56 protein-coding genes (1 of these 56 cut by a window edge) are annotated in these 56500 nt (G+C 69.1%); 42 read left to right on the top strand and 14 right to left on the bottom strand.

Annotated elements, in window-relative coordinates; all coding sequences use genetic code 11:
- The 4 genes from AC5Y5V_RS22860 to AC5Y5V_RS22845 all read left to right on the top strand — a co-directional run.
- Nucleotides 1-506 carry the 3' portion of an alpha/beta fold hydrolase gene (locus tag AC5Y5V_RS22860; protein ID WP_499940199.1) on the top strand. The gene continues 358 nt to the left of window position 1, outside the view, so the window shows 506 of its 864 coding nt (coding positions 359-864); its start codon lies off the left edge, out of view; its stop codon occupies nt 504-506.
- Complete coding sequence (locus tag AC5Y5V_RS22855; protein ID WP_499940198.1) at nt 503-1513, top strand: VOC family protein; 1011 nt, start codon at nt 503-505, stop codon at nt 1511-1513. The genes AC5Y5V_RS22860 and AC5Y5V_RS22855 overlap by 4 nt, the downstream gene beginning before the upstream one ends.
- Nucleotides 1513-2466, top strand: a complete 954-nt coding sequence (locus AC5Y5V_RS22850; protein ID WP_499940197.1) for an amidohydrolase family protein — start codon at nt 1513-1515, stop codon at nt 2464-2466. Before AC5Y5V_RS22855 ends, AC5Y5V_RS22850 begins: the two co-directional genes overlap by 1 nt.
- A gap of 212 nt (nt 2467-2678) precedes the next feature.
- Nucleotides 2679-2885, top strand: coding sequence for a hypothetical protein (locus AC5Y5V_RS22845; RefSeq protein WP_499940196.1), 207 nt, complete (start codon nt 2679-2681; stop codon nt 2883-2885).
- 18 nt (nt 2886-2903) lie between these two features.
- On the opposite strand, the gene AC5Y5V_RS22840 is transcribed toward AC5Y5V_RS22845, so the two are convergent.
- Nucleotides 2904-3761, bottom strand: a complete 858-nt coding sequence (locus AC5Y5V_RS22840; protein ID WP_499940195.1) for an oxidoreductase — start codon at nt 3759-3761, stop codon at nt 2904-2906.
- A 186-nt stretch (nt 3762-3947) separates the two neighbouring features.
- Between AC5Y5V_RS22840 and AC5Y5V_RS22835 the strand changes: the two genes are divergently transcribed.
- Entirely contained in the window at nt 3948-4931 is a 984-nt protein-coding gene (locus tag AC5Y5V_RS22835) for an NADPH:quinone oxidoreductase family protein (protein WP_499940231.1), read from the top strand.
- A gap of 97 nt (nt 4932-5028) precedes the next feature.
- Here the strand turns inward: AC5Y5V_RS22835 and AC5Y5V_RS22830 are convergent, their stop codons facing one another.
- Nucleotides 5029-6942: a serine/threonine-protein kinase gene (locus AC5Y5V_RS22830; protein ID WP_499940194.1), complete on the bottom strand. Its 1914-nt coding sequence runs from the start codon at nt 6940-6942 to the stop codon at nt 5029-5031.
- A 156-nt stretch (nt 6943-7098) separates the two neighbouring features.
- On the opposite strand from AC5Y5V_RS22830, the gene AC5Y5V_RS22825 reads away from it, so the two are divergent.
- The 17 genes from AC5Y5V_RS22825 (at nt 7099) to AC5Y5V_RS22745 (ending at nt 21750) form a co-directional block, all read left to right on the top strand.
- Complete coding sequence (locus AC5Y5V_RS22825) at nt 7099-8193, top strand: homogentisate 1,2-dioxygenase (RefSeq protein WP_499940193.1); 1095 nt, start codon at nt 7099-7101, stop codon at nt 8191-8193.
- On the top strand, nt 8190-9371 hold the full coding sequence (locus AC5Y5V_RS22820) for an alpha/beta hydrolase (RefSeq protein ID WP_499940192.1): 1182 nt from the start codon (nt 8190-8192) through the stop codon (nt 9369-9371). Before AC5Y5V_RS22825 ends, AC5Y5V_RS22820 begins: the two co-directional genes overlap by 4 nt.
- A complete protein-coding gene (locus AC5Y5V_RS22815; RefSeq protein WP_499940191.1) occupies nt 9368-10567 on the top strand; it encodes a CaiB/BaiF CoA transferase family protein in 1200 nt (399 codons plus the stop codon). Before AC5Y5V_RS22820 ends, AC5Y5V_RS22815 begins: the two co-directional genes overlap by 4 nt.
- Nucleotides 10564-11460, top strand: a complete 897-nt coding sequence (locus AC5Y5V_RS22810) for a hydroxymethylglutaryl-CoA lyase (RefSeq protein WP_499940190.1) — start codon at nt 10564-10566, stop codon at nt 11458-11460. Before AC5Y5V_RS22815 ends, AC5Y5V_RS22810 begins: the two co-directional genes overlap by 4 nt.
- A gap of 7 nt (nt 11461-11467) precedes the next feature.
- The gene (locus AC5Y5V_RS22805) at nt 11468-12088 is read left to right on the top strand and encodes a TetR/AcrR family transcriptional regulator (protein WP_499940189.1); all 621 of its coding nucleotides are present in this window, start codon (nt 11468-11470) and stop codon (nt 12086-12088) included.
- A gap of 4 nt (nt 12089-12092) precedes the next feature.
- Nucleotides 12093-13154 carry a phosphotransferase family protein gene (locus tag AC5Y5V_RS22800; RefSeq protein WP_499940188.1) on the top strand — a complete coding sequence of 354 codons (1062 nt, stop codon included), beginning with the start codon at nt 12093-12095 and terminating at the stop codon, nt 13152-13154.
- Between the two features lie 62 nt (nt 13155-13216).
- Nucleotides 13217-14314 (top strand): phosphotransferase family protein, encoded by a 1098-nt coding sequence (locus AC5Y5V_RS22795; RefSeq protein ID WP_499940230.1) that lies wholly within the window; start codon nt 13217-13219, stop codon nt 14312-14314.
- Nucleotides 14311-15354 (top strand): phosphotransferase family protein, encoded by a 1044-nt coding sequence (locus tag AC5Y5V_RS22790; protein ID WP_499940187.1) that lies wholly within the window; start codon nt 14311-14313, stop codon nt 15352-15354. Before AC5Y5V_RS22795 ends, AC5Y5V_RS22790 begins: the two co-directional genes overlap by 4 nt.
- Complete coding sequence (locus tag AC5Y5V_RS22785; protein WP_499940186.1) at nt 15351-16385, top strand: phosphotransferase family protein; 1035 nt, start codon at nt 15351-15353, stop codon at nt 16383-16385. Before AC5Y5V_RS22790 ends, AC5Y5V_RS22785 begins: the two co-directional genes overlap by 4 nt.
- Nucleotides 16382-17359 (top strand): phosphotransferase family protein, encoded by a 978-nt coding sequence (locus AC5Y5V_RS22780; protein WP_499940185.1) that lies wholly within the window; start codon nt 16382-16384, stop codon nt 17357-17359. Before AC5Y5V_RS22785 ends, AC5Y5V_RS22780 begins: the two co-directional genes overlap by 4 nt.
- Nucleotides 17359-17709, top strand: a complete 351-nt coding sequence (locus AC5Y5V_RS22775; protein ID WP_499940184.1) for a DUF6285 domain-containing protein — start codon at nt 17359-17361, stop codon at nt 17707-17709. The genes AC5Y5V_RS22780 and AC5Y5V_RS22775 overlap by 1 nt, the downstream gene beginning before the upstream one ends.
- Before the next feature lie 20 nt (nt 17710-17729).
- A complete protein-coding gene (locus AC5Y5V_RS22770; RefSeq protein WP_499940183.1) occupies nt 17730-18995 on the top strand; it encodes an acyl-CoA dehydrogenase family protein in 1266 nt (421 codons plus the stop codon).
- Entirely contained in the window at nt 18992-19966 is a 975-nt protein-coding gene (locus AC5Y5V_RS22765; RefSeq protein WP_499940182.1) for a phosphotransferase family protein, read from the top strand. The genes AC5Y5V_RS22770 and AC5Y5V_RS22765 overlap by 4 nt, the downstream gene beginning before the upstream one ends.
- Nucleotides 19966-20322 (top strand): DUF6285 domain-containing protein, encoded by a 357-nt coding sequence (locus tag AC5Y5V_RS22760; RefSeq protein WP_499940181.1) that lies wholly within the window; start codon nt 19966-19968, stop codon nt 20320-20322. The genes AC5Y5V_RS22765 and AC5Y5V_RS22760 overlap by 1 nt, the downstream gene beginning before the upstream one ends.
- 26 nt (nt 20323-20348) lie before the next feature.
- On the top strand, nt 20349-20744 hold the full coding sequence (locus tag AC5Y5V_RS22755) for a nuclear transport factor 2 family protein (protein WP_499940180.1): 396 nt from the start codon (nt 20349-20351) through the stop codon (nt 20742-20744).
- 21 nt (nt 20745-20765) lie between these two features.
- Entirely contained in the window at nt 20766-21302 is a 537-nt protein-coding gene (locus AC5Y5V_RS22750) for a YceI family protein (RefSeq protein WP_499940179.1), read from the top strand.
- 34 nt (nt 21303-21336) lie between these two features.
- On the top strand, nt 21337-21750 hold the full coding sequence (locus AC5Y5V_RS22745) for an Rv3143 family two-component system response regulator (protein ID WP_499940178.1): 414 nt from the start codon (nt 21337-21339) through the stop codon (nt 21748-21750).
- Here AC5Y5V_RS22745 and AC5Y5V_RS22740 read toward each other — a convergent pair.
- On the bottom strand, nt 21730-22986 hold the full coding sequence (locus AC5Y5V_RS22740; RefSeq protein WP_499940177.1) for a hypothetical protein: 1257 nt from the start codon (nt 22984-22986) through the stop codon (nt 21730-21732). The two genes, AC5Y5V_RS22745 and AC5Y5V_RS22740, sit on opposite strands and share 21 nt — an antisense overlap.
- 483 nt (nt 22987-23469) lie before the next feature.
- Between AC5Y5V_RS22740 and AC5Y5V_RS22735 the strand changes: the two genes are divergently transcribed.
- Nucleotides 23470-25137: a serine/threonine-protein kinase PknH/PknJ gene (locus AC5Y5V_RS22735; protein WP_499940176.1), complete on the top strand. Its 1668-nt coding sequence runs from the start codon at nt 23470-23472 to the stop codon at nt 25135-25137.
- A 70-nt stretch (nt 25138-25207) separates the two neighbouring features.
- Here AC5Y5V_RS22735 and AC5Y5V_RS22730 read toward each other — a convergent pair whose 3' ends face one another.
- Nucleotides 25208-26803, bottom strand: a complete 1596-nt coding sequence (locus tag AC5Y5V_RS22730; RefSeq protein ID WP_499940175.1) for a serine/threonine-protein kinase PknH/PknJ — start codon at nt 26801-26803, stop codon at nt 25208-25210.
- Between the two features lie 333 nt (nt 26804-27136).
- On the opposite strand from AC5Y5V_RS22730, the gene AC5Y5V_RS22725 reads away from it, so the two are divergent.
- Genes AC5Y5V_RS22725 through nuoN form a run of 14 tightly spaced genes read left to right on the top strand, consistent with a single transcriptional unit; the run spans nt 27137 to nt 42632 of the window.
- On the top strand, nt 27137-27514 hold the full coding sequence (locus AC5Y5V_RS22725; RefSeq protein WP_499940174.1) for an NADH-quinone oxidoreductase subunit A: 378 nt from the start codon (nt 27137-27139) through the stop codon (nt 27512-27514).
- Nucleotides 27515-27522: 8 nt separating this feature from the next.
- Complete coding sequence (locus AC5Y5V_RS22720) at nt 27523-28077, top strand: NuoB/complex I 20 kDa subunit family protein (protein WP_499940173.1); 555 nt, start codon at nt 27523-27525, stop codon at nt 28075-28077.
- The gene (locus AC5Y5V_RS22715; protein ID WP_499940172.1) at nt 28074-28802 is read left to right on the top strand and encodes an NADH-quinone oxidoreductase subunit C; all 729 of its coding nucleotides are present in this window, start codon (nt 28074-28076) and stop codon (nt 28800-28802) included. The genes AC5Y5V_RS22720 and AC5Y5V_RS22715 overlap by 4 nt, the downstream gene beginning before the upstream one ends.
- Nucleotides 28803-28818: 16 nt before the next feature.
- The gene (gene nuoD, locus AC5Y5V_RS22710; protein ID WP_499940171.1) at nt 28819-30120 is read left to right on the top strand and encodes an NADH dehydrogenase (quinone) subunit D; all 1302 of its coding nucleotides are present in this window, start codon (nt 28819-28821) and stop codon (nt 30118-30120) included.
- 8 nt (nt 30121-30128) lie between these two features.
- Complete coding sequence (gene nuoE, locus AC5Y5V_RS22705; RefSeq protein ID WP_499940229.1) at nt 30129-30893, top strand: NADH-quinone oxidoreductase subunit NuoE; 765 nt, start codon at nt 30129-30131, stop codon at nt 30891-30893.
- A complete protein-coding gene (gene nuoF / locus AC5Y5V_RS22700) occupies nt 30890-32206 on the top strand; it encodes an NADH-quinone oxidoreductase subunit NuoF (RefSeq protein WP_499940170.1) in 1317 nt (438 codons plus the stop codon). Before nuoE ends, nuoF begins: the two co-directional genes overlap by 4 nt.
- Before the next feature lie 7 nt (nt 32207-32213).
- The gene (locus AC5Y5V_RS22695; protein WP_499940169.1) at nt 32214-34667 is read left to right on the top strand and encodes an NADH-quinone oxidoreductase subunit G; all 2454 of its coding nucleotides are present in this window, start codon (nt 32214-32216) and stop codon (nt 34665-34667) included.
- Complete coding sequence (gene nuoH, locus AC5Y5V_RS22690; protein WP_499940168.1) at nt 34664-35938, top strand: NADH-quinone oxidoreductase subunit NuoH; 1275 nt, start codon at nt 34664-34666, stop codon at nt 35936-35938. The genes AC5Y5V_RS22695 and nuoH overlap by 4 nt, the downstream gene beginning before the upstream one ends.
- Complete coding sequence (nuoI, locus tag AC5Y5V_RS22685) at nt 35931-36476, top strand: NADH-quinone oxidoreductase subunit NuoI (protein ID WP_499940167.1); 546 nt, start codon at nt 35931-35933, stop codon at nt 36474-36476. The genes nuoH and nuoI overlap by 8 nt, the downstream gene beginning before the upstream one ends.
- Complete coding sequence (locus AC5Y5V_RS22680; RefSeq protein ID WP_499940166.1) at nt 36473-37276, top strand: NADH-quinone oxidoreductase subunit J; 804 nt, start codon at nt 36473-36475, stop codon at nt 37274-37276. Before nuoI ends, AC5Y5V_RS22680 begins: the two co-directional genes overlap by 4 nt.
- A complete protein-coding gene (gene nuoK, locus AC5Y5V_RS22675; protein WP_007168303.1) occupies nt 37273-37572 on the top strand; it encodes an NADH-quinone oxidoreductase subunit NuoK in 300 nt (99 codons plus the stop codon). Before AC5Y5V_RS22680 ends, nuoK begins: the two co-directional genes overlap by 4 nt.
- 10 nt (nt 37573-37582) lie before the next feature.
- Complete coding sequence (gene nuoL, locus AC5Y5V_RS22670; RefSeq protein WP_499940165.1) at nt 37583-39472, top strand: NADH-quinone oxidoreductase subunit L; 1890 nt, start codon at nt 37583-37585, stop codon at nt 39470-39472.
- Complete coding sequence (locus AC5Y5V_RS22665) at nt 39469-41049, top strand: NADH-quinone oxidoreductase subunit M (protein WP_499940164.1); 1581 nt, start codon at nt 39469-39471, stop codon at nt 41047-41049. The genes nuoL and AC5Y5V_RS22665 overlap by 4 nt, the downstream gene beginning before the upstream one ends.
- Nucleotides 41046-42632, top strand: a complete 1587-nt coding sequence (gene nuoN / locus AC5Y5V_RS22660) for an NADH-quinone oxidoreductase subunit NuoN (RefSeq protein ID WP_499940163.1) — start codon at nt 41046-41048, stop codon at nt 42630-42632. The genes AC5Y5V_RS22665 and nuoN overlap by 4 nt, the downstream gene beginning before the upstream one ends.
- Nucleotides 42633-43115: 483 nt before the next feature.
- On the opposite strand, the gene AC5Y5V_RS22655 is transcribed toward nuoN, so the two are convergent.
- The 7 genes from AC5Y5V_RS22655 to AC5Y5V_RS22625 all read right to left on the bottom strand — a co-directional run bounded on the left by AC5Y5V_RS22655 (nt 43116) and on the right by AC5Y5V_RS22625 (nt 48877).
- Nucleotides 43116-43565, bottom strand: coding sequence for a hypothetical protein (locus AC5Y5V_RS22655; protein ID WP_499940162.1), 450 nt, complete (start codon nt 43563-43565; stop codon nt 43116-43118).
- Nucleotides 43566-43573: 8 nt separating this feature from the next.
- A complete protein-coding gene (locus AC5Y5V_RS22650; RefSeq protein ID WP_499940161.1) occupies nt 43574-44824 on the bottom strand; it encodes a DUF58 domain-containing protein in 1251 nt (416 codons plus the stop codon).
- The gene (locus tag AC5Y5V_RS22645) at nt 44821-45789 is read right to left on the bottom strand and encodes an AAA family ATPase (protein WP_499940160.1); all 969 of its coding nucleotides are present in this window, start codon (nt 45787-45789) and stop codon (nt 44821-44823) included. Before AC5Y5V_RS22645 ends, AC5Y5V_RS22650 begins: the two co-directional genes overlap by 4 nt.
- Complete coding sequence (locus tag AC5Y5V_RS22640; protein ID WP_499940159.1) at nt 45786-46268, bottom strand: hypothetical protein; 483 nt, start codon at nt 46266-46268, stop codon at nt 45786-45788. Before AC5Y5V_RS22640 ends, AC5Y5V_RS22645 begins: the two co-directional genes overlap by 4 nt.
- Nucleotides 46265-47245, bottom strand: a complete 981-nt coding sequence (locus tag AC5Y5V_RS22635; protein ID WP_499940158.1) for a DUF4129 domain-containing protein — start codon at nt 47243-47245, stop codon at nt 46265-46267. Before AC5Y5V_RS22635 ends, AC5Y5V_RS22640 begins: the two co-directional genes overlap by 4 nt.
- A 163-nt stretch (nt 47246-47408) precedes the next feature.
- The gene (locus AC5Y5V_RS22630) at nt 47409-48278 is read right to left on the bottom strand and encodes an SDR family NAD(P)-dependent oxidoreductase (protein WP_499940157.1); all 870 of its coding nucleotides are present in this window, start codon (nt 48276-48278) and stop codon (nt 47409-47411) included.
- Nucleotides 48275-48877, bottom strand: a complete 603-nt coding sequence (locus AC5Y5V_RS22625) for a TetR/AcrR family transcriptional regulator (RefSeq protein ID WP_499940156.1) — start codon at nt 48875-48877, stop codon at nt 48275-48277. Before AC5Y5V_RS22625 ends, AC5Y5V_RS22630 begins: the two co-directional genes overlap by 4 nt.
- Nucleotides 48878-48958: 81 nt before the next feature.
- Here AC5Y5V_RS22625 and AC5Y5V_RS22620 point away from each other — a divergent pair, with 81 nt between their 5' ends.
- The 3 genes from AC5Y5V_RS22620 (at nt 48959) to AC5Y5V_RS22610 (ending at nt 52614) form a co-directional block, all read left to right on the top strand.
- Nucleotides 48959-50074 carry a phosphotransferase family protein gene (locus tag AC5Y5V_RS22620; RefSeq protein ID WP_499940155.1) on the top strand — a complete coding sequence of 372 codons (1116 nt, stop codon included), beginning with the start codon at nt 48959-48961 and terminating at the stop codon, nt 50072-50074.
- Nucleotides 50074-51189, top strand: coding sequence for an Rv3169 family protein (locus AC5Y5V_RS22615; protein ID WP_499940154.1), 1116 nt, complete (start codon nt 50074-50076; stop codon nt 51187-51189). Before AC5Y5V_RS22620 ends, AC5Y5V_RS22615 begins: the two co-directional genes overlap by 1 nt.
- Nucleotides 51190-51267: 78 nt before the next feature.
- Complete coding sequence (locus AC5Y5V_RS22610; protein ID WP_499940153.1) at nt 51268-52614, top strand: flavin monoamine oxidase family protein; 1347 nt, start codon at nt 51268-51270, stop codon at nt 52612-52614.
- Between the two features lie 4 nt (nt 52615-52618).
- Here the strand turns inward: AC5Y5V_RS22610 and AC5Y5V_RS22605 are convergent, their stop codons facing one another.
- Nucleotides 52619-53590 carry an alpha/beta fold hydrolase gene (locus AC5Y5V_RS22605; protein WP_499940152.1) on the bottom strand — a complete coding sequence of 324 codons (972 nt, stop codon included), beginning with the start codon at nt 53588-53590 and terminating at the stop codon, nt 52619-52621.
- A 136-nt stretch (nt 53591-53726) separates the two neighbouring features.
- On the opposite strand from AC5Y5V_RS22605, the gene AC5Y5V_RS22600 reads away from it, so the two are divergent.
- Entirely contained in the window at nt 53727-55133 is a 1407-nt protein-coding gene (locus tag AC5Y5V_RS22600) for a flavin monoamine oxidase family protein (protein WP_499940151.1), read from the top strand.
- A gap of 12 nt (nt 55134-55145) precedes the next feature.
- Here AC5Y5V_RS22600 and AC5Y5V_RS22595 read toward each other — a convergent pair whose 3' ends face one another.
- Both AC5Y5V_RS22595 and AC5Y5V_RS22590 read right to left on the bottom strand, forming a co-directional pair.
- Nucleotides 55146-55523 (bottom strand): nuclear transport factor 2 family protein, encoded by a 378-nt coding sequence (locus AC5Y5V_RS22595; protein WP_499940150.1) that lies wholly within the window; start codon nt 55521-55523, stop codon nt 55146-55148.
- 10 nt (nt 55524-55533) lie between these two features.
- Nucleotides 55534-55914, bottom strand: a complete 381-nt coding sequence (locus tag AC5Y5V_RS22590) for a MerR family transcriptional regulator (protein ID WP_499940149.1) — start codon at nt 55912-55914, stop codon at nt 55534-55536.
- A 139-nt stretch (nt 55915-56053) separates the two neighbouring features.
- Here AC5Y5V_RS22590 and AC5Y5V_RS22585 point away from each other — a divergent pair.
- Nucleotides 56054-56500: Hsp20/alpha crystallin family protein (locus AC5Y5V_RS22585; RefSeq protein ID WP_499940148.1), on the top strand; the 447-nt coding region annotated here is incomplete at its 3' end.

The following is a 56500-nucleotide window of genomic DNA, read 5'->3' as shown; positions in this document are numbered from 1 at the left end:
GGGTGGACCGGCTGGTGCTGATGGGTCCCGGCGGCATCGGGACCACCCGCGGCGCACCGACCGCCGGGCTGAAGAGCCTGTTCTCCTACTACGGCGGTGAGGGCCCCACCCGCGACAAGCTGGAAAGCTTCATCCGCACCTATCTCGTCTACGACGGCGCTTCCGTTCCCGACGACCTGATCGGGTTGCGGTATGCGGCGTCGATCGATCCGGAGGTGGTGGCCAACCCGCCGCTGCGCCGGCCGTCCGGGCTGCGCACGCTGTGGCGCATGGACCTCACCCGCGACAAGCGCCTGCGCCGCCTGGCGACGCCGACGCTGGTGCTCTGGGGGCGGGACGACAAGGTCAACCGGCCCTCCGGCGGACCGATGCTGCTCAACCGGATGCCCAACGCCGAGCTGGTGATGACCTCGCGCACCGGCCACTGGATGCAGTGGGAGCGTGCCGAGCTGTTCAACCGCCTGGTTGTCGAATTCCTCTCCGGCAAAGCGGGTTTCGCATCATGATCGCCACACTGACGCAATCGGTGTTCGGGGCGGTGCACTTGGGCTACATCGTCGTCGAGACCGAGAGGTTCGCCGACTGGCGGCGCTTCGGGCGCGACGCGGTCGGGATGCACGTCGACGACACTCTTTCCGATGTCCTGCGGTTCCGCCTCGACGACAACGAATGCCGCTTCTTGCTGCAACGCGGTCCGGCCGAGGACGTGGTGGCCCTCGGCTGGCAACTCGATGACCACGAGGCCTTCGACGAAGTCGTGCGCCGGGTGCGTGGTCATGGCGTGCCCGTCACGCACGGCAGCGCCGAGGAAGCAGCGTTGCGCGGAGTGGAACGGATGGCGCGCTTCCCGGGACCCAACGGGCTGACGCAGGAGATCTTCACGCGCGCGCACACCGCCGCGAACCCGCTGGACATGGCGGTCCGGGGCGGCTTTGTCACCGGCGAGCACGGGATCGGTCATGTCGCCATCACATCGAAGAAGCCCGATCAGGTGCGCGGCTACTTCGGCACGGTCTTCGACGCCCGGCTCACCGATTACATCGACGAAACCATCAGCGGACTGAAGTTCAAGATTCGATTTCTGCGCGTGAACCAACGACACCACTCGGTGGCGATCGCGGCCGTGAACCGCCTGCCCATCAACCCGATCCGCACGCGGGTGCAGCACCTCAACATTCAGGTGGCCGATCTCGACGACATGGTCGCGTCGTATCAGCGGGTCAATGAGCTCGGTTTCCGCATGGCGCTCGGGGTCGGGCAGCACACCAACGACCGCGAACTGTCCTACTATGCGATGACGCCCTCCGGATTCGAGTGGGAAGTCGGCTGGAACCCGATCGTGGTCGACGAAACGACCTGGGAGCCAACGACGCATCAGGGCATCAGCATCTGGGGCCACACCCGTGCCGGCGAGAAGATCATCGACAAGCTGGCTCAGTTCAAGACGGCCGGCCAGTCCTTGCTGCGCCGGGAGGCGGATGTCCTGACCGGGCCAGGGAATAGGAGCGCCTGATGCCCCGAATCGACACCCATCACCACATGATTCCGCCCGACTACCGAAAGGCGTTGCGGGCGGAGGGCATCAGCGACGCGGGCGGACGGGCGATGCCGGACTGGAGTCCGGAAGGCTCGCTGCACACCATGGCCGAGGTGGGCATCGCCGCGGCCGTGCTGTCCGTGTCCGCGCCGGGGACCACGTTTCTGCGCGCTCCGGCCGACGCCGCAGCGCTCGCGCGCGATCTCAACGACTACGGCGCGCAGGTCGTCAAGGACCATCCCGACAGGTTCGGCTTCTTCGCCACCATGCCGATGCCACACCTCGACGAGTCCGTCACGGAGGCGGTACGCGCGCTCGACGACCTGGACGCCGACGGGGTGGTGTTACTGGCCAACCACGCCGGCGTCTACATCGGCGAGGAGGGTCAAGACCCCCTGTTCGCCGCGCTCGACGCACGCTCGGCGGCGGTGTTCATTCATCCGGCCGAACTGCCCGGGCCTACCCCGCCGGGCATCACGCCCTGGGCCACCGACTTCCTGCTCGACACCACGCGATCGGCATACCTGTTGGTGCGCAACGGGGTTCGGCAGCGCTATCCGAACATCAAGTTCGTCCTCAGCCATGCCGGCGGTTTCGTGCCGTATGCCGCCTACCGGATGGCGATGGGGATCACGGCCGACACGGGCCGCAACCCCGCCGAATCGCTCGACGAACTCTCCGGCTTCTACTTCGACACCGCGCTGTCCTCGACGCCCGCGGCGCTGCCATCGCTGCTCGCCTTCGCCAAGCCGGGCCACATCACCTTCGGGTCCGACTGGCCGTTCGCTCCGCTGGAAGTCGCGCAGTTGATCACCGCCGGGTTGGGGAACTATCCGGGACTCGACGCGGACAGCCGCGCGGCGATCGACCGCAGCACCGCGCTGACGCTGTTCCCGAGATTTGCCACAGCGCCGCCGCCCATTTCCTAGCCGGCTTGGCGGCGGGATTGCTCACGGAGCGGACCCACGGCAATTGCTCAGGAGATCAATACGGCCACTTGATTATTCACACGGGCGTCAACGGGTCACGATTTAGCGGCGATCGCAGATTCGTGGTTTTACAGGCCGTATCGTGGGTATTAACTCACGACAGTCGACGGGCCGGCTGGTCGCGTGTGTGATTGAGACCGGGGGGTCTACCCATGATCGAACGAGCCGCCCTGACCCTTGCGCTTGGCAATTCCCGCTCTCAGCGGGAGCAGGAACTGCTCACGTCACATCTCGAAGCGCTGGAATCGATTACGCGACTACGTTCGGCGCTGGAGGCCGTGCTGTCGGCGCTCGATGCGGTGGACGACAACCACTTCCAGAAGGCCATCGACGAACTCATCCGGCTGGAGGAGTTGTAAGCGCCGGCATTGGATTCGTCAGCCGGCGACGGCGTCCAAGCGCGCACGGGCGTCGTCGTCGAGTTCGACGGAGCCGACGGCCAGGTTCTCCTCCAGGTGCGCCACCGACGAGGTGCCGGGGATCAGCAGGACGTTGGGCGCCACGCTCAGCGTCCACGCCAGCGCGACCTGCGCCGGCGTGCGGCCGAGCCCTTCGGCGACGCTGCTCAGCTCCGGATTGCTCAGCACCGGGTTGGGCCGCATGAAGGCCGCGCCCAGCGGAAAGAACGGCACGAACGCGATCCCCCGCTGCCGGCACTCCTCCAGCACGTCCGCGGATGACCGGTGGACGAGGTTGAAAGCGTTTTGCACACAGGCGATGTCGGTGCGTTCCAGGGCATGTCGCAGATGTGTCAACTTCACCTCGCTCAGCCCGATGCCACCGATCAGCCCTTCGTCGCGCGCCGCGATCATGGCCGAAAGCTGCTCGTCGAACAGCTGATCCGGCCCCTCGCTTTCGAACAGCCGCAGGTTGACGACGGCCAGTTGCTCGATGCCAAGGGTCCGCAGGTTGGTTTCGATGTCACGGCGCAATGCCGCGGGCTCCGACGCCGCCAGCCACCCGCCCTCGTCGTCGCGGCGTCCGCCCACCTTGCTCACCAGCGCCAGGTTCTCCGGATACGGGTGCAGCGCCTCCCGAATGAGCTCATTGGAGACGTCGGGACCGTAGAACTGGGCGGTGTCGATGTGGTTGACGCCGAGGTCGACGGCCCGCCGCAGCACCGCCAGCGCCTCGTCCCGGTCGCGCGGCGGGCCGAACGCGTTGGGCCCCGGCAACTGCATCGCCCCGAACCCGACCCTGGCGACCGAAAACCGACCAAGCGGAAATGTGTCCATCTGCGAAGGCTAGCCGGGCGGCGGTCCGGGTCGCGGCCTTCTGCCCGCCGAACGTGAAGGCACTGCGAAACCGGGCCGGTTATTTCGCGGGGAATTCACGCTCGGCGCATGGCCACCCCTTGGCCGCGGCAGCTCGACCAGGTGCGGGTCGCGGGCGGCTTCCGAACCGGCAGTAACGTGTCCGGCATGCGCGCGGCACAGGTGACGAGGCTGGACGGTCCGGATGCGATCGAGGTCGGTGAGGTCGACGAACCCACCGGAGACGGCGTGGTGGTGGAGGTGCACGCCGCCGGCGTCGCATTCCCGGACGCGCTGCTGACCCGCGGCCTCTACCAGTACCGCCCGGACCCGCCGTTCGTGCTGGGCGCCGAGATCGCCGGTGTGGTGCGCTCCGCGCCGGCCGGTAGCTCGTGGAAGGCGGGCGACCGGGTGCTCGGGCTGACGATGCTCACCGGCGGCATGGCCGAGGTCGCCGTGCTGGACCCCGACCGGACGTTCCGGCTGCCGGACAACGTCAGCTTCGAGGCGGGCGCCGGCGTGCTGTTCAACGACCTCACCGTCTACTTCTCGCTGACCGTGCGCGGGCGGCTGCAGAAGGGTGAGACGGTGCTGGTGCACGGCGCGGCCGGCGGGATCGGGACGTCGGCGCTGCGGCTGGCGCCCGCGCTCGGGGCGTCGCGCACGATCGCGGTGGTCAGCACCGAGGAGAAGGGCGAGATCGCGACGGCCGCCGGGGCAACCGACGTGGTGCTCGCCGACGGCTTCAAGGACGCGGTCAAGGAACTGACCAACGGCCGCGGCGTCGACATCGTCGTGGATCCCGTTGGGGGTGACCGGTTCACCGATTCGCTGCGCTCGCTGGCTCCGGCGGGCCGGCTGCTGGTCATCGGCTTCACCGGCGGCGAAATCCCGACGGTGAAGGTAAATCGGCTGCTGCTCAACAATATTGACGTAGTCGGGGTCGGCTGGGGCGCCTGGGCGGGGAAGCATCCCGGCGCGCTGGCCGAGCAGTGGGCCGCGCTCGAGGCGCTGCTCACCTCCGGCGAGCTGTCCGCGCCCGAGCCGGAGGTCTACCCGCTCGCCGAGGCCGCCGCGGCCGTCGCGTCGCTGGAGAACCGCAGCGCCAAGGGCAAGGTCGTGCTGCGCGTGCGCAGTGATCGAGCCCAATAGTCGCCGGTGCGGCATCACAACTATGCGGCAAAAGCGATCGACTGGAACGCTTTTCGAGGGCCCTGACAGGCCCGGGTAACCACTCGTCGGATTCGCCTTAGTCGCCGGTGCGGGTGAACGTCTCGTCGAGAGCCTGGCTGCTACACCTCGTGCCCGGACCCGCCTCCATGAAGCCGTGGCCCTTGAGTAATGCGATTGGATTCTGGGGTGGTTGGGGAAACGGCAGCGTGACGGTGAAGGTGCTGCGGTAGGTGCCGCCAGTTAAGCAGGTCATATCTGCTGTGGCGTTCCGAACCCATGTCCCGTTTTCAAAGACGAATTGTTCGCCGAGCCCGTCCTTGGGATCGAGGAAGTAGCTCATGCATCGGTCGCCCGTGCGTAGACAGTCGGTTCGTACCCCAAACTGGGAAACATACTTTGCTCCGCCCGAATAGTTAACTTTCGATTCGTAACGGCCGTAAAGAGCTTCTGCCGGTGACACCACGCGCGGCGCTAGGGCGGCAGGATCGGGGAGCAGCGTAATGTTCGTGTCCCCGGTCCGACTGAAGGCTATGGTCCGTCTGCGGAAACAGCCGTTCCGCGTGCCTTGAGTCCATTCGCCCGACATACTTCCATCCGGCTGTGGTTGCAATGAGATCGCATTCCAGTCTTCGGCCTCGGCTCGATCCGTGCAACCTCGTCGTGCGGTGCTGAGGGCGAGCCAGCGCCCGCCGACATTGTCAAAAACCAACTCCTTCGCGGGATACTGACCGCCCGTGGCCGCGGTGGCGACGCAGCCGTGGCCATTACATACCGACCGAAGCCGCCACGTCTCGGAGAATGCCGCGGCACCAGGCTCGTCCGTTACCGGTGCCCCGTCCCCTTTGAGCATGGGCCCCATGCCCACGGTGAAGGTTCCGGTGAACGGGCCGCTGTTGGGGACCGCCGTGCTGGTCGGCGCGGCGCTCGGCCGATCATCGTTGCCCGCGTGGCTGTTTCGGGTCAGCACCAACCCGGCGACGACGGCGATGACCACGACGACGGCCCCGACGCCGACGAAGGCCATCCAACGTCCCTTACGGGGCTTTGCCGCGCCGGCCGGCTGCGCTGGCGCGAGAGCGGTCGGAGGCTGGGCCGGTGGCGCCGAGGGCGACAGAAGAGTCTGGGCGTGGTGGGGCGCCAGCGCTGTGGCGGTTGCGTCGGTGGGGTTGGTCGTCGCGGCGGCGCGCGCGGCGTGGGCGAGGTCTTTGACGGTTTGGAAACGCTCGTCGGGGTTCTTGGCCATCCCCCTGGCGACGACGGCGTCCATCGAGGTGGGCACCGTGGGCTGCAGTGCCGAGGGGCGTGGCGGTGGCTCGGTGACGTGCGCGGCGATCTGTCGCTCCAGGCTGGCGGCGGGGAACGGCTGGCTGCCGGTCAGGCACTCGTGCAGCACGCAGGCCAGGGCGTAAACGTCGGAACGTGCGTCGATCTGGTCGGTCGAAAGTCGCTCGGGTGCCATGTAGGCCCAGGTGCCGATGACGTTGCCCGTATTGGTCAATTTGGAATCGTTGGCGCCGCGCGCGATGCCGAAGTCGATCAGGTAGGCGAAGTCCTCGTCGTCGACCAGCACGTTGGAAGGCTTGACGTCGCGGTGCACCAGCCCGATCTTGTGCGCGGCCTGCAGCGCCGAGGCGACCTGTTCGATGATCGACACCGCGCGGGGCAGCGGCAGCGGGCCCTCGGTGATGATCTGATGCAGGTCGCGGCCCTCGATCAGGCGCATATCGACATACAGCCGGCCGTCGATCTCCCCGAACTGATGGATCGGCACGACGTGCGGGTTGGCCAACCCGGCGGCGGCAAACGCTTCGCGGCGGAACCGCTGCTCGAAGGCCGGGTCGTCGGCGAGCTGCGCCGGCAGGACCTTCACCGCGACGACACGCTGGGTTTCGACGTCGAACGCGCGCCACACCTCGCCCATGCCGCCGCGGCCCAGCAACTCGATCAGGCGGTACCGCCCGAATGGCGTGCCGCCGACGTCAGCTTCCACTGTTGATTCCCCTTGATGCGGACATTCCCCGAGATCAGACGATAGGGGGTGAACCGTCCTCGCGTGGCGGAATGTCGCGACACAACCCTTGTGCGAGTCAAAAAGAAAAAGTAATGTCACTTTCAGTTTTGTAGGTCGACCTCCGGGAAGTAATTCATGGAATCCTTCGTTCACCTGCGCAAAGGCAAGACACCGCGGCGCCTGCACGCCGATCTCGACGGCCTCAAGGACGACGAGCTGGGGCGCGGCGGCTTCACCGGGCGCACCGCCAACATCTACCGTCGCCACGACCCCACCGCCTACCGCGCCGTCGGGCCGCTGCGGCCCCTTGACGTGCTCGCCGACCAGCTCAAACCCAGCGACGCGACCGATGCCAACGGCGGACCGCTGCTCATGTTCAGCAACGCCGACTGCCGCATCCTGCTGAGCCGCCGCCACGAGGCGATGCCGTTCTACACCCGCCACGTCGACGGCGACCTGCTGTGCTTCGTGCACTCCGGCGCCGGGCTGCTGGAAACCGAATTCGGGCCGCTGCACTACCGGGCTGGCGACTGGGTCTACATCCCGAAGGCCTGCACCTGGCGCCAAATCCCGGATGCCGAAACGACTTTGCTGATGGTCGAGGCCACCGACGAGTTCCGGGTGCCGCCGCCCGGCCAGCTGGGCCGGCACTTCCCGTTCGACCCGTCGCAGGCCACCATCCCCGACCCAGAACCCATCGAGGACGACGGGCGCGACGAGTACGAAGTCCGGCTCATCCATGAGGGTGGTCCGACGACCCTTTATTACCAACACAATCCGATCGACGTAGAGGGCTGGCGCGGCGACAACTTCGCGTTCACGTTCAACATCGCCGACTACAACGTCGTCACCTCCAACAGCGTGCACCTGCCGCCGACGGTGCACCTGTTCATGCAGGCAACCGGCGTCTACGTGATGAACTTCCTGCCGAAGCCGGCCGAGGGCATCCCCGGCACCGAGCGCACGCCCTGGTATCACCGCAACGTCGACTACGACGAGATCGCGTTCTTCCACGGCGGCTCGCTCTACGGCATCCCGATGCCGCCGGGCCTGATTTCGCATGCGCCGCAGGGGGTTCACCACGGCGCGCCGGAGAAGGCCCGCGAACGCGCGCGCCGCAAGTTCGACGACTACACGAACGTCGACTGGCAGGTGATCGCGATCGACACCCGCCGCCGCCTCACCCCGTCGCCCGAAGTACTGGCCCACGACCTAGGACAACACCAATGACACACGCCGTGAAACACGAGTACGACCGCATCCCCTATCTCGTTGCCTTCCAGAACAATTCGGGTGTCCGCGACGTGTACGGCGGGCTCGCCGAGATCACCGTGCTGGAGAGCTACCTGCTCAAGCCGAAGGACCGGCCGAGCGACACCGTGCTGGTGTTCATGCACCCGATCGGCGGCGGCGCCTACCTGCCGATGATCAACGCGCTGGCCCGCGCCGGCCACCACGTCATCTACTGCAACAGCCGGTTCCGCGGCACCGACTCGGCGCTGCTGATGGAGAAGGTGGTCGAGGACCTCGGCGAATGCATCAAGGACGCCAAGAAGCGGCTGGGCTACGACAGGGTGGTGCTGGCCGGGTGGAGCGGCGGCGGCTCGCTGTCGGTGTTCTACCAGCAGCAGGCCCAGCACGCGACCATCACGTCCAGCCCATCCGGCGACGGCCCCGATCTGACGGCGCTGGAGCTGCCGCCCGCCGACGGCATCATGCTGCTGGCCGCGCACATCAGCCGGCACGGCACGCTCACCGAGTGGCTGGACGCGTCGATCCTCGACGAAGCCGATCCCACCAAGCGCGATCCCGAGCTGGACCTGTACAACCCGGACAACCCCAACCAGCCGCCCTACACCGAGGAGTTCCTGGCCCGCTACCGCGACGCGCAGATCGAGCGCAACCGCCGCATCACCCGGTGGGTGCACCGGAAACTGGACGAGCTGAAGGCGGCGGGCCGCCCGGACGACGAGTTCGGCTTCGTCGTGCACGGCACCATGGCCGACCCGCGCTGGCTGGACCCCGCCGTCGACCCCAACGAACGCAAGCCGGGGACCTGCTACCTGGGCGATCCCCAGGTGGTGAACATGAGCCCGGTCGGGCTGGCGCGCTTCTCCACGCTGCGCGGCTGGCTGTCGCAGTGGAGCTACGACGAGGCCCGCGGCGACGGCGTGCAGTGCGGTAAGGATCTGGCGATCCCCGCGCTGGTGATCGGCAACCTGGCCGACGACGCCTGCACGCCCAGCCACACCCGTCGGTTGTACGAGGCGATCGGCCACCCCGACAAGGAGATGCACGAGATCCCCGGCGCCACACACTATTACGCGGGTCCCGACCAGCGTGACCAGCTGCGCCAGGCCGTCGAGATCGTCACCGACTGGCTGACCCGGCACGGGTTCACTCAATGACCGGTCCGCTGGACGGCATCCGGGTGCTCGAGCTGGGCACCCTGATCGCCGGTCCGTTCGCGGGGCGGCTGCTCGGCGACATGGGCGCCGACGTCATCAAGGTGGAGCCGCCCGGCGCAGCGGACCCGTTGCGCACCTGGGGCCAGGCCGAGGTCGACGGGCAGCACGTGTTCTGGACCGTGCACGCGCGCAACAAGCGGGCCGTCACGCTCGACCTGCGCAAGCCGGCCGGCCGCGAGCTGTTCCTGGAGCTCGTCGAGAAGTCCGACATCGTGGTGGAGAACTTCCGGCCGGGCACGCTGGAGAAGTGGGACCTGGGCTACGACGTGCTCAGCGAACGCAATCCGGGCATCATCCTGGTCCGGGTGTCCGGCTACGGCCAGACCGGGCCCGACGCGCACAAGGCCGGCTACGCCTCGGTGGCCGAGGCGGCCAGCGGGCTGCGGCACCTCAACGGCTTCCCGGGCGGCCCGCCGCCCCGGCTGGCGCTGTCGCTGGGCGACACGCTGGCCGGCATGTTCGGCGCGCAGGGGGCGATGGCCGCGCTGTACCGCCGCAGCGTCACCGGCCGCGGTCAGGTGGTCGACGTCGCGCTCACCGAATCCTGTTTGGCGGTACAGGAATCCACGATTCCCGACTACGACGTCGGCGGCGTGGTGCGCGGGCCGTCGGGCACCCGGCTGGAGGGCATCGCGCCGTCGAACATCTACCGCAGCGCCGACGGCTCGTGGGTGGTGATCGCGGCCAACCAGGACACTGTGTTCGCCCGCCTCTGCAAGGCGATGGGCCGCCCCGAACTGGCCACCGATGACCGGTTCGCCACCCACGTCGCCCGCGGCCGCAACCAGGACGAACTCGACGAGATCATCGGCGCGTGGGCCGCGGCGCGGCAACCCGGCGACATCATCGAAACCCTGTCCGCGGCGGGCGTGATCTCCGGTCCGATCAACACGGTCGCCGAGGTGGTCGACGACCCGCAGCTGCGCGCCCGCGGCATGCTGGTCGAACACTTCGATGAGCGGCTCGGGCGCCCCGTCCTCGGCCCCGGCATCGTACCGGTGCTCTCCGAATCCCCCGGCGCCGTGCGCAATGCCGGCCCCGCGCGCCCGGGACAACACAACGACGACGTCTACACCGGGCTGCTGGGCAGGAGCGCCGAGGAGCTCGCGGGGCTGCACAACGAGGGGGTGCTGTGAGCACACACGTCGACATCCGCGAGGTGTCGCTACGCGACGGCCTGCAGATCGAGCAGCCAATCCCGTTGTCGGCCAAGCTGGAACTGCTGGCCGCGGTGGCCGCCACGGGGGTGCGCGAGGTGGAGGCGACGGCGTTCGTCTCGCCGTCGAAGGTGCCCTCGATGGCCGACGCCGCCGAGCTGGCCGCCGAGCTGCGCAACTACCCCGACATCGAATTCTCCGCCCTGGTTGCCAGCCCGAACGGCGCCAAGCGGGCCATCGCCGCCGGGCTGCGGTCGATCGAATACGTCGTGGCCGCCGACGATTCGTTCAGCAAGCGCAACGTCGGGCGCACCAGCGCCGAAGCGACCGAGCAGATCGGCGAGATCGTCGCCATCGCGCACGACGCGGACGTCACCGTCGAGGTCATCGTCGCCACCGCGTGGGACTCTCCCTTCGAAGGACCCACCCCGCCGCAGCGGGTGCTCGACATCGCCGCGACCGCACGCGACCGGGGCGTCGACCGGTTCTCGATCGCCGACACCATCGGCACCGCCACCCCACGGCGGGTGAGTTCGCTGATCTCCCAACTGCGTCCGGTGCTCGGCGACATGCCGCTCGGCGGCCATTTTCACAACACCCGCGGGGCGGGGTTGGCCAGCGCGTACGCGGCCGTCGGCGCCGGCGTCACCCGGCTGGACGCGTCGGTCGGCGGCCTGGGCGGCTGCCCGTTCGCGCCGGGCGCCACCGGCAACATCGCGACCGAGGACCTGGTGTACCTGTTGCGCGACAGCGACATCGACGTCGACGTCGACCTGCAGGCGGCGATCGAGGCGGCACGGGTGGCCAGATCCGTCGTCGGCCACGATCTGCCGAGTGCGCTGCTACGCGCCGGCGACCGGATCCTGGGCTGAGCCGGCCATGCCCGACCAGACCGCGCTGACGGCGAAGGGACAGCGAACCCGCGAGGCGATCGAGCAGGCCGCCCGGAAGTTGTTCGCCGAGCGTGGCTTTCACGGCACCACCCTGGCGGACATCACGTCGGCGGCGGGCAAGTCGTCGGCGGTGTTCTACCGCTACTTCGCCGACAAGGAAGACCTCCTGGCCGCGCTGGCGGAGTCGTTCCTGCGCGAGGTGCTCTGCACGGCTCGGGTATCCGTTCAGTTGCCCGCCTCCCCGGATGACGGTGAGTACTTCGACTCGGTGGTCACCGGATACTGGAAGATCTTCAAGCAGAACATCGGCATCATGGTGGCGATCGCCCAGCTGGGTGCCACCCAGCAACGGTTTGCCCTGCTGCAGAACGAATTCCGGCGCTTCGGAATGGATATCGTGACCGCGTCGGTGTTGCACGCGCAGCAACAGGGCTACGGCAACGAGCTGAACCCGCAACACACCGCCGTCGCGATCGCGCTGCTGTTCGAACAGTTCACCTCCGTGGTGCTGCGGCCCGAAACGGCGGGTTTGGGAATTCGGATCAGCGACGCCGACGCCATCGCTACGCTGTCGACGGTATGGAAGAAGACGCTGTACGGTCGTTGACGCGGTGACGGCGCCCGACACACTGCCCGACAGGCTGCGGGCGGTGCTCGCCCAGGCGCTGCGCCTGGGCGCCGCGGACGTCACGATCGACAACCTGCGCGCGCTGCGCGACACCGCGCGCCGCACCACGTGGGCTTTCGACGCGGTCACGCCGCACGAGCGCCGCGCGCTGATCCTCTACACCGGGCAGCTGGGACAGACGGGCGCCAGCTTCAAGCTGCAGGCCCGCGCCCAGTCGGCCGCCGCGGCGCTGGGCGTGCCCGTGCCGACCTTCCTCGCCGGTGACGACTCCCCTGCGCTGCTCGGCTGCCCGTTCCTGATCAACGAGACGCTCAAAGGCCAGTCGGACAACGCCGGGATCATCGGCCGCCTCGACCCCGCCGGCCGGGCGGAGCTGTTGCGGCAGTGCGCGTCCGCACTGGCCACCATCCATCGGATCGACGCGAAAACCGGCGAACCGCCCCGCGCCCAACGGCTCGCCACCTGCCGTCTCCAACTCGACACCGCCGGCCCACCCTGCCCCACCTTCGAGTGGGCGTATCGCTGGCTGACCACCAACCAGCCGCCGCCGTCGCCCCCGACGCTGGTGCACGGCGACTATCAGATGGGGAACCTGCTCGTCGACGGCGCCGACCTGACCGGCGTGCTGGACTGGGAGTGGGTGCGCATCGGGGAGGCGAACGAGGACCTGGCCTGGTTCTGCCTGCGGGCCTGGCGGTTCGGCGCGCCGGCCGATCGGGGCGCCGGTGGCCTGGGTAGCATCGAGAGCTTCCTGAGCGCCTACGAAAGCGCCAGCGGCACCCGCGTCGACGCGGCCGGATTCCACTGGTGGCGGGTGATGGCCGCCCTGTTGTGGGGCATGACGGTGCTTGACCAGGCGCAGCAATGGTCGAGCGCGCAGGAGAACGTCCCCTCGATGCAGCTGGCGTTGATGGGCCGCCAGGTGTGTCAGGCGGAGTGGGACCTGCTGAGCCTGCTCGACGGACAAACCGCGCAACCTGACGCCGCACCCGCACCGGCGGCGTCCGAGACCTCGGCGAATGCCTGGAAAGATCTGCTCGGATGACGGATTACCAAGGCCGCCACCGAGTTCCGGATCCGCCCGACCCGACGCCCGGGGCCGGTGGCATGGCCGACGCGGTGGCGCTGCGGGACAGGCTGCGCGACATGGTCGGACCGGCGCTGGGCACCGACACCGCGGACCTGACGATCCAGAACCTGCGCGAGCTGAGGCGGACGCTGCGCCGGGTCACCTGGGCGTTCGACGCCGTCACCCGCGACGGGCGGCACGCGCTGATCCTGCAGGCGCCGCGCGGGGAGGCACAGCGCCACTACGCCCGCCAGGCCCGCGCCCAGGCCGTCGCCGCGGCCTGCGGCGTGCCCACCTCGCGGGCGCTCGCGAGCGACGACACGGGCGAGGTGCTCGGGCACCCATTCCTGCTCACCGAGCTGGTCAACGGCGAGTCCGATTACCCGCGCATCGTTCGCCAACTCGACGACGCCGACCCCCACGGTGGCCGCACGAGCCTGCTGCAGCAGTGCGCGTTCGCGCTGGCCGCCATCCACCGCATCGACGCAAGCTCTCGCGAGCAGGAGCGCCCGCAACAACTCGAGTCGTGCCGTCGCAAGCTCGACGCACTCGGCTCCCCGAGCGCCACCTTCGAGTGGGCGTTTCGCTGGCTGAGCACACACCAGCCGCCGCCGTCGCCCCCGGTGCTGGTGCACGGCGACTTCCGGGTGGGCAACCTGATCGTCGACGGGACCGACCTGACCGCCGTGCTGGACTGGGAGTTCGTGCACGTCGGCGACGCCTACGAAGACCTGGCCTGGTTCTGCGTGCGGGCCGGACGGTTCGACGGTCAGGCCGGCCGCGGGGCCGGCGGCCTGGGCAGCGTCGAGAGCTTCCTGAGCGCCTACGAGCGCGCCAGCGGGACGGTGCTGGACCGCGCCGACTTCCGCTGGTGGCGAGTGCTGACCACCCTGTCGTGGGGCCTGCGGCTGCGCACCCAGTCGCAGAAATGGCTGGCGCTGCAAGGGGATTCGGCGGGCAGCCGGGTTCCCGCGATGCAACTGGCGAGGGTGGGCCGCCAAGTGTGCGAGGCCGAATCCGACCTGCTCGACCTGCTCGACCCGTCAGACCAAGCGCACCCCGACGAGCGCGGCCCGGCCCCGGCGCCCACGCCCGGCCACGTCATCTCCCAGGGCTGGAAGGACCTCCTCGGATGACCCCGCCGCCGCAGCGGCTGGCGGCGGTGCTGGCGGCAGCCACGGGCCGCGGCGCCGCGGACGTCGGGATCGAAAACCTGCGCCGACTGACGCGCAGCCCGTCGCGCTCCACGTGGGCCTTCGACGCCGTCGCCCCGGAGGGACGCCGCGCGCTGATCCTGCACCTGGGCGAGGCCGGGCAAATGGGCGGCAGCTTCGAGGTGCAGGCCCGGGCGCAGGCCGCCGCGGCGGCCCACGGCGCACCCGTCCCGCGCGTCCTGACCGGCGAAGACTCGACCGACGCGCTCGGTCAGCCGTTCCTCATCACCGACCTGGTCGCCGGCGACACCGACTACCACCACATCGTGAGCCGGCTCGACGGCATCGATCCGCGGGGCGGGCGGGCGCGGCTGCTGCGGCAATGCGCCGCCGCGCTGGCCGCCATCCACCGGGTCGGGGCGACCTCGCCCGAACCGTATCGACCGCACCGGCTTTCGGTGTGCCGCCAACAACTCGACGCCCCGGGGGTCGGCAGCGCCGCCTTCGAATGGGCATTGCGCTGGCTGACCGGCCACCAGCCCCCACCCGCGGCGCCGGTGTTGGTGCACGGCGACTACCGGATGGGCAACCTGCTCGTCGACGGGACCGACCTGACCGGCGTGCTCGACTGGGAGTGGGTCCACGTCGGCGAGGCGAACGAGGACCTGGCCTGGTTCTGCGTGCGGGCCTGGCGGTTCGGCGCCGGCGCCGGGCTCGGGGCCGGCGGCCTGGGCGGCATCGAGAGCTTCCTGAGCGCCTACGAGGAAGCCGGTGGCAGCGCCGTCGACCGGGTCGGGTTTCACTGGTGGCTGGTGCTGGCGACGCTGTTCACCGGAATCCTGCGCCGTCAGCTGGCACAGGCGGGGCTGGCGGCGCCGGACGGGACGGTGCGCGCGGCGGTGCTGGGCCGGCAGGTCTGCGAGAGCGAGTTCGATCTGCTGACGCTGCTCGACCGGGAACCACCCGAGACGCCTGAGACGTTCGAGGCACCCGCCCGCGGCTGGCGGGACCTGCTGGCATGAACCTGGCAGAGCGGCTGCCGGCGGTGCTGGGACCGGCGTTGGGCGTGCCGGCGTCCGACGTCGGCATCGACAGCCTGCGCCCGCTGACCCGCGCCGCCCTACGCGACACCTGGGCGTTCGACGCGGTCACCCCGGGCGCGCGGCACGCGCTGGTCCTGCACACCGCGCCCACGGGAACGCCGGGCGTCAGCTTCACCCTGCAGGCCCGCGCGCAGCTCGCCGCCGCCCAGCAGGGCGTTCCCGTCCCGCGCATCCTGGCCGCCCAAGACTCCCCCGCCGCGCTCGGCAGCCCCTACCTGATCAGCTCGCGCATCGACGGCAGCACCGACCCCGCGCGCGTCGTCGCCGAACTCGATCGGATGGACCCGTCGGGTGGTCGCCCGCGCCTGCTGCGGCAGTGCGCCCAGGCGCTCGCCGCCATCCACCGCATCGATGCCAGCACCTCCGAACCGAGCCGGGCGCAACGGCTTTCGATCTGCCGGCGACAACTCGACAGCCCGGGTGTCACCAGCGCCACCTTCGAGTGGGCGTTTCGCTGGCTGGTACGTCACGAGCCGCCGCCGGCACCGGCGGTGTTCGTGCACGGCGACTTCCGGATGGGCAACCTCCTGGTCGCCGCGGGCGAGTTGACCGGTGTCGTCGACTGGGAATGGGCGCACGTCGGCGAAGCCGGCGAAGACCTGGCCTGGTTCTGTGCCCGCACTTGGCGATTCGGCGCTCCGGAGCGACTCGGGGCCGGCGGGCTGGGCAGCATCGGCAGCTTCCTGGACGCCTACCGGCAGGCCGGCGGGGGCACGGTCGACACGCCAGGCTTCCATTGGTGGCTGGTGATGGCCACCCTGTTCTCCGGTATCGTCCGCCGGGATCAGGCGCGGGCGTGGTTGACGGACAAGGACCCCCGGATGCGGTTTGCGGTGATGGGACGCCAGGTCTGCGAGATCGAGTGGGACCTGCTCGATCTGCTGGGCCGGCCGCGCCCCGACGCACCCCAACCCGCCCCTTCGGCGCCCTGGAAGGACCTGCTCGGATGACGCCGGAGCCCGACCGGCTGGCGGCGGCGCTCGCGCCGGCGCTGGGCCGCAGCGCCGCCGACATCACGATCGACAACCTGCGCGCCCTGCGCAGCGCCCCCGCCCGCAGCACCTGGGCCTTCGACGCCGTCACCGGCCAGGACCGCCGCGCGCTCATCCTGCACACCGGGCAGACTGGCCGCAGCTTCACGCAGCAGGCCCGCATCCAGGCGGCGGCCGCGGCGCGCGGCGTGCCCGTCCCGCACACCCTGGCCGCCGACGACTCCGCGGAGGTCCTGGGCGGCCCGTTTCTGATCAGCGAACGGATCCCGGGCGACACCGACCACCGGATCGTCGGGCGGCTCGACGGCACCGCTCGGCACGGGCTGTTGCGGCAGTGCGCGCGGGCGCTGGCCGGCATCCATCGGATCGACGCGCAAACACCCGAGTCGGCCCGCTGGTACCGGCTGTCGATCTGCCGTCGCGCCCTGGACGCCATGGGCGAGACCACCGCCACCTTCGAGTGGGCGGCGCGCTGGCTGACGGCCCACGAGCCGGCGCCGGCGCCGGCGGTGCTGGTGCACGGCGACTATCGGGTGGGCAATCTGCTGGTTGACGGCGCCGACCTGACCGGGGTGCTGGACTGGGAGTGGGTGCACGTGGGCGAGGCGGCCGAGGACCTGGCGTGGTTTTGCATGCGGCCCTGGCGATTCGGCGCTCGGGACAATGGGGGGGCCAGTCTGGGGGCCGGCGGCCTGGGCGGCATCGAGACTTTCCTGGACGCCTACGAGGAAGCCAGCGGCACCGCCGTCGACCGGGTCGGCTTCCACTGGTGGCGGATAATGACCACACTGTTCCGGGGTGTGATGTGTCTCGAGCAGGCGCACATGTGGGTCAGGAAGAAGGTGCAGGCGATGCCGTTGGCGATAATGGGCCGTCGGGTCTGCGAAAGCGAATGGGACCTGCTCGACCTGCTCGATGGGGGGGCGGCTTGATGGCGCCGGACGAATCCCTGCACGGACGCCCGTCGGCGGCCGAACTGGTGGCCGCGGTCGCCGGCTTCCTCGAGACCCAGGTCCAGACCCGCGATCGCGGCGCCCAGAACGAGGTGACCGCGGCCGCCCAAGCCCTGCGGATCGTCGAGCGCGAGCTGCTCGGCGACGCCGCCGGCGAGCGGGCGTCGCGCGACGCGCTGGCCACGCTGGGCTACGCCGACGAGGCGCAGCTGGCCGCCGCCATTCGCGACGGGCAGCTTGACGATCGCGCCGAGGACGTCACGTCGTATCTGCGTGCGCTAGTCAACCATCGCCTGACCGTCTCCCACCCCGGATACCAGGACGAGTAGTCACTCGAAAGGGCTCTAACGTGGATTTCACACTGCCGGAACACCTTCCGCCGCTGCTTGCCGAGATGGACGCGTTCATCGAGCGCGAGATCGCCCCGCTGCAGGCGGAGAACATGCAGTACTTCGACCATCGCCGCGAGTTCGCGCGCACCGACTTCGACAACGACGGCATCCCGACGCGGGAGTGGGAGGACCTGCTCGGCGAGATGCGGCGCCGCGCCGACGCGGCGGGCTGGCTGCGCTACGCGCTGCCCGCCTCCCTGGGTGGGCGCGACGGCAGCAACGTCGACATGGCCGTCATCCGGGAGTACCTGGCGCACAAGGGCCTTGGGCTGCACAACGACCTGCAGAACGAATCGTCGATCGTCGGGAACTTCCCGCAGGTGATCATGATGGAGCGGTTCGGCACCGACGCGCAGCGCCGCGACTGGTCGGAGGCGCTGATCACCGGCGACCGCTCGATGGCGTTCGGCCTCACCGAGCCGCTGCACGGCTCCGACGCGACCTGGCTGGAAACGCACGCCGAACGCGACGGGGACGACTGGGTGATCAACGGCTCCAAACGGTTCAACACCGGCGTGCACCGCGCGACGCACGACCTGATCTTCGCCCGCACCTCGGGCGAGCCGGGGCAGGCCCGCGGCATCACGGCGTTCCTGGTGCCCACCGACACTCCCGGATTCGCGGTCCCCTACTACTGGTGGACGTTCAACATGCCCACCGATCACGGCGAGGTCGAGCTGACCGACGTGCGGGTGCCCGCCGACGCGGTGCTCGGCGAGGTGGACCGCGGGCTGGAGGTCGCGCAGACCTTCCTGCACGAGAACCGGATCCGGCAGGCCGCCAGCAGCCTGGGCGCGGCGCAGTACTGCATCGACCGCGCGGCCGAATACGCCGCCGGGCGCCGCGTCTTCGGCAAGCCGCTGTCGGTCAACCAGGCCGTCCAGTGGCCGCTGGCCGAACTGCAGACCGAAGCCCAGATGGTGCGGCTGCTGGTCTACTACGCGGCCTGGCACCTGGACCGCGACCACCACATGGAGGTCTCCGACAAAGTGTCGATGGCCAACTACCGCGCCAACCGGCTGGTCTGCGACGCCGCCGACCGGGCGATGCAGATCTGCGGCGGCGTGGGTTACAGCCGGCACGAGCAGTTCGAGCACATCTACCGCCACCACCGCCGCTACCGGATCACCGAGGGCGCCGAGGAGATCCAGATCCGCCGGGTGGCGCAGCGGCTGTTCAAGTTCGGCAGCCAGGCGGCCAAGAACAACCGGGCGGCCACGTGACGGCGGCCAAAGAGCTGGCGGCGTCGCTGCCCACGGTCCTGGCACCGGCGCTCGGTGCGTTCACGGCGATCGACAACCTGCGCCAGCTGACCGGCGGCGCCAGCCGGACCACCTGGGCGTTCGAGGCCGTCACCGGCGACACGCGGCGCTCGCTGATCCTGCGCACCGGACCGCCCGACGACGTGCACGCCAGCATGGAACTCGAAGCCCGCGCGCAGGCCGCCGCCGCGGCGGCAGGCACGCCCGTCCCGAACATCCTGGTCGCCGACGACTCACCTGCCGCACTGGGCAATCCGTTCCTGATCTGCGACGAGATCAAGGGTGAGACGATCGTCCGGCGCATCCACCGCAAGCTCGACGACTGGGAACGCGTGAGCGTGCTGCGCCAGTGCGCGCACGCGCTGGCCGCGATCCACCGCGCCGACGCGCGCGACCCGGACCTGACCTACGAGGACCCCCTGGCGCAATGGCGCGAGCGGCTCGACGAGATGGGCGACACCACCGCCACCTTCGAGTTGGGGTTCCGCTGGCTGGCCGGCAACCAGCCGCCGCCGTCGGACCTGGTGCTGGTGCACGGCGACTTCCGGATGGGCAACCTGATCGTCGACGGGGCCGACCTGGCCGCGGTCCTGGACTGGGAGCTGGTGCACGTCGGTGAGGCCTACGAGGACCTGGCCTGGTTCTGCATCCGGGCGTGGCGGTTCGGCGCGCCGGCCGCGCGCGGCGCGGGCGGGCTGGGCAGCATCGAGAGCTTCCTGCGCGCCTACGAGGAGGCCGGCGGCGTCGCCGTCGACCGCGCGGCGTTCCGCTGGTGGATGGCGTTGGCCACGCTGCGCTGGGGCGTCATCTGCCGGTACCAGGCGGAGCGGCATCTGAGCGGGCAGGCCCGGTCGGTGGAGCTGGCGGCCATCGGCCGTCGGGTCTGCGAGACCGAGTGGGACCTGCTCGACCTGCTCGGAGAGGGGTTCTAGTGGACAGCGCGATCTACGGCCGCCCGACGGCCGCCGAACTCGTGGCCGCGGTCGCGGAGTTCCTCGAGACCGACGTCCGCGAGGCGACCGACGGGCAGGTCAACTTCCACGCCCGGGTCGCGGCCAACGCGCTGCGGATCGTCGAGCGCGAGCTCCTCGACACGGGCGCATCGGCCAGCCACGCGGCGCTCGCCGAGCTCGGGGTCGACGACGAGGCCCAACTCGCCGCCGCCATCCGGACCGGACAACTCGACGAATACCTGCCGGAGGTCTGCGCCAGCCTGCGCACGGTGGTGCGGCACCGGTTGTCGGTCGCCCACCCGGGATACGCGCAGGAGAAGCGGCCGGACAGCTAGCAAGCCAGCAAGGAGGAAGGGCACACGTGGCGAACGAGGTCCAAGAGGTGGCGGACCGGCTTTTCTCCGCCATCGAGAAGGGTGACCGCGCGACGGTCGAGCGGCTCTGGGACGACGGCGTCGCGGTGTGGCGGACCGGTGGCCGCGACCCCGCCAGATCCGACGACAAGGCCCGCGCACTGCGGGTCATCGACTGGTTCATCGGGGTGACCGCCGAGCGCCGCTACGAGATCCTCGACCGCCAGCTGTTCGACGGAGCCGAGCCCGGCTTCGTCCAGCAGCACATCCTGCACGCCACCGGCAACGCCGGACAATCGATCTGTCTGCGGGTGTGCATCGTCATCAAGGTAGGCACCAACGGCCTGATCAGCCGCATCGACGAATACTTCGATCCGGCGGGAATCGCGCCGCTGACGGCCTAGAACCGCTTAGGGAGGTACACCATGACGACTCTGGAAACGCTGCTCAACGACCCCGAGACCGCCGGCGTGTGGAACCTGGTTCCCGACAGGTCGAAAATCGGTTTCAAGATCAGGAACATGTGGGGGCTGATGCCGGTCAAGGGCCGGTTCGACGAATTCACCGGCGACGGGCAGCTGACCGCCAAGGGCGCGGTGTTCGGCCGCGTCGACATCCGCGTCGGCTCCCTGCATACCGGCATCAAGCGCCGCGACCAGCACCTGCTGTCGGCCGACTTCTTCGACGCCGAGCGTTTCCCCGAGATCAGCGTCGTCGTCACCGGCCTGGAACCCACCACCGGCCGTTCCGCCAACCTGCGCGCCACATTCACGATCAAGGGCACCACCGCCGGAGTGCCGCTGTCCGTCACGATCACCGAACTCGGCGACGGCTCGATCCGCGTCGCCGGGGAAGCCAAGGTCGACCGGTTCCAGTTCGGCGTGAATTTCGACAAGTTCGGCATGATCGCCGGCGAGGCGACGGTGACCGCGGACACCGTCTTCGTGCGGGCGGCCCGGTAGGACCGCTCCGGCCACCACCAGTAGCATCTGCACCGTGCCCGACTCGACTCCCGATTCGACGGTCGTTCTGCGGATCCTCGTATACAGCGACAACGTGCAGGCCCGCGAAGAAGTGATGCGCGCGCTGGGCAAGCACCTGCACCCCGACCTGCCCGAGCTGAGCTACCTCGAGGTGGCGACCGGCCCGATGGTGGTTCGGCAGATGGACGCCGGCGGCATCGACCTCGCCATCCTCGACGGCGAGGCGACGCCCACCGGCGGGATGGGCCTGGCCAAGCAGCTCAAGGACGAATTGGACACCTGCCCGCCGATCGTCGTGATCACCGGCCGGCCCGACGACGCCTGGCTGGCCGCCTGGTCCCGCGCCGAGGCCGCGGTGCCGCACCCGATCGATCCGATCGTGCTGGGCCGCACGGTGCTCGGACTGTTACGGGCTCCCGCTCGATAGGACGTCGTCGCTCGGATCCGCCGGGGCCTTACGGCGCCTGAGCAGCATCAGTGCGCCCAGGCCGACCACCAGCACCGCCACCACTCCGCCCAGCACCCAGGGCCACGGGGATCCGCCGGGCTCCGGTTGCTGTGCTGCCAGCGCCGTCAGGAAGGCGCCGTTATCGATCGGGCCGACGCCCGGCAGGGACTGGGTCTTGGCCACGTTGATCTGACCGCCGCTGCGGGGGTCGGTGGCCTGGCCCCAGGCCAGCGTCGAGTCGTCGAGCAGGAACGTGTCCTGGCTGCCCGGTGGCTGGCTGGCGTCGTGGCCCACCACTTCCACCTTGCCGACCTCGACGGTCTGGTTGGTGGCCGGGATGTTGGCCTTGACGTCGGTGTAGACCGCCGGTGGCGGCGGCGGGGTGTAGGACGCCGGCGGGGGGCCGCTCCAGCCCTCCGGCGGAATCCACGCCCCGCCGTTGAAGCTGCCCGAAGCCACATAGCTCTCGCTGACCGCGGTGAACGGGAACACCCCGACAACCGCGACGTTGAGCACGACGCTGGCGCCGGCGGCGACATAGACCTCGCGGTAGGCCCCGCCGAAGAAGTAGCGGAACGTCGTCGCCTCCTTCATCGGGTTGAAGAGCCGCGGGCGGTGGAAAGCGTCGTAGTCCAAGAAACCCCAATGCCGGGGCCGGGCCAGCGCCTGACCGTTGACGTTGACGATCTCGACATTGGCGTGGCGTTTGGCGATCAGGTCCTGCACCTTCTGCAGGAAGTTCTCCGGCTTCGGGGACGGCGGCGGGTTGGCCGGGTCGACGGTCGTCGGCGGGGCGTTCTTGGCGGCCTCGACGGCGTCCGGCGGCGCTTCCATGGCCTTCGGCGGCGGCAGCACCGCGGACTTGCCTGCCGGGTTCACCGGCGGGGACCCGCCGACCGCCGGGGTCTTCGCGGCCGGCGGCGAGGCCGGCGCGGGAGCTTGCGGGTAGGGCATGCCTGGGACATGGCATCTGGGGTCCAGGAGACAGCGATCGCCTTTCTCGGCGCGACACGCCGCGTCCCACTTGCCGACGTGAGGCCCCGCTTTGACGTTCGGGCAGTCCTCGTCATCGGGGCCGATGTAACCGCCCGGCGGCGGCGGCGAGGTGGTCGGGTCGGCGTGCGCCACCACCCCCGGGTACGGGGAGAGCTGCATCGCTGCCGCGACAGGGGCGATGGCGGCGACGGCCGCCACCACTACGACGATTCTTCTCATCAGGCCTGCCTCTCCTTCCACACGGATAAAGTCACCGGCAAGCGTTTGCCAACACCACAGGCGGCTTTACGACCGACCTAAACTCAGCAACCCAATATCGTAGGCTCAACGCCGCGTCGCGACGCACCTTTCGGCAAAGTCCGCAGGTCACTTCGACTTCTGGCCCCGCGCGGCGAAACCCTCGCCATCGCGGGATATTGGTCTGCAGAACAATATTCAGACCTGCGTGTTTTCCCACCGCCCCGGGTTGGCCCTGCTGTCGGCCGTTGCGCCCACAGCAAGAAGTTGCTTGGAAGTTCTTGGAATTTTCTTGGAGGACACGTGCCGGTTGCCGCCGGGTGTTCCGCAAGCGGGCCACGGCGACTGCGGATCGCTTCCTGTAGTGTCACGAACTTTGCTATCGACGAGGTGATGCCCACCCCGCCGATGGCGCTGATGGGTTAGCCTGCACCTGTCGCGATGGCGCTCTGCGGAAGGCGTCGGATGGAACCGGTGGCATTCGGCCGCTACGAGCTCGTCGAGCTGATCGGCGAGGGCGGCATGGGCAAGGTCTATCGCGCTCACGACACCGTGATCGGCCGCGATGTCGCGATCAAGGTGCTGCCCGCCGAACTCGGCGCCGAGCCCGGGTACCGCGAACGCTTTCGTCGCGAGGCGCACACCGCGGCGCGGCTCACCGAACCGCACATCATCCCCATCTACGACACCGGCGAAATCGACGGCCAGCTGTACCTGGTGATGCCGGTGGTCGACGGGATCGACCTGGACACCTTGCTGCGGCGCGACGGTGAGATGCGGCCGGAACGTGCGGTGCGGGTGATCGAGCAGCTCGCCGGTGCGTTGAGCACGGCCCACCGGCACGGGTTGGTGCACCGCGACGTCAAGCCGTCGAATGCGCTCCTGACCGGCCATGACTTCGTCTACCTGATCGACTTCGGCATCGTCCACGACGCGGCCGGCACCCGGCTCACGCAAACCGGTTGGATGCTGGGCACCCTGGCCTACATGGCGCCGGAACGGTTCGAGGGCGGCGGCGCCGACGCCCGCAGCGACATCTACGCACTCGCCTGCGTGCTGCATGAATGCCTGACCGGCCGAGCGCCCTTTGCCGGTGACAGCCTCCCGCAGCTGCTCCACGCGCACTTCAACCTGCCGCCACCCGCGCCGAGCCGCGGCACGGCCGACGTGCCCGTCGGGTTCGACGAGGTGATCGGGCGGGGAATGGCCAAAGATCCCGCGCGGCGCTACAGGACCGCCGACGAGCTCGCCGTTGCCGCACGCAATGCATTGACCGCGCCGGCGCCGGCGCCCACCGCGCCAAGCCCGACGCCGACCGCGCCCCTCACCGCGCCTGTCACGACCACCCCACCCGTCACGACGGCGTTGACGTCCGATCCCGGCACGCACCCCACCGCGGGCCCGCATCCCCCGCGCGCCGTGCTGCGTGCCGTCGACCGATCGCTGGTGCTCGGGGTCGCCGCGGTGGTCGCGGTGGCGGCCCTCACCGGCGTCGGCATCTACCTCGGCACCAGCACGTCGGGCCAGGGCGCAGCGCCCAGCGCGCAACCCACCTCGTCTGGCGTCGCCGCGGCCGCCCTGGAGGGGTTACTGCTCAGCCCCGCCGACGTCAACGGCGCGATGGGCGCCACCGGGATGACGGTCTCGTCGACGGCCGGCTCCCTCACGGACGCACGGGGCACGGTGTCGCCGCCGGAGTGCCAATCGGTAGCGGCGCCGATGCAGACGGCCGTCTACAGCGGAAGCGGTTGGACCGCGGCGCGCGGGCAGTCGCTACGCGAGCCAAGCCCGCAGTTCACGCACGGCGTGTTCCAGGGCGTGGTGTCGTTCGCCTCCGCGCGGGAAGCGGCGGCGTTCGTCAGCGGCGCGTCGCAAAACTGGTCGGCCTGCGCGAATCGCGGCTACACCGTCACCCGCGACGGCAACACCGCTCGGTTCACCACCGGCCCGGTGGCCACCGTCAACGGCGTCCTGAGCATCCCGTCAAAGCCCGCGGACGGTCCCGATCCGCCGTGCCAGCGGGCGTTGACTGCCGTCAACAACGTCGTCGTGGAAACCACGGCGTGCGAGGACAACGTGATCAACCAGGCCGTCAGCATCGCGGGCCTGATCGTGACGAAAATCCCACGATGATCAGCCGCAAAGCCCTATTCCGGGCATGCGCCGTGGGCTCGGTTTTCATCGCGAGCCTGGCCGGTGCGCCCTACAGAGGCACCCTGGCGGCCATCTTGTCGGCGATTCGGCGGGCCTCGTCGTCGACCTGACGGGCGCACGCGTTGACGTCCAAAACCACGTTCGACACCGCGCGGAGAACTCGTTGGCAGTTGTCGCCGCCCTCCAGGACGTGAACCTGCGAAATTGTCGGTGGGTTTCCGCTGACTACGCCGACCGTCCACCGCAACGCTTGGCCGGAGCTAACCGTTTGGCCAGCGCACGCCTTCCATTTCACCGCCGAGTTCTGCACGAAGGCCAGGGCCTGGTCAGTCGACGGAAACGCGGCCGCGGCCTGCTGGACAAAGTGCGTTACCGAATCCCCGGACTTGTTGGCAAGCACTTGCGCGCGGATTGCGGTGTATCCGCTGCCCGCGTATGCCGGCTGTTCAGCGACAAAAAAGGTTTCCAGGCAGCCCGGATTGGAGACCGGATCCGGCGGGGTGAAGGGTTCGTGAGCAACCGCCCCGACATTCGTCATGTCCGAGGTGCCGATCACCGCACTGATGTCCGGCACGCTCAGCAGGACGGAGTCCAGACGGTCGGGGGCCACCAGCGGCAACGGCGGCAGCGTGCTCGTGCGACTCTGACTTCGTCCGAAGATCGCGACCGCGCCCAGAACAACGGCCAGGACGGCTATTGCTACGGCGGCGATCAACCACCGCGTTCCGAACCGGCCCGACCCTACCGGCGTTCGGCGCCCCCCGGGCATGACGGGACGCGCCGCGCCCGTCGGCTTCGACACCGTCGCCGCGGCTTTCGGTTGCGCAAGCGCCTCGCGCGCGGCAACGGCCAGCTCTTGCGCGCTTTGATAACGCTGCCCGGGGTCTTTGGCCATTCCCCGGGCGATCACCGCGTCAAATCCGGCGGGAATGTTGACGTCGGCGCGACTCGGTGCCGGCGCAGGGACGTTCAAGTGCGCGTTCAACAGTTGCGGGAGGCTGTCACCCGCGTATGGCGCCCGGCCGGTGAGGCACTCATAGAGCACACAGGTGAGCGCATACACGTCGCCGCGCGCATCGGCCACGCCGGCCTCGAAGCGCTCCGGGGCCATGTAGGCCAGCGTGCCCACGATCGTCGAAGTGCTGGTCAGCTTGGTCGCTGCCGCCTCGTGGGCGATGCCAAAATCAATCAGGTAGACGAATTCGTGATCGGTCACCAGCGCGTTCGAGGGCTTGACGTCGCGGTGCACCAGGCCGTGCGCGTGGGCGGTGGCCAGGGCGGCGGCGAGTTGTTCGATTACCCGAACGGCGCGGTTTGGGCTCATCGGTCCTTCCCGCTGCAGCAGATTGTGCAGGTCGACACCATCGATCACTGGCATTACCAGGTACAGGTGCCCGTCGATCTCCCCCGTGTCGTGGATGGGGATGATGTGCGGCTCGGTCAGTCGGGCTGCGATGTGGGCCTCACGGCGGAACCGTGTTCGATAGCCCGGTTCCGTGGCCAAGTCGGCGGGCAGGATCTTGATCGCGACATCGCGATCGATCAGCGTGTCATGGGCCTTGTAGACCTTGCCCATGCCGCCCTCGCCGATCAAACCGAGCAGCTGATACCGCCCAAACTTGTCGTTTTCAATGGGCGTGCCCAACCGACCGCCTCCTGAGCCGCGTGCCGCCGGCGAGCCACGTTGCAGGCAGCAACCTGGGTCACCTACCGGGTCAAGCACGAACTATAGGCATCCGATTCGCTGCACGCGCCGAATCACGCCGCAGGTGCCGCCAATACGAACCCGGGTGAGGTGTTCGCAAGGTGTTAGCAACGTCGCAAAGCCCTACCCCGGACATGTGCTCTGCGCTTAGCCCGACTATGTTGAAGGTCACTGTGACGGCTCACAGACCCGGTCCGTCACAGCAGCCCGGTCACCGCCCGGCCGCTGCTCGAGCTCTGGGCGGCGGCCCGTTACGACGGATCATGGAGCAAGTTGAACGTCTACATACCCATCCTGGTACTCGGGGCGATTGCCGCCGCGTTCGCCGTGGGCTCCGTTTTCATCGCGAGCCTGGCCGGCCCATCGCGCTTCAACCGGTCCAAGCTGGCGGCCTACGAATGCGGGATCGAGCCCACCGACAGCCCGGTCAGCGGCCCGCAGGCGGCTGCCGGTCAGCGGTTCCCGGTGAAGTATTACCTGACCGCAATGTTGTTTATCGTCTTCGACATCGAGATCGTGTTCCTCTATCCCTGGGCCGTCACTTTCGACGTGCTGGGAACGTTCGCGTTGGTCGAGATGGTGATATTCATGCTCACGGTCTTCGTGGCGTACGCCTACGTGTGGCGCCGCGGCGGCCTGACGTGGGATTGAGGTAAGACGTGGGCCTGGAAGAACAGTTGCCCGGTGGCATCCTGCTGTCCACCGTGGAGAAGGTGGCGGGCTATGTCCGCAAGAACTCGCTGTGGCCGGCGACATTCGGGCTGGCCTGCTGCGCGATCGAGATGATGGCGACCGCCGGACCGCGGTTCGACATCGCCCGGTTCGGGATGGAGCGGTTCTCGGCCACGCCCCGGCAGGCCGACCTGATGATCGTCGCGGGGCGCGTCAGCCAGAAGATGGCGCCGGTGCTGCGGCAGATCTACGACCAGATGGCCGAGCCGAAGTGGGTACTGGCCATGGGCGTGTGCGCCTCCTCGGGCGGGATGTTCAACAACTACGCGGTGGTCCAGGGCGTGGACCACGTCGTTCCGGTGGACATCTACCTGCCCGGCTGCCCGCCGCGGCCGGAGATGCTGCTGTACGCAATCCTCAAGCTGCACCAGAAGATTCAGGAAATGCCGCTGGGCGTCAACCGGGAGCAGGCGATCGCTGAGGCCGAGCAGGCCGCCCTGTCGGCGCGGCCCACCATCGAAATGCACGGGCTGCTGCGATGAGCTCACCCGGCCAGGACCCGAAGGTCGCAGCCAGCGAGGTCGGGGGCACGCTGCCGTCGGCCGACGAAGAAGTGATCAACGTGCGCCGCGGCATGTTCGGTGTCACCGGATCCGGCGACACCTCCGGCTACGGACGGCTGGTCCGCGAGGTCACGCTGCCCGGCAGCACGCCGCGCCCGTACGGCGGATACTTCGACGACATCGCCGACCGGCTGGCCGACGCCCTGCAGCGCGCCGAACTCGAATTCGACGACGCCATAGAGAAAGTCGTGGTCGACCGCAACGAGCTGACGCTGCATGTGCGCCGCGAGCGGCTGCCGCAGGTCGCCCAGCGGCTGCGCGACGAACCGGACCTGCGCTTCGAACTGTGCCTGGGCGTGTCCGGCGTGCACTACCCGAACGAAACGGGTCGGGAACTGCACGCGGTATACCCCCTGCAGTCGATCACCCACAATCGCCGGCTGCGGCTGGAAGTGGCTGCGCCGGACAGTGATCCGCACATCCCGTCGCTGTACGACGTGTACCCGACCAACGACTGGCACGAGCGCGAGACCTACGACTTCTTCGGGATCATCTTCGACGGGCACCCGTCGCTGACCCGCATCGAGATGCCCGACGACTGGCACGGGCACCCGCAACGCAAGGACTACCCCCTCGGGGGCATCCCGGTGGAATACAAGGGCGCACAGATACCCCCGCCCGACGAGCGGAGGGGTTACAACTAATGGAAACCGAACCAAAATGACCGACACCAAGGAAACCCTCGTCGTCGCCGGCGGGCAGGACTGGGACAAGGTCGTCGAGGTGGCCCGCAACGCCGACCCCGGCGAGCGCATCGTCGTCAACATGGGCCCGCAGCACCCGTCCACCCACGGCGTGCTGCGCCTGATCATCGAGATCGAGGGCGAGACCGTCACCGAGGCCCGCTGCGGAATCGGCTACCTGCACACCGGGATCGAGAAGAACCTCGAATACCGGTACTGGACCCAGGGCGTCACCTTCGTCACCCGGATGGACTACCTGGCACCGTTTTTCAACGAGACCGCCTTCTGCCTGGGCGTGGAGAAGCTGCTCGGCATCACCGACGAGATCCCCGAGCGGGTCAACGTCATCCGGGTCATGATGATGGAGCTCAACCGGATCTCGTCGCACCTGGTCGCGCTGGCGACCGGCGGCATGGAACTGGGCGCCATGACCCCGATGTTCGTCGGCTTCCGCGGCCGCGAGATCCTGCTCACCCTGTTCGAGAAGATCACCGGGCTGCGGATGAACAGCGCCTACATCCGGCCCGGCGGCGTCGCGCAGGACCTGCCGCCCAACGCGCAGACCGATATCGCAGAAGCCCTCAAGGAATTGCGCGGCGTGCTGCACCAGATGGGGCAGCTGCTCAACGAGAACGCCATCTGGAAGGCCCGCACCCAGGACGTCGGCTACCTGGGCCTCGAGGGCTGCATGGCGCTGGGGGTCACCGGCCCGATCCTGCGTTCCACCGGGCTGCCGCACGACCTGCGCAAGAGCGAACCGTATTGCGGATACCAGGACTACGAGTTCGACGTGATCACCGACGACGGTTGTGATTCCTACGGGCGCTACATCATTCGCGTCAAGGAGATGTCGGAGTCGGTGAAGATCGTCGAGCAGTGCCTGGACAAGTTGCGGCCGGGCCCCACCATGGTCGAGGACCGCAAGATCGCCTGGCCGGCCGACCTGGCGGTGGGCCCCGACGGGATGGGCAACTCCCCCGAACACATCGCCAAGATCATGGGCAGCTCGATGGAGGCGCTGATCCACCACTTCAAGCTGGTCACCGAGGGCATCCGCGTGCCGGCGGGCCAGGTGTACGTGGCGGTCGAATCGCCGCGCGGCGAGCTCGGCGTGCACATGGTCAGCGACGGCGGCACCCGCCCGTACCGGGTGCACTACCGGGACCCGTCGTTCACCAACCTGCAGGCGGTCGCGGCGATGAGCGAGGGCGGGATGGTCGCCGACCTGATCACCGCGGTCGCCAGCATCGACCCGGTGATGGGCGGGGTGGACCGATGAGCACCCCGATGGGCGACCTGTCCGGGGATGGCAACCGGGTCTTCATCCGGCTCGGCCCGCCGCCCGAAGAGCCCAGCCAGTTCGTCGTCGAAGGCGCGCCACAGGAGTATGCGCCGGAGGTGGTGGCCCGGCTGGAGGTCGAGGCCAAGGAGATCATCGGCCGCTACCCGGACAAGCGCTCGGCGCTGCTGCCGCTGCTGCACCTGGTGCAGGGCGAAGACTCCTACATCACCCCGGCGGGGCTGGAGTTCTGCGCCGGCCAGCTTGGCCTGACCAGCGCGCAGGTCTCGGCGGTGGCGAGCTTCTACACCATGTACCGCCGCGGACCCACCGGCGACTACCTGGTCGGCGTCTGCACCAACACGCTGTGCGCGGTCATGGGCGGCGACGCCATCTTCGCCGACCTCAAAGCGCATCTGGGCATCGGCAACGACCAGACCACCGGCGACGGCACGGTCACCCTGCAGCACATCGAGTGCAACGCGGCCTGCGACTACGCGCCGGTGGTGATGGTCAACTGGGAGTTCTACGACAACCAGACGCCCGGGTCCGCCCGCGAACTCGTCGATTCGCTGCGCGCCGGGGAGCCCAAGGAGCCCACCCGCGGCGCGCCGCTGTGCAAGTTCCGCGAGACGTCACGCATCCTGGCCGGCCTCCGCGACGAGCGCCCCGACCAGGGCCAGGGCGGCGCCGGCCCGGCCACGCTGGCCGGGCTGCGGGTCGCGCAGGACAACGACATGACCGCCCCGACCCCGCCCGGAGCCGACTCATGACCACGCCGCTGACCCCGGTGATCAGCCGGTACTGGGACGACCCCGAGTCGTGGACGCTGGCCACCTACCAGCGCAATGACGGCTACAAGGGCATGGCGAAGGCGCTGGCCATGGAACCCGACGCGGTGATCGGGACCGTCAAGGACTCCGGGCTGCGCGGACGCGGCGGCGCGGGCTTCTCGACCGGCACGAAGTGGTCGTTCATCCCGCAGGGCGACAGCGGTGCGGCCGCCAAGCCGCACTACCTGGTGGTCAACGCCGACGAGTCCGAACCCGGCACGTGCAAGGACATCCCGCTGATGCTGGCGACGCCGCACGTGCTGATCGAGGGCGTGATCATCGCGTCGTACGCGATCCGGGCCAGCCACGCCTTCATCTATGTGCGCGGCGAGGTGCTGCCGGTGCTGCGCCGCCTGCAGAACGCCGTCGCCGAGGCCTACGCGGCCGGCTTCCTGGGCCGCGACATCAACGGCTCCGGCTACGACCTGGAACTGGTGGTGCACGCCGGCGCGGGCGCCTACATCTGCGGCGAGGAAACCGCGCTGCTCGACTCGCTCGAGGGCCGGCGCGGCCAGCCGCGGCTGCGTCCGCCGTTCCCCGCGGTCGCCGGGCTGTACGGCTGCCCGACGGTGATCAACAACGTCGAGACCATCGCGAGCGTGCCGTCGATCATCCTCAACGGCGTGGACTGGTTCCGGTCCATGGGCAGCGAGAAATCGCCCGGCTTCACGCTGTATTCGCTGTCCGGGCACGTCACCCGGCCGGGCCAGTACGAGGCCCCGCTGGGCATCACGCTGCGCGAGCTGCTCGACTACGCGGGCGGGGTCCGCGCCGGGCACCAGCTCAAGTTCTGGACCCCCGGCGGGTCGTCCACGCCGCTGCTCACCGACGAGCACCTCGACGTGCCGCTGGACTATGAGGGCGTCGGTGCGGTCGGCTCGATGCTGGGCACCAAGGCGTTGGAGATCTTCGACGAGACCACCTGCGTGGTGCGCGCCGTGCGCCGCTGGACCGAGTTCTATGCGCACGAATCCTGCGGAAAGTGCACGCCCTGCCGCGAGGGCACGTTCTGGCTGGACAAGATCTACGAGCGGCTGGAAACCGGCCGCGGCACCCACGAGGACATCGACAAGCTGCTGGACATCTCCGACGCCATCCTCGGGAAGTCGTTCTGCGCGTTGGGCGACGGCGCCGCCAGCCCGGTGATGTCGTCCATCAAGCACTTCCGCGACGAATACGTCGCGCACATCGAAGGAGGCGGCTGCCCGTTCGACCCGAAGGACTCCATGCTCACGTTGGACGGAAAGGCCTGACAGCCCGATGACAACCACTTCTGGCGCCGCCAAGCCCGAAGCCGGCAACCCCAAGACTGGCACGCAGCCCGAGGACGTGCAGCCGCCGGGCATGGTGACGCTGACCATCGATGACGCCGAAATCAGAGTTCCCAAGGGCACTCTGGTGATCCGCGCGGCCGAGCTGATGGGCATCCAGGTGCCGCGGTTCTGCGACCACCCGCTGCTCGACCCGGTCGGCGCGTGCCGACAGTGCCTGGTCGAGGTCGAGGGTCAGCGCAAGCCGCTGGCGTCGTGCACCACCGTCTGCACCGACGACATGGTGGTGCGCACCCAGCTCACCTCGGAGGCCGCCGACAAGGCCCAGCACGGCGTGATGGAACTGCTGCTGATCAACCATCCGCTGGACTGCCCGATGTGCGACAAGGGCGGCGAATGCCCGTTGCAGAACCAGGCGATGTCCAACGGCCGCGCGGAGTCCCGCTTCACCGACGTCAAGCGCACGTTCGCCAAGCCGATCAACATCTCCTCGCAGGTGCTGCTGGACCGCGAGCGCTGCATCCTGTGCGCGCGGTGCACGCGGTTCTCGGATCAGATCGCCGGCGACCCGTTCATCGACATGCAGGAGCGCGGCGCCCTGCAGCAGGTCGGCATCTACGCCAACGAGCCGTTCGACTCCTACTTCTCCGGCAACACCGTGCAGATCTGCCCGGTGGGCGCGCTCACCGGAACCTCCTACCGATTCCGCGCCCGGCCGTTCGACCTGGTCTCCAGCCCCAGCGTGTGCGAGCACTGCGCGGGCGGCTGCGCCGAGCGCACCGACCACCGCCGCGGCAAGGTGCTGCGTCGGCTGGCCGGCGACGACCCGGAAGTCAACGAGGAATGGAACTGCGACAAGGGCCGGTGGGCGTTCAAGTACGCCACCCTGTCCGACGTCATCACCACCCCCCTGATCCGCGACGCCGACGGCGCGCTGCAGCCCGCGTCGTGGTCGCACGCGATCGTCACCGCGACCCAGGGGCTCGAGGCGGCGCGCGGCCGCGCGGGTGTGCTCGTCGGCGGCCGGGTGACTTGGGAAGACGCCTACGCCTACGCCAAGTTCGCCCGGATCGTGTTGGACACCAACGACATCGACTTCCGCGCCCGCCCACATTCGGACGAGGAGGCGCAGTTCCTGGCGGCCCGCGTCGCCGGCCGGCCGATCACGGTGAGCTACACCGACCTGGAATCGGCGCCGGTGGTGCTGCTGGTCGGGCTCGAGCCCGAGGAAGAGGCGCCGGCGGTGTTCCTGCGGCTGCGCAAGGCGGCCCGCAAGCACAACGTGCCGGTGTACTCGGTCGCGCCCTTCGAGACCCGTTCGCTGCGGAAGATGTTCGGCAAGTTGCTGCAGACCGCTCCGGGTGCCGAGCCCGCGGCGCTGGACGGGCTGGCCACCGGCCACATCGGTGATCTGCTGTCGACATCCGGGGCCGTGATCATGGTCGGTGAGCGCCTGGCCACCGTGCCCGGCGGGTTGTCCGCCGCCGCGCGGCTGGCCGACGCCACCGGGGCGCGGCTGGCGTGGGTGCCGCGGCGCGCCGGCGAACGGGGTGCGCTGGAGGCCGGCGCGCTGCCCGCGCTGCTGCCCGGCGGCCGTCCCCTGGCCGACGAGATCGCCCGCGCGCAGGTCGCCGAGGCCTGGCACGTCTCCGAACTGCCCGCCGAGCCCGGACGCGACGCCGACGGCATCCTGGCCGCCGCCGCCGACGGCAGCGTGGGCGCGCTGCTGGTCGGCGGCATCGAGCCCGCCGACTTCGCCGATCCCGACGCGGTGCTGGCCGCGCTGGACGCCGCGGGTTTCGTGGTCAGCCTGGAACTGCGGCACAGCGAGGTCACCGACCGCGCCGACGTGGTGTTCCCGGTCGCGCCGACGACGCAGAAGGCCGGCGCGTTCGTCAACTGGGAGGGCCGCTACCGCGGCTTCGGCCCCGCCCTGCAGGGCACCACCCGCGGGGCCGCCCAGTCCGATCACCGGGTGCTCGACGCGCTCGCCGACGAAATGGGCGTCTACCTGGGCATGGCGACCATCGAGACGGCCCGCGAAGAACTCTCCGCGCTGGGCACCTGGGACGGCAAGCACGCCGCCGGCCCGCAGGTCGACGCCCCCGAGCCGGCCCAACCCGGCTCCGGTGAGGCGGTGTTGACCGGCTGGCGGCAACTGCTCGACGCCGGCCGCCTGCAGGACGGCGAGCCGTATCTGGCCGGCACCGCGCGCACGCCCGTCGTGCGCCTGTCCGCCGCTACCGCCGCCGAGATCGGCGCCGCCGACGGCGAGGACGTCACGGTCAGCACCGAGCGCGGCTCGATCACGCTGCCGCTGACCGTCACCGACATGCCGGACCGGACGGTGTGGCTGCCGCTGAACTCGCCGGGCTCGGCGGTGCACCGGCAGCTCGGCGTGACCATCGGCGGCATCGTGCGGATCGGGGTGAACGGCTCATGAGCTCCTTCGGACACGACCCCTGGTGGTTGGTGGTGGCCAAAGCGCTGGCCATCTTCGTGTTCCTGATGCTGAACGTGCTGCTGGCGATCCTGTTCGAGCGCAAGATCCTGGGCTGGATGCAGCTGCGGCCCGGCCCCAACCGGGTGGGCCCGTGGGGCGCCCTGCAGAGCCTGGCCGACGGGATCAAGCTGGCGCTCAAGGAGAGCATCACGCCGCGCGGCGTCGACTGGTTCGTGTACATGGCGGCGCCGGTCATCGCGACGATCCCCGCGTTCACCGCCTTCGCCTTCATCCCGTTCGGCCCGGAGGTGTCGGTGTTCGGCCACCGGACCCCGCTGCAGCTCACCGACCTGCCGGTCGCGGTGCTGTTCATCCTGGGGCTGTCGGCAATCGGCGTGTACGGCATCGTGCTGGGCGGTTGGGCGTCGGGCTCCACCTACCCGCTGCTGGGCGGGGTGCGCTCGACCGCGCAGGTGATCTCCTACGAGGTGGCGATGGGGCTGTCGTTCGCGGCGGTGTTCCTGTTCGCCGGCAGCATGTCGACCTCGAAGATCGTCGCGGCGCAGGACCGCGTCTGGTACGTCTTCCTGCTGCTGCCGTCGTGCATCATCTATCTCATCTCGATGGTGGGTGAAACCAACCGCGCCCCGTTCGACCTGCCCGAGGCCGAGGGCGAGCTGGTCGCCGGGTTCCACACCGAGTACTCGTCGCTGAAATTCGCGATGTTCATGCTGGCCGAGTACGTCAACATGATGACGGTGTCCTCGCTCGCCACGGTCATGTTCTTCGGCGGCTGGCATGCGCCCTGGCCGATCGACATGTGGCCCGGCGCCAACACCGGCTGGTGGCCGGTGCTGTGGTTCACCGCCAAGATGTGGACGTTCCTGTTCATCTACATGTGGCTGCGCGCCAGCCTGCCCCGGTTCCGCTACGACCAGTTCATGGCGCTGGGCTGGAAGCTGCTGATCCCGGCCTCGCTGGTGTGGATCCTGATCGCGGCGGTGGTCCGCACGCTGCGCAACGAGGGCTACCAGCACTGGACGGTGGTGCTGGTAGTCAGCAGCCTCGTCGTCGCCGTGGTGCTGGTGGCGACGCTGCGCAGGCCGTTCAGCGCGCCCAGCGTCCGGGCCCGGGCGCGAGCGGAACGCAAGCAGCGCAATGCGGCCCCGCAGGGCACCGAAAGCATCACCAGCGCACCGGCATTCCCGACCCCGCCGATGCCGGGGGAACGGACCGGCGCCGACGCAACCAAGGAGACAGCGCGTGCCTAAATTCCTTGACCCGGTCGCCGGCTTCGGCGTGACGTTCGGGTCGATGTTCAAGAAGACCATCACCGAGGAGTATCCGGAGAAGCCGGGCCCGGTCGCGCCGCGCTACCACGGCCGCCACCAGCTCAACCGGTACGCCGACGGCCTGGAGAAGTGCATCGGCTGCGAGCTATGCGCCTGGGCCTGCCCGGCCGACGCCATCTACGTCGAGGGCGCCGACAACACCGACGAACAGCGGTTCTCGCCCGGCGAGCGCTACGGCCGGGTCTACCAGATCAACTATCTGCGCTGCATCGGCTGCGGCCTGTGCATCGAGGCCTGCCCGACGCGGGCGTTGACCATGACCAACGACTACGAGCTGGCCGACGACAACCGGGCCGACCTGATCTACGAGAAGGACCGGCTGCTGGCCCCGCTGAAGCCGGAGATGACCCAGCCGCCGCATCCCCGGGCCGAGGGCGCCACCGACAAGGACTACTACCAGGGCAACGTGACCGCCGAAGGCCTGCGCGAAAGCCCGAACACCGGGGAACCCCGGTGATCACGACGCTCGCGACGGAAACCATCGTCCGGACCTCCACCGGTGAGGCGGTGACGTTCTGGATCCTGGGTGCGGCCGCGGTGATCGGCGCCATCGGCGTCGTGCTGGCCGTCAACGCCGTGTATTCGGCGATGTTCCTGGCGATGACGATGATCATCCTGGCCGTGTTCTACATGATCCAGGACGCGCTGTTCCTGGGCGTCGTCCAGGTCGTCGTCTACACCGGCGCGGTGATGATGCTGTTCCTGTTCGTGTTGATGCTGATCGGCGTGGACTCCGCGGAATCGCTGAAGGAGACGCTGCGCGGGCAGCGGGTCGCCGCCGTCGTCACCGGCGTCGGGTTCGGCATCCTGCTGATGGCCGCCATCGGCAACGTCGCCACCGGCGGTTTCGTCGGCATGTCCACCGCCAACGCCTACGGCAACGTGGAAGGCCTGGCGGCGCTGATCTTCTCGCGCTACCTGTGGGCGTTCGAGTTGACCAGCGCGCTGCTGATCACCGCCGCCGTGGGCGCGATGATCCTGGCCCACCGCGAACGCTTCGAGCGCCGCAAGACCCAGCGGGAGCTGTCCCAGGAGCGGTTCCGTCCCGGCGGGCGCCCCACCCCGCTGCCGAACCCCGGTGTGTACGCACGCCAGAATGCGGTCGACGTGGCGGCGCTGCTTCCCGACGGTTCCTACTCGGATCTGTCGGTATCCAAGATTCTGCGGCGCCGCGGCGCCGACGGCGCGGAGCTGCCCGAGCTCGGCTCCGGAGACTCCGAACCGGTCCCCCAACCCATCCAGGGCGGTGCGTCGTGAACCCGGCCAACTACCTCTACCTTTCGGCGCTGCTGTTCACCATCGGGGCATCCGGTGTGCTGTTGCGGCGCAACGCCATCGTGATGTTCATGTGCGTCGAGCTCATGCTCAACGCCGTCAACCTGGCGTTCGTCACCTTCGCCCGGATGCACGGGCACCTGGACGGTCAGATGATCGCGTTCTTCACCATGGTGGTGGCCGCCTGCGAGGTCGTCGTCGGCCTGGCGATCATCATGACGATTTTCCGTGCCCGTAAATCGGCGTCCGTCGACGACGCGAATCTACTCAAAGGCTGAGAAACGCCACATGACTGACTACACCTGGCTGCTTGTGGCGCTGCCACTGGCGGGTGCCGCGATCCTGCTGTTCGGCGGCAGGCGCACCGACGCCTGGGGCCACTGGCTGGGCTGCCTCGCGGCCCTATCGGCTTTCGGCGTGGGCGTGACCCTGCTCGCCGAGATGCTGGGCCGCGACGGTGAACACCGCCTGATCCACCAGAAGGTGTTCACCTGGATCCCCGTCGACCAGCTGCAGGTCGACTTCGGGCTGCAGATCGACCAGCTGTCAATGTGTTTCGTGCTGCTGATCTCGGGCGTGGGCTCGCTGATCCACATCTATTCGGTCGCCTACATGGCAGATGACGCGGATCGGCGCCGCTTTTTCGGCTACCTCAACCTGTTCCTGGCCTCGATGCTGCTGCTGGTGGTGGCGGACAACTACGTGCTGCTCTACGTCGGCTGGGAGGGCGTCGGCCTGGCGTCATACCTGCTGATCGGCTTCTGGTACCACAAGCCCACCGCGGCCACGGCGGCCAAGAAGGCGTTCGTGATGAACCGGGTCGGCGATGCCGGCCTCGCGCTGGGCATGTTCCTGATGTTCAGCACCTTCGGCACGCTGTCCTACGCCGACGTGTTCGCCGGTGCGCCGAACGCCAGCCGCGGGGCGCTGACCGCGATGGGGCTGTTGCTGCTGCTGGGCGCGTGCGCCAAGTCCGCTCAGGTGCCGCTGCAGGCCTGGCTGGGTGACGCGATGGAGGGCCCCACCCCGGTGTCGGCGCTGATCCACGCGGCGACCATGGTCACCGCGGGCGTCTACCTGATCGTGCGGTCCAACCCGCTGTACAACCTGGCGCCCGACGCGCAGCTGGCGGTGGTCGTCGTCGGCGTCGCCACGCTGCTGCTCGGGGCGTTCATCGGCTGCGCCAAGGACGACATCAAACGCGCGCTGGCGGCGTCCACGATGAGCCAGATCGGCTACATGGTGCTGGCCGCCGGCCTGGGCCCCGCCGGCTACGCCTTCGCGATCATGCACCTGCTCACCCACGGCTTCTTCAAGGCCGGCCTGTTCCTCGGCTCCGGCGCGGTGATCCACGCGATGCACGAAGAGCAGGACATGCGCCGCTACGGCGGGCTGCGCGCCGCGCTGCCGGTCACGTTCGTCACGTTCGGGCTCGGCTATCTGGCGATCATCGGCGTGCCCCCGTTCGCGGGCTTCTTCTCCAAGGACGCGATCATCGAGGCCGCGCTCAGCACCGGCGACACCCGCGGCTACCTGCTGGGCGGCGCCGCGCTGGTGGGCGCAGGCATCACCGCGTTCTACATGACCCGCGTGATGCTGATGACCTTCTTCGGCCAGAAGCGCTGGGCCCCGGGGCAGCATCCGCACGAGGCGCCCCAGCTCATGCTGTGGCCGATGATCCTGCTGGCCTTCGGCTCGGTGTTCTCCGGCTTCCTGTTCAAGTGGGGCGGTGCCCTGCAGCACTGGCTCGAACCGGTCGTCGGCGTGCACGAAGAGGGCGGCCACGCGCTGCCGGAGTGGGCCAGCACCGGGCTGGCGCTGGGCGTCGTCGCCGTCGGAATCGCGGTGGCCTACCGGATGTACGGCGGCAGCGCGGAGATCACCAGGGTGGCCCCGGCGCGGGTCTCGGTACTCACGACGGCCGCCCGCAACGACGCCTACGGCGATGCCTTCAACGAGGAGGTGTTCATGCGCCCAGGTGGGCAGCTGACCAACGCGCTGGTCAGGGTCGACAACGCCGGTGTGGACGGCTCGGTCAACGCGCTGGCCGCGCTGGTCAGCAAGACCTCGAACTGGCTGCGCGGCCTGCAAACCGGCTTTGCCCGCAACTATGCGCTGTCGATGCTGGCCGGTGCGGCCCTGGTGATCGCGGTGCTGTTGGCGGTGCAACTGTGGTGAGCCCGAACATCCCCTGGCTGAGCCTGCTGTGGCTGCTACCGCTGGCCGGTTCCCTGCTGGTCATCGTGCTCCCGCCGGCGTGGCGGGAACTTGCCCGATGGACCGGGCTGGTCGTCAGCGGCCTCACGCTGGCGGTGGCGATCGTGGTGACCGTCGGGTTCGAGCCCGACCCCGACGGCTACGGGTTCAAGGAATCCCACGACTGGATACCGGCGTTCGGCGCGGGCTACACGCTGGGCGTCGACGGCATCGCGGTGGTGCTGGTGATCCTGACCGCCGTGCTGGTCCCGTTGCTGCTGATCGCCGGCTGGAACGACGGGGGCGAACGCAACCCCCGCGGCGCGCACGCCTACTTCGCGCTGACGCTGGCCATCGAATCGATGGTGCTGATCTCGGTCGTCTCGCTGGACGTGTTGCTGTTCTACGTGTTCTTCGAGGCCATGCTCGTCCCGATGTACTTCCTCATCGGCGGCTTCGGCCAAGGCTCCGGCCGGTCCCGCGCCGCGGTGAAGTTCCTGCTGTACAACCTGTTCGGCGGGCTCATCATGCTGGCGGCGGTGATCGGGCTGTACGTGGTCACCTCGCAGCACGGCGCCGGGACGTTCGACTTCCGCCAGATCGTGCTCGGCTTCCACATGGGCTACTACCGCGCGGACCCGGCGGTGATCAAGGCGATCTTCCTGGGCTTCATGTTCGCGTTCGCCATCAAGGCCCCGCTGTGGCCGTTCCACCGCTGGCTGCCCGATGCCGCGGTGGAATCCACCCCGGCGACCGCGGTGCTGATCACCGCGGTGATGGACAAGGTCGGCACGTTCGGCATGCTGCGCTACTGCCTGCAGCTGTTCCCCGACGCCTCGACGTACTTCCGCCCGATCATCGTCACGCTGGCCATCATCGGGGTGATCTACGGCGCGATCGTGGCGATCGGCCAGACCGACATGATGCGGTTGATCGCCTACACCTCGATCTCGCACTTCGGGTTCATCATCGCCGGCATCTTCGTGATGACCACCCAGGGGCAGAGCGGCTCGACGCTGTACATGCTCAACCACGGCATCTCCACCGCGGCGGTGTTCCTGATCGCCGGCTTCCTAGTGTCCCGGCGCGGCAGCCGCATGATCGCCGACTACGGCGGCGTGCAGAAGGTGGCCCCGATCCTGGCCGGCACCTTCCTCGTCTCCTGCATGGCCACTCTCTCGCTGCCCGGCCTGGCGCCGTTCATCAGCGAATTCCTGGTGCTGCTGGGCACTTTCAACCGGTACTGGCTGGCGGCGGCGTTCGGTGTCACCGCGCTGGTGCTGGCCGCCATCTACATGCTGTGGCTCTACCAGCGCGTCATGACCGGGCCGGTCGCCGCGGGCAACGACAAGATCCGTGATCTGGTGGGCCGCGAGATGGCCGTCGTGGTGCCGCTGATCGCGATACTGCTGGTGCTCGGGGTGTATCCCAAACCGGTTCTGGACATCATCAACCCCGCGGTCGAGAACACCATGACCACCATCGGCCAGCACGATCCCGCGCCACGCGTGCAACCGGGTCAGGCCGCACCCCGCACTGCCGAAGGACCGCACCGATGACCCTTCCCACCCCCAGCGTCGAGTACTTCCTGCTGTCGCCGATGCTCATCGTCTTCGGCGTTGCGGTCCTCGGCGTGCTCGTGGAGGCCTTCGTGCCGCGCCGGGGCCGCTACCCCGCCCAGGTGACGCTGGCCCTGGGCGGTCTGATCGCGGCGTTCGTCGCCATCGTCGCGGTGGCCCGGTCGCTGGAAGCCTCCGGGCGCAGCGCCGTGCTGGGCGCGGTGGCCGTGGACCGGCCCGCCCTGTTCCTGCAGGGCACCGTGGTGCTCGTCGCGGTGCTGGCCGTGATCTTCATGGCCGAGCGCAACGCCCGCGCAAGCGCCCAAGTCAAAGTAGCTGTGGCGGCCGGGCATTCAGGCGGACTGGACTCCTTCACCCCGCAGGCGTCCGCGGTCCCCGGCAGCGAGACCGAACGCGAGGCAGAGCGCGCCGGAGCGGCCCAGACGGAGCTGTTCCCGCTGGCGATGTTGTCCGTCGGCGGCATGATGGTCTTCCCGGCGTCCAACGACCTGTTGACGATGTTCGTTGCGCTGGAAGTACTCTCGCTGCCGCTGTACCTGATGTGCGGGCTGGCCCGGCACCGCCGCCTGCTGTCGCAGGAAGCCGCGATGAAGTACTTCCTGCTCGGCGCGTTCTCGTCGGCCTTCTTCCTTTACGGCGTGGCGCTGCTGTACGGCGCGACGGGCACCCTGACGCTGCCGCTCATCCGCAAGGCGCTTGGCGCGCACGGGGACACGTCGATGGCGCTGGTCGGCGTCGCGCTGATTTCGGTCGGCCTGCTGTTCAAGGTCGGTGCGGTGCCGTTCCACTCCTGGATTCCCGACGTCTACCAGGGCGCGCCAACCCCGATCACCGGGTTCATGGCGGCGGCCACCAAGACCGCGGCGTTCGGCGCGCTGCTGCGGGTGGTCTACGTCGCCCTGCCCCCGCTGCATCACGAGTGGCGGCCGGTCCTGTGGGCGGTCGCGATCCTGACCATGACGGTGGCCACCGTCACCGCGGTGAACCAGACCGACGTCAAGCGGATGCTGGCCTATTCGTCGGTCGCCCATGTCGGTTTCATCCTCACGGGCGTGATCGCCGACAACCCGGCGGGGCTCTCGGCGACGCTGTTCTACCTGGTGGCCTACAGCTTCAGCACCGTGGGCGCGTTCGCGATCATCGGCCTGGTCCGCAACGCCGACGGTGTCGAGGACGCCGCCCTGTCCCACTGGGCCGGGCTCGGGCAGCGCTCCCCGATCGTCGGCGTGATGCTCTCCATGTTTCTGCTCGCCTTCGCCGGCATCCCGCTGACCAGCGGATTCGTCAGCAAGTTCGCGGTGTTCAAGGCTGCCGCCGAGGGTGGCGCCGTGCCGCTGGTGGTCATCGGTGTGATCTCCAGCGGGGTCGCCGCGTACTTCTACGTGCGGGTGATCGTGTCGATGTTCTTCACCGAACCGACCGCCGACACGCCGCAGGTGTTCGAGCCGGGCATTCTGAGCAAGGCCGCCATCGCCATATGTGCCGTTGTCACCGTGGTTTTGGGCATCTTCCCGCAGCCCCTGCTGGACTTGGCCAACCAGGCCGCCCAGCTGGTCAACTGAGTCGCGGGTCCGCCCGGCGCCGCGCGAGGCGTGACCTCGTCACGCACATCGTGGATGATGAAGGCGACAATTTCACGAGGGAATACCTCGTATGCCGTCATCCCCTGAGGCGGAAGCCCGGCCTACATCGACGACCACGCCCACCGCGACATCTCGCTATCCGACATCGCCGGCGCCGTCTACGTCACGTCCACCGTCGGCATCATCGCCCGCCGCTGGGGATTCGGGCACATGGGCCGTTTCGCCGTGTACTACCGCGAGCAGTACGGTCAGGGGCGTCAGCTCCGCCGACAGTGAACTCACTGCGAAAAAACCGCCGGATCCTCCCAGTGGCTTCACTTTCGACGACAGGACCGGGGACGACGAGCGCCAGCTCCGCCGACAGTGAACTCACTGCGAAAAACCGTGTCGTCGCAGACGTTTGAGTGTCGCGGCTCGGCGTAGGCCCCACTCGCCGAGAGGTCAACAACCCGCCCCGCGCAACTAACCGACGAACGGGCGGGTAGCCAGCACGTAGATCGCCAGCACCGCCAGCGGCGCGACCAGCGGCAGCCACGCCAACTGCAGCGGGAACAGCGTCGCAACCAGCCCGGCGACGGTAAAACCCACGGCGCCGACGGCTGTCGGCCAACTGCCCAGCACGGCGCCGACGGGCGCGCCGACCGCATGCCGGCACAGCAGGTACGCCGCGGCGCTGAGTCCGGACAGCGCGGACAGTAGCTGCGACGAATCGGACAGCGCGACGGTGCACACCGTCAACAGCACGGCAAGCGTCGCGGCCGGGCGAGACACCACGCCTACACCCACCGCGACCACCGCCGCCAACGCCGCGCCGACGGCAGGCCCGTGGGAGCCGAGCGCCGCCAATTCCACCATCAGCAGCCCGAACACCAACGCCAGGGCGCGGGCCGCCGGCTGTGCGGTGCTCGACATCTCGGGGCCTACCTGCGGAGCCTGCGTCGGCGGTCGGGCAGCGCCGCCATCGACTGGTCCAGCGGCTCGTCGCCGTGCCAGGCCACCACGTCGACCCCCACGGTGGCCATGTCGCGGTACATCGAGGACCGCTGCAGGCCCCACATCCGAAGGACCAGCGGATCCTGCTCGCCCTCGAAGGGCGAGCTGTCCAGCACGTCGACGGCCAGCACGACGTGGCCGCGCTTGCGCAGATCGATCAACGCCAGCGCGAATTCGGTGTCCAGCAGCGTGGAGAACGCGATGATGATCGCCCCGGTAGGGACGGCGGCGCGCGGCGCCAGCGTGCCCGTCGTGGTTTCGAAGCGGTCGGCGGCGTCGAGCACGGTGTCGAGGATCCGGTAGAACTGACGCTGCCCGATGTCGGCGCCGAGCCACCGCGGACGGTTGCCGCCGAGCGCGACGATCCCGGTGCGGTCGCCGTTGCGCAACGCCGTCTGCACCACCTGCGCGGCCCCGCGCACGATTCGCTCGGTGGCCTCGGTGGCCGGGCCCGGCGGCTGCTGATACGTGTCGATCAGCACCACCACGTCGGCTGCGCGATCGGTCAGCCGCTGCGTGACGTGCAGCCGGCCGCGGCGGGCGCTGACCGGCCAGTTGACGGCGCGCAGTTGGTCACCGGGCACATACGGCCGGATGTCGGCGTACTCGACGCCCGGGCCGACGTGCCGGGTGAGGTGGGCACCCAGCCGGTCGAGCAGCTCGGTCTGTGGGATCGCCGTCGACTGCGGGGGCGTCAACGGAAACACGATCAGGTGGGCGGCGTCGACGGACCCCGTCCCCGTCAGCAGCCCGCCGCGCGCGAGCGTGTCCACCCGCACCCTGATCGGGTAGCGGCCCCAGCGTTGCGCCACCGCCGCAATGGATTTGCCCGGCCGGGTGTCCGATTCGGTGACCTCGAGCTGCATCCCCGCCAGACCCGACACCGTGAGTTGAGCCGACGACGGTGAACCCGCCTCCTCGGTTGCCCAGACGGTCAGCGTGGCCTGCTCGGTTTCGAACAGCCGCTGCGAGTCGGGGTCCCCGTGCACGCGGATCGTCGGCACCGGGCGTTGCCAGCTAATCGAGCACAGCACACCGAGCAGGGGCGCGGCGAACGCGATCAGCTGCCAGCACCCGCCGATTACCGCGGCGGCCAAGGCAAACCCGGCGCAGGTGGCCACCGCCAACGTCAATGGCGAAGCGCGCCAGCGTAACTCGACTTCTTCGCTGTTGATCATTTCGTCCGCGGCACGGGCAGGCGCCGCAACAGTTCCTCGACGACGTCGGCGCCCTGGATTTTTCGCACCCACATCTCGGGACGCAGCGTGATCCGGTGCGCGACGGCCGCCGTGGCCAGCGCCTTGACGTCCTCGGGGATCACGTAGTCGCGGCCCAACAGCAGGGCGCGGGCGCGGGCGAGCTGCACCAGGTCCAGTTCCGCCCGGGGGCTGGCACCCACCGCGACCTGCGGGTGGTGGCGGGTCGCGGTGGCCAGCGACACGACATAGTGCAGCACGTCCTCGTGCACGGTCACCTGCTCGACCGATTCGCGCATGGCAAGCAAGTCGTGGGCGTCCACCACCTGGTTCACGGTCGCCTCGGCCGATCCGCGGTCCAGGCGACGGCGCAGCATCGCGGTCTCGTCGCTCTCCGAGAGGTAGCGCAGTTCCAGCCGGATGGCGAACCGGTCCAGCTGCGCCTCCGGCAACGGATAGGTGCCCTCGTACTCGATCGGGTTGTCGGTGGCCAAAACAATGAACGGCATTGGCAGCTTGTGGGTTTCGCCGTCGATGCTGACCTGTCCCTCGGCCATCGCCTCCAGCAGCGCCGCCTGCGTCTTGGGCGGGGTGCGGTTGATCTCGTCGGCGAGCAGCAGGTTGGTGAAGATTGGTCCGGCGCGGAAGTCGAACCGGCCCGACTGCATGTCGTAGATGGTGGACCCGAGCAGGTCGGCGGGCAGCAGATCCGGCGTGAACTGCACCCGGGTGAACCGCAGCCCGAGCGCGGCGGCGAAGGAGCGGGCGATCAGCGTCTTGCCGAGGCCGGGCAGATCCTCGATGAGTACGTGGCCGCGCGCCAGGACCGCGGTGAGGATCAGCGTGAGCGCGCCGCGTTTGCCGACCACGACGCGTTCGATTTCGTCGAGCACCGCCTCGCAATGCGCGGTGGTCGTGCCGGCCGGCATCACGGCCCCACCAGTCATACCTGCTCCAACCTGTGCAGAATCTCCTCAAGCGTCGCACGGCCGGGCCCCGGAGTGCGGTCACGGGTACCGGTGACGTTGTTCGGGTTGACCCATTCCCACAACTCGGCGCCGAAAAGCATTCGGCCGGTGGCGTGGAACGCCGTCGGGTCCTTGGCCAGCCCGTGGCCGGTCGCGATCTCGAAGCGCCGCGCGAGCATGGGACGCAGGTGCCGGTCCCAGTCCGAGCGGGTGGACTCCGACCACCGGATCGTCGTCTCGGTGGTGGCCAGCCAGCGGCGCAGCCCGTCCCCCAGATCGTCCGGGTTCGCGTCGCCATCGGGTGCGCCCTGGCGCCCCACCAACCGGCGGATGTTGAGCAGCACCAGCGCCACCGCGATACCCGCCCCGACCAGCACGAACCGGCGGTCCTGCAGAATCAGCGCCAGCAGCTCGATCGTGACGATCAGGGAGACGCCCAGGGCGATGAGTCTTTTCATGTGCCGCTCCGGGTGCCCGCGGCGAGTTCTTCGAGGACCAGTCGCAACACCCGCGCCGCATCCTCGCGGTGGCCCTCGTTCATCACGTGCGGGCTGAACCGCGCCTCGGCGAATAGGTTGACCAGCTGCGCGGCGTTGTCGACGTGCAACGCATGGTGCTCGACGGCGCGGGCCAGCACCTCGGTCGCGGTGTCGAACTCCTGCGGGACCGCATCCGGGACGCGCGCGAGCTCACGCTCCATCGCCGCGTAGCAGGCGATGATCGCCTCCCGCGGTTCGCGGCTGAGGTCCGTCATCTCGGCGAGCCCGAGTTCGGCCGCCCGCGCCAACGATTCCGAACCCGGCGGGGCGGCCGGTGCTTCGCCGTAGTCGCCGGCGTCGTCGACGGCCGGGGCCAAAGCGGTCGCGCGTCGCCGCCGCCGCGACATGACGACCGCGCCGACGACGATGAGGACGAGCAACGGCACGGTGACGGCGATAAGGAACTTGAGCATGTCGCCCGAACCGTTCGCCGGGTCAGGCCTGGGGCCCGACGGCGGCGCCGACGGTGCCGGCGTGCCGTCCGCCGTCGGCGCCGTCGGATCCGCCGTCGACACGGGCGAACCCACGCCGTGCGGCGCGAACAACCGGGCCAGCAGGATCAGGATCAGCGCCCAGGCGAGCACCATCGCCAGCCCGATCAGCAACACCCGCCAATTCGGCCGACCCCGGCCGCTGCCGACCATTTCGGACAATTCACCCGTGTGCGGCGCCACCGCCTGCGGATCCCGCAACCGCGCGATCACCGCCATCGCCACCAGCGCCACCGTCACGCTTAGCGCCGCAACGACGATCACCATCGCGGGGCCATTGCCGATCAGCGCCGAGCGCGCCGAACGGTCGTGGGCCGGAACGTATCCGCGCAGGGCGGCTGCGACCAGGAGCACCAGCACCAGCAGGGCGACAACGCGCCCTGTCGGCTTGTCAATACCACGCATTTGGCCCCATAGTGGCACGTCGGCGGTCCACGCCGCCAGAACTACCGCGCAGCCGGGCTGGGATGTCGAGTCTGCGCTGGCGGCGTCGAGCCTGCATCGACGGTGTGGTCGTCGGCAAAACCGACGCCCTCAGCGCAGGCTCGATGAACAGGCGTGGGGACCGTCAGCGGGTCAGCGTGAACGGCCGGAACGTGCCGTCCAGGACCTGGTGGTGACCGATGGTGCGGCCGGTGACTTTGCCGGGTTCGACGAGCGCGAGTTCCACTGCGGCCCGCGCGAATTCGTCGGCCGAGGCGGTGTCGTCGAACTCGCGGGCGTAGTAGGACAGGCCGGGCGTCATGATTGGTTTCGACGGCGACAGCGCGTTGACCGCGATCTCATGCTCGGCGAGATCGAACGCCGCGCACTGGGTCAGATGCTCTAGCGCCGCCTTGGATCCGCCGTAGCCGGGCAGCACCCCGGCGCTGCGGTCGGGGTAGGGCCCGTCGCCCGGTAGCCGCGACGCCACCGAGGTGATGTTGATGATCGACCCCCCGCCGGCGGCGATCATGTCCGGGCAGACGAGCTGCATCAGCTCGTAGGTGGCGAACAACCCGATGTCGAAATGCCGCCGGTAGGCGGACAGCGGCGTGCTGACAAATCCCGGCCAGCCCGGTTTGGCGCCCGACGGCTTGGCGGGCTTGGCCCGCGGTTCGGCACCGACCGCCGGGGGCCGGCCGGGCGCCGTGAACGCTGCGTTGTTGACCAGAATCGTGATGGCGCCCAGCGCATCTCGGGCCGCATCGACCAGCCCGGCGATGTCGTCGCGATCGGTGAGGTCGGCCCGCACGGCCACCGCGCGCCCGCCGGCCGCTTCGATGTCGGCGACGGTCTCGCCGATCGTGCCGGGCAACCGGTCGTCCCACACCTGTTCGGTGCGCCCGACGACGGCAACCGCCGCGCCCTCGGCGGCCAGGGCCAGTGCGATCGCGCGGCCCAGGCCGCGGCTGCCGCCGGTGACGATCGCGGTCCTGCCCGCAAGACGCTCGTTCACTGCGTCACCCCGTGCACCAGGATCGCGGTGGTCTGCTCCACCCACTCCTCGTCGAGCTTTTCGTAGGGCCGCAGCAGCATCCGCAGCATCGTCGCTCCCCCAATCAACTCGATCAGCCGGTCCGGGTCCACATCGGGGTGCGCCTCGCCACGCTCGACGGCTTCGCGCAGCCGCACCCGCACTGCGGTGAACAGGCCGGCGAACCGGGACATCACCCGGGCGTTGAGCTCGGCGTCGGCCGTCATGTCCGCCACCAGGCCGGGCAGCGCGGCACGCACCACCGGGGTGGTGAACACGTCGCGGGTGGCCTCGATCATGGTCCGGATGTCCGCGGCGATGTCGCCCGCCGGAGCCACCAGTGCGGAGGGCGCGACCGGGAACGCGGCCTCGTGCACCAGCTCGGCCTTGCTCGACCAGCGACGGTACAGCGCGGACTTCGTGGTCCCGGCGCGTTCGGCGACGGCGGCCAGGCTCAGGTTCGAATAGCCGATCTGCACCAGCAGCTCCGAGGTCGCGGTCAGGATGGCCGAGTCGATTCGCGGATCACGAGGCCGCCCGGCGCCGGGGGCCTTGTCAAGGGGGGACGTGTCTGCTTTCATAACGCTACCTACCGTATCGTAATTATCCCGTGAAGGAAGCATCTGTGGCGAATGCAAGGGGCCTTAGAAAGATGGTTGGAGATGGTTGAAGACGTCGGCCACATGCAGCGCTCGAGCCGTGACACCAGCACCGTCCCGAAATTGATGTCCGACTGGCTGTCAACAGTACTTCCCAGCGTCCCCGACGTCACGGTGGAGAGCGGCATCGACTCCACGGGCATGTCCTCGGAGACCATCATCCTGACCGCACGCTGGGAGGAGGATGGCCGACCGGTCGAGCAGAAGCTGGTGGCCCGCGTCGCGCCCACCACCGCCGACGTTCCGGTCTTCCCGTCGTATCGGCTCGACCACCAATTCGAAGTCATCCGGCGGGTCGCCGAGTTGACCGACGTCCCGGTCCCCAACGTGCGCTGGATCGAGAACACCGGCGAGGTGCTGGGTGCGCCGTTCTTCCTGATGGACTACGTCGACGGCGTGGTGCCGCCCGACGTCATGCCATACACGTTCGGCGGCAACTGGTTTGCCGATGCTCCAGTCGAACAGCAGCGCAAGCTGCAGGACAACTCGGTGGGTGTGCTCGCCAAGCTGCACTCGATTCCGAACCCGGAGAACACCTTTGGCTTCCTCACCGAGGACCTGACCGGTGACACCGCGCTGCGCCGCCACTTCAGCTGGGTGCGGTCCTGGTACGAATTCGCGGTGCCCGACATCGGTCCTTCACCGCTGGTGGAACGCAGTCTGCAATGGCTGCAAGACAACTGGCCCCAGGCGGCCGACGCCCGCGAGCCGGTGCTGGTGTGGGGCGACGCGCGGGTGGGCAACGTCTTATATCGCGACTTTACGCCGGTCGCCGTGCTGGACTGGGAGATGGTGACACTGGGCCCCCGCGAACTCGATGTCGCCTGGATGATCTACGCTCACAACGTCTTTCAAGAGCTGACCGGGCTCGCCGGATTGCCGGGATTACCGGAGGTACTGCGGGAGGAGGACGTCTGCGCCACCTACCGGCGGCTCACCGGCGTCGACGTCGGCGACCTGCGCTGGTTCTACGTGTACGCCGGCGTCATGTGGGCGTGCGTGTTCATGCGCACCGGTGCGCGACGGGTGCATTTCGGCGAAGTGGACAAGCCCGAGGATGTCGAATCGTTGTTCTACCACGCCGCTTTGATGAAGCGTCTGATCGGAGAGGACCAGTAATGTTAGGACCGCTCGACGAGTACCCGGTGCATCAGGTACCCCAGCCGATCGCCTGGCCGGGGTCGTCGGACCGCAACTTCTACGACCGTTCGTACTTCAACGCCCACGACCGCACCGGCGACATCTTCGTGATCACCGGCATCGGGTACTACCCCAACCTGGGCGTGAAGGACGCGTACTTTCTGGTCCGGCGCGGCGATACCCAGACGGCGGTGCATCTTTCGGACGCCATCGACCAGGACCGGCTCAACCAGAACGTCAACGGCTACCGCGTCGAGGTCGTCGAACCGCTGCGCAAGGTGCGCATCGTGCTCGACGAAACCGAGGGCATCGCGGCCGATCTCACCTGGGAAGGGCTGTTCGACGTGGTCCAGGAGCAGCCGCACCTGATGCGGTCGGGCAACCGGGTGACGCTCGACGCGCAGCGCTTCGCGCAACTCGGCAGCTGGAGCGGGCGGATCGTCATCGACGGCGAACAGATACCCGTCGACCCCGCGACCTGGATCGGCAGCCGCGACCGGTCCTGGGGCATCCGGCCGATCGGCGAGCCCGAACCGGCGGGCCGGCCCGCCGACCCGCCGTTCGAGGGCATGTGGTGGCTGTACGTGCCGATCGCGTTCGACGACTTCGCGATCGTGCTGATCATCCAGGAGGAGCCCAACGGGTTCCGCTCGCTCAACGACTGCACCCGGGTCTGGCGCGACGGCCGCGTCGAGCAGCTGGGCTGGCCGCGGGTCAAGATCCACTACCGCTCCGGCACCCGCATCCCCACCGGGGCGACCATCGACGCGACCGCCCCCGACGGCAGGCCGGTGCACTTCGACGTGGAGTCCAAACTGCCGGTGCCGATCCACGTCGGCGGCGGCTACGGCGGCGACTCGGACTGGCTGCACGGCATGTGGAAGGGCGAGAAGTTCGTCGAGCGGCTGACCTACGACATGACCGACCCCGCGATTGTGGCGCGGTCCGGCTTCGGCGTCATCGACCACGTGGGCCGCGCGGTGTGCCGCGACGGCGACGCCGATCCGGTCGAGGGCTGGGGCCTCTATGAGCACGGCGCCCTGGGCCGCCACGACCCGTCGGGATTTGCCGACTGGCTGACGGTGGCCCCCTGATCGCGCCGGATGCGCGATTAATACACGTGCGTCGGGAAAAAACGTGACATACCCCCCATTCGATGCGAGATTAGGGGCGTGACAGACCCGCCCTGGATGGTCGACGTGGTCGTGGTGGGCGCCGGATTTGCCGGACTGGTCGCGGCCCGCGAGCTGAAAAGGCAGGGCCACGACGTGCTGGTCCTCGAGGGCCGCGACAGGGTGGGCGGACGCTCCTTCACCGGCAGCGTCGCCGGCCTGCCCGTGGACATGGGCGCCTCTTTCGTCGGCCCGACACAGGACGCCGTGCTGGCGCTGGCGGACGAACTGCAGGTCACGACCATCCCCACCCACCACGACGGCAAGAACGTCATCCATTGGCGCGGCTGGGCACGCACCTACCGCGGCACCGTCCCCCGTCTGTCGCTCGTCGGGCTGCTCGACATCGGGCGGTTGCGTTGGCAATTCGAACGGATCTCGAGGGCCGTCCCGATCGAGGCTCCCTGGGACGCGCGCCGGGCCGGGCGGCTGGACGAGCTTTCGCTGGCGGGGTGGCTGCACTCGATGCGCGCCAGCGCATCGTCCCACGACCTGATGACGATCATGTCCCGGGTGACGTGGGGGTGCGAGCCCGAAGACGTGTCGATGCTGCAGGCCGCCCGGTACGCGCGCGCCGCGGGCGGGCTGGACCGGCTACTCGACGTCGAAAACGGTGCCCAGCAGGACCGGTTTCCCGGCGGCACACAGCAGATCGCCGAGGCGGCGGCCGAAGACCTCGGCGCCGCCGTGGTGCTCGACGCCCCGGTCCGACGGATCGACCGGCACGGTTCCGGCGTCACGGTCACCTCGGACAGGGGCCAGGCCGAAGCGGGATTCGTCATCGTCGCCGTGCCGCCGGCCCACCGCGCGTCCATCGAGTTCACTCCCCCGCTGCCCACCGAGTACGGAGAACTCGCCCGCAATTGGCCGCAGGGCCGGCTCAGCAAGGCCTACGCGGCCTACCCCACGCCGTTCTGGCGTACCAACGGCTTCTCCGGTCAGGCGCTGTCCGACAAGGGGCCGGTGTTCATCACCTTCGACGTCAGCCCACACGCCGACGGGCCCGGCATCCTGATGGGCTTCGCCGACGCCCGCGCGTTCGACTCGCTGCCCACCGAGCAGCGCCGTCGCGACGCGCTGCGCTGCTTTGCATCACTGTTCGGAGACGACGCGCTCAAGCCCCTCGACTACGTCGATCATCGTTGGGGCGCAGAGGAATTCGCGCCCGGCGGGCCGACGGCAGCGGTGCCGCCGAGGTCGTGGACCCGGTACGGCCAGTGGTTGCGCGAGCCGGTCGGGCCTATTCACTGGGCGGGCACCGAGACCGCCGAGGAATGGACCGGGTACCTCGACGGCGCCGTCAGGTCCGGCCAACGGGCCGCCGCCGAGGTCACCGCGAGGCTGTGAATTGCTAAGAACTGATCCGACGGACGCGGGGGTGTCGGCCCACCGAGTCGGCCAGCGCCCGCAGTTGGCGGTTGACCTCGTGATGTTGTTCCAGCATTGAGCAGTGCCCGCCGGGCAATTCGACCAGGCCGACGACGTTCGGCGCGGTCCGGGCGATCTTTCGGGCCTGGCTGATCGGGGTCAGCCGGTCACCCTCGCTGCCGATGACCAGCGTGGGCACCGTCAGGCCGTCCAGGCTGAGGTGCCGCTGGCCCAGCGACTCGACGAGCATCCTGGCGCACCCGCCGCGGCCGGCGGACGGAGTCTGCGCGAACAATTCGTAGACCAGCCGCGCCGCGCTCGGATCCGCGTCCGACGCGACGGCCAGCATCGCCACCAAATAGCGGCTGGGCAGGCGGACCACGCCCGGGAGCGGGAACCCGCCGAAGACGCCGACCAGACCGCGCCCCGCGACCACCCGGGCCGGGGACAGCTCCCGCGGCACCGACAGGAACCTCACCTTGCGCAACAGGTCGCCGGTGGTGGTGTTGATCAGCGCGACGGCGTCGGCGCGTTGGCGGACCTTGTCCCGGTAGCGTTCCGACCACGCGGCGATGGCGATGCCGCCCATCGAGTGGCCGGCCAGCAGCGCCCGCTCGTGCGGCGCCACGGTCGCCTCCAGCACCGAATCCAGGTCGGACGCAAGGTGTTCGAGGCTGTAGCCGCCTCGCTTGGGGACGCCGCTTCGGCCGTGTCCGCGATGGTCGAACGCGATCACGCGGTAGTCGCTGGACAGGTCGGCGATCTGGTACGCCCACGCACGGATCGCGCAGGTGATGCCGTGCGTCAACACGATCGGGTAGCCGTGCTGCGGCCCGAACACCTCGGTGTGCAGCCGGGTGCCGTCCGCCGCGCGCACGGCCAAAGTGCGGCTGGGTGGCATTGCGTCGGGTAGCCGGGTTCGATTGCCGACCCTGGTCGGTTGCCGAGCACTCATCGCCGCTCCCCCCTTGAACACGGCCCCGTTGCCTGTCCTCCGGATGTTCGCGAGTTTAACCCCAAATCAATAACGAACTCTGAGAATCGGCAAAGATACGGGGCAGATTTGAGCACGGGCGTGCAACATGACAGGCGTGTCCCCGCTTTCGCGTCGGGATTTGCTGACCGCCGCGGCGAGCCTGCTCGGCGTCGGGTTCGCGACCGCCTGCACGTCGTCGTCGGACCACCAGGATCACCCGGCCCGTCCGGCGGCTCCAGGGCCCCCTGCGCCCCCGGCACCGAAGGACACCACCTCCATCCTGGTCGTCGGCGCCGGGATGGCGGGCCTGGCGGCCGCGCGCAGCCTCGCCGACGCGGGCCGGCCGGTGCGGTTGATCGAGGCCCGCGACCGCATCGGCGGCCGGGTGCACACCGCCCGCGACTGGGGCGTGCCCCTGGAGATGGGCGCATCCTGGATCCATGGCACGACGGGCAATCCGCTCGTGGAACTGGCGCGCAAAGCCCAGGTCCAGACGGTGCCGACGAACTACTACGAGTGGGCGAAACTCGCGGTCGACCCCCGCCTGCAGCCGATGGAGTACCACGAAACGGCCTGGCGCAGGTTCGTGGCCCGCGCCCGCGACCAGGTCGACGGCGGCAGCCTGGGCAGCGCCGTCGACACCGCGGTGAAAAACCAGGACCTCTCCCGCAACGAGCGGGCGCAGCTGGCGTTCTACCTCACGACCGAGATTTCCGACGATTACGCCGCCGACGCCGACCAGCTCTCGGCGACCACGTTCGACGAGGGCAGATACACCGGGGGTGACCAGTCCATCATCCCCAGCGGCTACGACGCCCTGCCGAGGCTGCTCGCGGACGGCTTGCCGATCGTCCTGAACACGCCGGTGACCGCGATAACTCGGCGCGACAACTCGGTTGTGGTGCAGGCCGGAAACCAGTCGTTCGAGGGCCCGGCCGCGATCGTGACGGTTCCCCTCGGCGTCCTGAAGTCCGGTGCGATCAGCTTCGATCCGGCTCTGCCGGACGGGCACGCGCGCGCCGTCAGCGCGCTGGGATTCGGGGTGCTGTCCAAAAGCTACTTCCGCTTCAACCGGCGCAGCTGGACCGCGGAGAACGCGTTCTACCAATTCATCGGCCCGGAGCCGGGCATGTGGGCGCAATGGTTCACCCTGCCGGCCTCCGCGGGGCCGATCGCGTTGGCGTTCAACGCCGGTGAGCGCGGGCGGTCGGTGGAGTCGTCCGCGCCGACGGACCTGATGGCCGGCGCGCTGCCGATTGCGCGCCAACTGTTCGGCGACGACGTCTCCCTGCAGGAGGTCCGGACATCGAGCTGGAGCACCGATCCCTATGCCCGCGGCACCTATTCGTTCCACGCGCCCGGCTCCGGCCTGGCCGAGCGCCGCCGCCTGCAGGAGCCGATCAGCGACCGGCTGTACCTGGCGGGCGAGGCCGTCGGCACCGACAATCCCGCGACGGTGCACGGGGCGGTGCTCAGCGGCCGATACGCCGCCAAACAACTGATGCAGCGACTGAATCACTGAAATCCGCTGGTATCAATACTCTTCCAGCGCGGCGACGTTGCGCCAACTGGGCCAGGTCGTCTCCCACACCCGGTGGATGCGGCCGTCGCGGAACGCGGCGATCAGCACGACCTCGATGCGAGTGGGCTGCTCACCCGGACGCGACGTGGTGATCCACACCCGGCCGGCCACCTTCTCCGTCGTCTCCACCCACGCCTGTTCGTCGTAATCGATCGCGTAACTAATTGGGGTGGAATAGATTTCGCGGTGGCTCTGGTGAAACTCGGTGAAGTTCTGCGACAACCCGTCGGAATACATCACGAATTCCGGGTGGTAATAGCGCTCGGCCAGGTCCGCATTCTTGGCGACGACCATCCGCTCGAACATCTCGCGTAGCAGCGCAACCGACATCCGTTTGATGCTAGCGACTGCCGCTTCGATCTGACGCTGCTGCGGAGGCCGTTCCGGGACGAGACTTGGACCAATCGCTTTTCGCCGCGTCCCGCAGCGTGCGGTTGGAGGACCGCAAATCGGCGTTGTCATCTTCCAGCTCGAGGATGCGCGCAATGCCCGCAAGGTTGATTCCGGCGTCGATCAGCGCGCTGATGCGCTGCAGCCTGGCCAAGTCGTCGGCGCTGTAGCGCCGGGTACCGCCCTCACTTCGCGCGGGCGCCAGCAGTCCGTGCCGCTCGTACAGGCGCAACGACTGAACCGGGATGCCGGAAAGCTCGGCGGCCACCGAGATGCCGTAGACCCCGCGGTCGGACGCGGGTCCGTCGCGCGTCTCGAAACGATCGGTCACCGGAAGCCTCCTCGGTTACTACAGAAAACCTGTTTATCATACTTGCGGAGAACTTGCGATAGTGGTATATGAAATCTATGTCGTTTGACATAGGTAATTCCTACCACTAGGCAGCAGATTGGAGTGAGAGGTGACCGCGATGCTGATGCGTACCGACCCGTTCCGTGACCTGGACCGTTTCGCCCAGCAAGTGCTGGGGACGGCCGCCCGCCCAGCCGTGATGCCGATGGACGCTTGGCGCGAAGGCGAAAAGTTCGTCGTCGAGTTCGATTTGCCCGGCATCAAATCCGACTCGCTGGACATCGACATCGAGCGCAACGTGGTGACCGTTCGCGCCGAGCGACCGGGCGTCGACCCCGACCGGGAAATGCTGGCCACCGAACGGCCTCGCGGAGTGTTCAGCCGCCAGTTGGTGCTTGGCGACAACCTCGACACCGAGCGAATCCAGGCCTCCTACAAGGAGGGCGTCTTGACCTTGACCATTCCGGTGGCCGAAAGGGCCAAGCCGCGCAAGATCTTCGTCGGACGCGGGAGCGACCACGAGGCGATCGACGGCAACGCTCCGAGGCGGGAAGTCGTGGACGCC

Source organism: Mycobacterium sp. NGS68, from assembly GCF_059812195.1.
This window is presented reverse-complemented; position numbering and strand designations above follow the sequence as displayed.

Excerpts from the sequence above, each read along its gene's own strand:
- AC5Y5V_RS22695 (WP_499940169.1), top strand. The coding sequence starts at position 32,214 with ATGACAACCACTTCTGGCGCCGCCAAGCCCGAAGCCGGCAACCCCAAG.
- AC5Y5V_RS22840 (WP_499940195.1), bottom strand. The coding sequence starts at position 3,761 with ATGGACACATTTCCGCTTGGTCGGTTTTCGGTCGCCAGGGTCGGGTTC.
- AC5Y5V_RS22790 (WP_499940187.1), top strand. The coding sequence starts at position 14,311 with ATGACCCCGCCGCCGCAGCGGCTGGCGGCGGTGCTGGCGGCAGCCACG.
- AC5Y5V_RS22785 (WP_499940186.1), top strand. The coding sequence starts at position 15,351 with ATGAACCTGGCAGAGCGGCTGCCGGCGGTGCTGGGACCGGCGTTGGGC.
- AC5Y5V_RS22625 (WP_499940156.1), bottom strand. The coding sequence starts at position 48,877 with ATGAAAGCAGACACGTCCCCCCTTGACAAGGCCCCCGGCGCCGGGCGG.
- AC5Y5V_RS22825 (WP_499940193.1), top strand. The coding sequence starts at position 7,099 with ATGGAATCCTTCGTTCACCTGCGCAAAGGCAAGACACCGCGGCGCCTG.
- AC5Y5V_RS22740 (WP_499940177.1), bottom strand. The coding sequence starts at position 22,986 with ATGAGAAGAATCGTCGTAGTGGTGGCGGCCGTCGCCGCCATCGCCCCT.
- AC5Y5V_RS22715 (WP_499940172.1), top strand. The coding sequence starts at position 28,074 with ATGAGCTCACCCGGCCAGGACCCGAAGGTCGCAGCCAGCGAGGTCGGG.
- nuoF (WP_499940170.1), top strand. The coding sequence starts at position 30,890 with ATGACCACGCCGCTGACCCCGGTGATCAGCCGGTACTGGGACGACCCC.
- AC5Y5V_RS22835 (WP_499940231.1), top strand. The coding sequence starts at position 3,948 with ATGCGCGCGGCACAGGTGACGAGGCTGGACGGTCCGGATGCGATCGAG.
- nuoN (WP_499940163.1), top strand. The coding sequence starts at position 41,046 with ATGACCCTTCCCACCCCCAGCGTCGAGTACTTCCTGCTGTCGCCGATG.
- AC5Y5V_RS22805 (WP_499940189.1), top strand. The coding sequence starts at position 11,468 with ATGCCCGACCAGACCGCGCTGACGGCGAAGGGACAGCGAACCCGCGAG.
- AC5Y5V_RS22645 (WP_499940160.1), bottom strand. The coding sequence starts at position 45,789 with ATGACTGGTGGGGCCGTGATGCCGGCCGGCACGACCACCGCGCATTGC.
- AC5Y5V_RS22620 (WP_499940155.1), top strand. The coding sequence starts at position 48,959 with ATGGTTGAAGACGTCGGCCACATGCAGCGCTCGAGCCGTGACACCAGC.
- AC5Y5V_RS22820 (WP_499940192.1), top strand. The coding sequence starts at position 8,190 with ATGACACACGCCGTGAAACACGAGTACGACCGCATCCCCTATCTCGTT.
- AC5Y5V_RS22815 (WP_499940191.1), top strand. The coding sequence starts at position 9,368 with ATGACCGGTCCGCTGGACGGCATCCGGGTGCTCGAGCTGGGCACCCTG.
- nuoH (WP_499940168.1), top strand. The coding sequence starts at position 34,664 with ATGAGCTCCTTCGGACACGACCCCTGGTGGTTGGTGGTGGCCAAAGCG.
- AC5Y5V_RS22650 (WP_499940161.1), bottom strand. The coding sequence starts at position 44,824 with ATGATCAACAGCGAAGAAGTCGAGTTACGCTGGCGCGCTTCGCCATTG.
- nuoD (WP_499940171.1), top strand. The coding sequence starts at position 28,819 with ATGACCGACACCAAGGAAACCCTCGTCGTCGCCGGCGGGCAGGACTGG.
- AC5Y5V_RS22595 (WP_499940150.1), bottom strand. The coding sequence starts at position 55,523 with ATGTCGGTTGCGCTGCTACGCGAGATGTTCGAGCGGATGGTCGTCGCC.
- AC5Y5V_RS22640 (WP_499940159.1), bottom strand. The coding sequence starts at position 46,268 with ATGAAAAGACTCATCGCCCTGGGCGTCTCCCTGATCGTCACGATCGAG.
- AC5Y5V_RS22780 (WP_499940185.1), top strand. The coding sequence starts at position 16,382 with ATGACGCCGGAGCCCGACCGGCTGGCGGCGGCGCTCGCGCCGGCGCTG.
- AC5Y5V_RS22735 (WP_499940176.1), top strand. The coding sequence starts at position 23,470 with ATGGAACCGGTGGCATTCGGCCGCTACGAGCTCGTCGAGCTGATCGGC.
- AC5Y5V_RS22750 (WP_499940179.1), top strand. The coding sequence starts at position 20,766 with ATGACGACTCTGGAAACGCTGCTCAACGACCCCGAGACCGCCGGCGTG.
- AC5Y5V_RS22615 (WP_499940154.1), top strand. The coding sequence starts at position 50,074 with ATGTTAGGACCGCTCGACGAGTACCCGGTGCATCAGGTACCCCAGCCG.
- AC5Y5V_RS22850 (WP_499940197.1), top strand. The coding sequence starts at position 1,513 with ATGCCCCGAATCGACACCCATCACCACATGATTCCGCCCGACTACCGA.
- AC5Y5V_RS22845 (WP_499940196.1), top strand. The coding sequence starts at position 2,679 with ATGATCGAACGAGCCGCCCTGACCCTTGCGCTTGGCAATTCCCGCTCT.
- AC5Y5V_RS22795 (WP_499940230.1), top strand. The coding sequence starts at position 13,217 with ATGGCCGACGCGGTGGCGCTGCGGGACAGGCTGCGCGACATGGTCGGA.
- AC5Y5V_RS22775 (WP_499940184.1), top strand. The coding sequence starts at position 17,359 with ATGGCGCCGGACGAATCCCTGCACGGACGCCCGTCGGCGGCCGAACTG.
- nuoE (WP_499940229.1), top strand. The coding sequence starts at position 30,129 with ATGGGCGACCTGTCCGGGGATGGCAACCGGGTCTTCATCCGGCTCGGC.
- AC5Y5V_RS22655 (WP_499940162.1), bottom strand. The coding sequence starts at position 43,565 with ATGTCGAGCACCGCACAGCCGGCGGCCCGCGCCCTGGCGTTGGTGTTC.
- AC5Y5V_RS22605 (WP_499940152.1), bottom strand. The coding sequence starts at position 53,590 with ATGAGTGCTCGGCAACCGACCAGGGTCGGCAATCGAACCCGGCTACCC.
- nuoL (WP_499940165.1), top strand. The coding sequence starts at position 37,583 with ATGACTGACTACACCTGGCTGCTTGTGGCGCTGCCACTGGCGGGTGCC.
- AC5Y5V_RS22855 (WP_499940198.1), top strand. The coding sequence starts at position 503 with ATGATCGCCACACTGACGCAATCGGTGTTCGGGGCGGTGCACTTGGGC.
- AC5Y5V_RS22635 (WP_499940158.1), bottom strand. The coding sequence starts at position 47,245 with ATGCGTGGTATTGACAAGCCGACAGGGCGCGTTGTCGCCCTGCTGGTG.